The sequence below is a fragment of the Anaerotruncus sp. DFI.9.16 genome (genome assembly GCF_024461615.1).
Taxonomy (GTDB): Bacteria; Bacillota; Clostridia; order Oscillospirales; family Ruminococcaceae; genus Anaerotruncus; species Anaerotruncus massiliensis.
The window spans coordinates 1-49,843 of sequence record NZ_JANFZX010000018.1 but is presented as its reverse complement, the minus strand read 5'-3'; the positions used below and the strand labels follow the sequence as shown (position 1 = coordinate 49,843).

General features: G+C 61.1%; 53 protein-coding genes and 1 tRNA gene. 29 read left to right on the top strand and 25 right to left on the bottom strand.

Annotation, left to right across the window (positions count from 1 at the left end; genetic code table 11):
• The first annotated feature begins 441 nt into the window (after positions 1–441).
• The 4 genes from NE609_RS09150 to NE609_RS09135 all read left to right on the top strand — a co-directional run bounded on the left by NE609_RS09150 (position 442) and on the right by NE609_RS09135 (position 4,484).
• Positions 442–1,386, top strand: coding sequence for an L-lactate dehydrogenase (locus NE609_RS09150; RefSeq protein WP_256152344.1), 945 nt, complete (start codon positions 442–444; stop codon positions 1,384–1,386).
• A 216-nt stretch (positions 1,387–1,602) separates the two neighbouring features.
• Positions 1,603–2,028, top strand: a complete 426-nt coding sequence (locus NE609_RS09145) for an Hsp20/alpha crystallin family protein (RefSeq protein WP_256152343.1) — start codon at positions 1,603–1,605, stop codon at positions 2,026–2,028.
• A 194-nt stretch (positions 2,029–2,222) separates the two neighbouring features.
• Positions 2,223–3,065, top strand: coding sequence for an NYN domain-containing protein (locus NE609_RS09140; protein WP_256152342.1), 843 nt, complete (start codon positions 2,223–2,225; stop codon positions 3,063–3,065).
• Positions 3,066–3,317: 252 nt separating this feature from the next.
• The gene (locus NE609_RS09135; RefSeq protein WP_256152341.1) at positions 3,318–4,484 is read left to right on the top strand and encodes a CCA tRNA nucleotidyltransferase; all 1,167 of its coding nucleotides are present in this window, start codon (positions 3,318–3,320) and stop codon (positions 4,482–4,484) included.
• Here the strand turns inward: NE609_RS09135 and NE609_RS09130 are convergent.
• The gene (locus tag NE609_RS09130) at positions 4,478–4,660 is read right to left on the bottom strand and encodes a hypothetical protein (protein WP_101553034.1); all 183 of its coding nucleotides are present in this window, start codon (positions 4,658–4,660) and stop codon (positions 4,478–4,480) included. The two genes, NE609_RS09135 and NE609_RS09130, sit on opposite strands and share 7 nt — an antisense overlap.
• 28 nt (positions 4,661–4,688) lie before the next feature.
• The gene (locus NE609_RS09125) at positions 4,689–5,993 is read right to left on the bottom strand and encodes a cytochrome c biogenesis protein/redoxin (RefSeq protein WP_256152340.1); all 1,305 of its coding nucleotides are present in this window, start codon (positions 5,991–5,993) and stop codon (positions 4,689–4,691) included.
• A gap of 301 nt (positions 5,994–6,294) precedes the next feature.
• Here NE609_RS09125 and NE609_RS09120 point away from each other — a divergent pair, with 301 nt between their 5' ends.
• Both NE609_RS09120 and tadA read left to right on the top strand, forming a co-directional pair.
• Positions 6,295–7,287, top strand: coding sequence for a CPBP family intramembrane glutamic endopeptidase (locus NE609_RS09120; RefSeq protein WP_256152339.1), 993 nt, complete (start codon positions 6,295–6,297; stop codon positions 7,285–7,287).
• Positions 7,288–7,292: 5 nt separating this feature from the next.
• The gene (gene tadA / locus NE609_RS09115) at positions 7,293–7,748 is read left to right on the top strand and encodes a tRNA adenosine(34) deaminase TadA (RefSeq protein WP_256152338.1); all 456 of its coding nucleotides are present in this window, start codon (positions 7,293–7,295) and stop codon (positions 7,746–7,748) included.
• Between the two features lie 244 nt (positions 7,749–7,992).
• Here the strand turns inward: tadA and NE609_RS09110 are convergent, their stop codons facing one another.
• The 4 genes from NE609_RS09110 to NE609_RS09095 form a co-directional block, all read right to left on the bottom strand.
• Positions 7,993–9,036, bottom strand: a complete 1,044-nt coding sequence (locus tag NE609_RS09110) for a nitrilase-related carbon-nitrogen hydrolase (RefSeq protein WP_256152337.1) — start codon at positions 9,034–9,036, stop codon at positions 7,993–7,995.
• Between the two features lie 4 nt (positions 9,037–9,040).
• Positions 9,041–9,745, bottom strand: a complete 705-nt coding sequence (locus NE609_RS09105; protein WP_101553041.1) for a hypothetical protein — start codon at positions 9,743–9,745, stop codon at positions 9,041–9,043.
• A gap of 170 nt (positions 9,746–9,915) precedes the next feature.
• A complete protein-coding gene (locus NE609_RS09100) occupies positions 9,916–10,590 on the bottom strand; it encodes a YesL family protein (protein ID WP_256152336.1) in 675 nt (224 codons plus the stop codon).
• 76 nt (positions 10,591–10,666) lie between these two features.
• Complete coding sequence (locus NE609_RS09095) at positions 10,667–11,779, bottom strand: ABC transporter ATP-binding protein (RefSeq protein ID WP_121586338.1); 1,113 nt, start codon at positions 11,777–11,779, stop codon at positions 10,667–10,669.
• 136 nt (positions 11,780–11,915) lie between these two features.
• Here NE609_RS09095 and NE609_RS09090 point away from each other — a divergent pair, with 136 nt between their 5' ends.
• From NE609_RS09090 to NE609_RS09040, 11 genes are all read left to right on the top strand, one after another.
• Positions 11,916–12,785, top strand: a complete 870-nt coding sequence (locus NE609_RS09090) for an AraC family transcriptional regulator (protein ID WP_256152335.1) — start codon at positions 11,916–11,918, stop codon at positions 12,783–12,785.
• 268 nt (positions 12,786–13,053) lie between these two features.
• Positions 13,054–14,070 (top strand): LacI family DNA-binding transcriptional regulator, encoded by a 1,017-nt coding sequence (locus NE609_RS09085; RefSeq protein WP_256152334.1) that lies wholly within the window; start codon positions 13,054–13,056, stop codon positions 14,068–14,070.
• A gap of 47 nt (positions 14,071–14,117) precedes the next feature.
• Positions 14,118–15,119 carry a ribokinase gene (gene rbsK, locus NE609_RS09080; RefSeq protein WP_256152333.1) on the top strand — a complete coding sequence of 334 codons (1,002 nt, stop codon included), beginning with the start codon at positions 14,118–14,120 and terminating at the stop codon, positions 15,117–15,119.
• Positions 15,120–15,181: 62 nt separating this feature from the next.
• Entirely contained in the window at positions 15,182–15,769 is a 588-nt protein-coding gene (locus NE609_RS09075; RefSeq protein WP_121586363.1) for an SIS domain-containing protein, read from the top strand.
• A gap of 19 nt (positions 15,770–15,788) precedes the next feature.
• Entirely contained in the window at positions 15,789–16,196 is a 408-nt protein-coding gene (locus tag NE609_RS09070) for an RbsD/FucU domain-containing protein (protein WP_121586334.1), read from the top strand.
• A 136-nt stretch (positions 16,197–16,332) separates the two neighbouring features.
• Positions 16,333–17,094, top strand: coding sequence for an AzlC family ABC transporter permease (locus NE609_RS09065; protein WP_101553048.1), 762 nt, complete (start codon positions 16,333–16,335; stop codon positions 17,092–17,094).
• Positions 17,085–17,420: a branched-chain amino acid transporter permease gene (locus tag NE609_RS09060; RefSeq protein ID WP_256152332.1), complete on the top strand. Its 336-nt coding sequence runs from the start codon at positions 17,085–17,087 to the stop codon at positions 17,418–17,420. Before NE609_RS09065 ends, NE609_RS09060 begins: the two co-directional genes overlap by 10 nt.
• A 506-nt stretch (positions 17,421–17,926) precedes the next feature.
• Complete coding sequence (gene thrC, locus NE609_RS09055; RefSeq protein ID WP_256152331.1) at positions 17,927–19,420, top strand: threonine synthase; 1,494 nt, start codon at positions 17,927–17,929, stop codon at positions 19,418–19,420.
• A gap of 30 nt (positions 19,421–19,450) precedes the next feature.
• The gene (locus NE609_RS09050; protein ID WP_256152330.1) at positions 19,451–20,671 is read left to right on the top strand and encodes a cofactor-independent phosphoglycerate mutase; all 1,221 of its coding nucleotides are present in this window, start codon (positions 19,451–19,453) and stop codon (positions 20,669–20,671) included.
• A gap of 80 nt (positions 20,672–20,751) precedes the next feature.
• Positions 20,752–20,838, top strand: a tRNA-Leu gene (locus NE609_RS09045).
• Between the two features lie 17 nt (positions 20,839–20,855).
• The gene (locus tag NE609_RS09040; protein ID WP_256152329.1) at positions 20,856–21,386 is read left to right on the top strand and encodes a hypothetical protein; all 531 of its coding nucleotides are present in this window, start codon (positions 20,856–20,858) and stop codon (positions 21,384–21,386) included.
• A 26-nt stretch (positions 21,387–21,412) separates the two neighbouring features.
• Here the strand turns inward: NE609_RS09040 and NE609_RS09035 are convergent, their stop codons facing one another.
• From NE609_RS09035 to NE609_RS09015, 5 genes are all read right to left on the bottom strand, one after another.
• Positions 21,413–22,924 carry a recombinase family protein gene (locus tag NE609_RS09035; RefSeq protein ID WP_256152328.1) on the bottom strand — a complete coding sequence of 504 codons (1,512 nt, stop codon included), beginning with the start codon at positions 22,922–22,924 and terminating at the stop codon, positions 21,413–21,415.
• 94 nt (positions 22,925–23,018) lie between these two features.
• Positions 23,019–23,210: a hypothetical protein gene (locus NE609_RS09030; protein WP_002566025.1), complete on the bottom strand. Its 192-nt coding sequence runs from the start codon at positions 23,208–23,210 to the stop codon at positions 23,019–23,021.
• A 70-nt stretch (positions 23,211–23,280) separates the two neighbouring features.
• Positions 23,281–24,222 carry a MobV family relaxase gene (mobV, locus tag NE609_RS09025; protein WP_256152327.1) on the bottom strand — a complete coding sequence of 314 codons (942 nt, stop codon included), beginning with the start codon at positions 24,220–24,222 and terminating at the stop codon, positions 23,281–23,283.
• Positions 24,223–24,407: 185 nt separating this feature from the next.
• On the bottom strand, positions 24,408–24,803 hold the full coding sequence (locus NE609_RS09020; RefSeq protein ID WP_256152326.1) for a replication initiator protein A: 396 nt from the start codon (positions 24,801–24,803) through the stop codon (positions 24,408–24,410).
• 111 nt (positions 24,804–24,914) lie between these two features.
• Entirely contained in the window at positions 24,915–25,328 is a 414-nt protein-coding gene (locus NE609_RS09015) for a cysteine-rich VLP domain-containing protein (protein WP_256152325.1), read from the bottom strand.
• A 350-nt stretch (positions 25,329–25,678) separates the two neighbouring features.
• Between NE609_RS09015 and NE609_RS09010 the strand changes: the two genes are divergently transcribed.
• The 4 genes from NE609_RS09010 to NE609_RS08995 all read left to right on the top strand — a co-directional run bounded on the left by NE609_RS09010 (position 25,679) and on the right by NE609_RS08995 (position 28,803).
• On the top strand, positions 25,679–26,119 hold the full coding sequence (locus NE609_RS09010) for a hypothetical protein (RefSeq protein WP_044945476.1): 441 nt from the start codon (positions 25,679–25,681) through the stop codon (positions 26,117–26,119).
• A 39-nt stretch (positions 26,120–26,158) separates the two neighbouring features.
• A complete protein-coding gene (locus tag NE609_RS09005; protein ID WP_256152324.1) occupies positions 26,159–26,959 on the top strand; it encodes a helix-turn-helix domain-containing protein in 801 nt (266 codons plus the stop codon).
• Positions 26,960–26,992: 33 nt separating this feature from the next.
• Positions 26,993–27,484: a YfbM family protein gene (locus NE609_RS09000; protein ID WP_256152323.1), complete on the top strand. Its 492-nt coding sequence runs from the start codon at positions 26,993–26,995 to the stop codon at positions 27,482–27,484.
• Between the two features lie 566 nt (positions 27,485–28,050).
• Positions 28,051–28,803: a hypothetical protein gene (locus tag NE609_RS08995; protein WP_256152322.1), complete on the top strand. Its 753-nt coding sequence runs from the start codon at positions 28,051–28,053 to the stop codon at positions 28,801–28,803.
• A 235-nt stretch (positions 28,804–29,038) separates the two neighbouring features.
• Here NE609_RS08995 and NE609_RS08990 read toward each other — a convergent pair whose 3' ends face one another.
• The gene (locus NE609_RS08990; RefSeq protein WP_256152321.1) at positions 29,039–31,783 is read right to left on the bottom strand and encodes an AAA domain-containing protein; all 2,745 of its coding nucleotides are present in this window, start codon (positions 31,781–31,783) and stop codon (positions 29,039–29,041) included.
• A 542-nt stretch (positions 31,784–32,325) separates the two neighbouring features.
• Here NE609_RS08990 and NE609_RS08985 point away from each other — a divergent pair.
• Together NE609_RS08985 and NE609_RS08980 are read left to right on the top strand one after the other, a co-directional pair.
• Entirely contained in the window at positions 32,326–33,861 is a 1,536-nt protein-coding gene (locus NE609_RS08985) for a serine hydrolase (protein WP_256152320.1), read from the top strand.
• A 129-nt stretch (positions 33,862–33,990) separates the two neighbouring features.
• On the top strand, positions 33,991–35,496 hold the full coding sequence (locus NE609_RS08980; RefSeq protein WP_101553061.1) for a catalase: 1,506 nt from the start codon (positions 33,991–33,993) through the stop codon (positions 35,494–35,496).
• Positions 35,497–35,647: 151 nt separating this feature from the next.
• Here NE609_RS08980 and NE609_RS08975 read toward each other — a convergent pair whose 3' ends face one another.
• The 12 genes from NE609_RS08975 to NE609_RS08920 form a co-directional block, all read right to left on the bottom strand.
• Positions 35,648–36,082, bottom strand: a complete 435-nt coding sequence (locus NE609_RS08975; RefSeq protein WP_101553062.1) for a hypothetical protein — start codon at positions 36,080–36,082, stop codon at positions 35,648–35,650.
• Positions 36,075–36,455, bottom strand: coding sequence for a DUF2089 domain-containing protein (locus NE609_RS08970; RefSeq protein ID WP_199724016.1), 381 nt, complete (start codon positions 36,453–36,455; stop codon positions 36,075–36,077). The genes NE609_RS08975 and NE609_RS08970 overlap by 8 nt, the downstream gene beginning before the upstream one ends.
• Positions 36,456–36,604: 149 nt before the next feature.
• Positions 36,605–37,735, bottom strand: coding sequence for an AI-2E family transporter (locus NE609_RS08965; RefSeq protein ID WP_121586323.1), 1,131 nt, complete (start codon positions 37,733–37,735; stop codon positions 36,605–36,607).
• Positions 37,736–37,747: 12 nt separating this feature from the next.
• Positions 37,748–38,656 (bottom strand): DMT family transporter, encoded by a 909-nt coding sequence (locus tag NE609_RS08960; protein WP_256152319.1) that lies wholly within the window; start codon positions 38,654–38,656, stop codon positions 37,748–37,750.
• A 26-nt stretch (positions 38,657–38,682) separates the two neighbouring features.
• Positions 38,683–38,907: a hypothetical protein gene (locus NE609_RS08955; protein WP_101553065.1), complete on the bottom strand. Its 225-nt coding sequence runs from the start codon at positions 38,905–38,907 to the stop codon at positions 38,683–38,685.
• Positions 38,894–39,118: a hypothetical protein gene (locus tag NE609_RS08950; protein WP_256152318.1), complete on the bottom strand. Its 225-nt coding sequence runs from the start codon at positions 39,116–39,118 to the stop codon at positions 38,894–38,896. The genes NE609_RS08955 and NE609_RS08950 overlap by 14 nt, the downstream gene beginning before the upstream one ends.
• A 473-nt stretch (positions 39,119–39,591) precedes the next feature.
• Positions 39,592–40,035 carry a NusG domain II-containing protein gene (locus NE609_RS08945; RefSeq protein ID WP_256152317.1) on the bottom strand — a complete coding sequence of 148 codons (444 nt, stop codon included), beginning with the start codon at positions 40,033–40,035 and terminating at the stop codon, positions 39,592–39,594.
• Positions 40,032–40,742 (bottom strand): PHP domain-containing protein, encoded by a 711-nt coding sequence (locus tag NE609_RS08940; protein ID WP_121586318.1) that lies wholly within the window; start codon positions 40,740–40,742, stop codon positions 40,032–40,034. The genes NE609_RS08945 and NE609_RS08940 overlap by 4 nt, the downstream gene beginning before the upstream one ends.
• 33 nt (positions 40,743–40,775) lie before the next feature.
• The gene (locus NE609_RS08935) at positions 40,776–41,114 is read right to left on the bottom strand and encodes a hypothetical protein (protein ID WP_256152316.1); all 339 of its coding nucleotides are present in this window, start codon (positions 41,112–41,114) and stop codon (positions 40,776–40,778) included.
• A 14-nt stretch (positions 41,115–41,128) separates the two neighbouring features.
• On the bottom strand, positions 41,129–42,451 hold the full coding sequence (locus NE609_RS08930; RefSeq protein ID WP_101553070.1) for a [Fe-Fe] hydrogenase large subunit C-terminal domain-containing protein: 1,323 nt from the start codon (positions 42,449–42,451) through the stop codon (positions 41,129–41,131).
• 48 nt (positions 42,452–42,499) lie between these two features.
• Positions 42,500–42,925 (bottom strand): ATP-binding protein, encoded by a 426-nt coding sequence (locus tag NE609_RS08925; protein ID WP_121586317.1) that lies wholly within the window; start codon positions 42,923–42,925, stop codon positions 42,500–42,502.
• Positions 42,918–43,274, bottom strand: a complete 357-nt coding sequence (locus NE609_RS08920) for a DRTGG domain-containing protein (RefSeq protein ID WP_101553072.1) — start codon at positions 43,272–43,274, stop codon at positions 42,918–42,920. The genes NE609_RS08925 and NE609_RS08920 overlap by 8 nt, the downstream gene beginning before the upstream one ends.
• 307 nt (positions 43,275–43,581) lie before the next feature.
• Here NE609_RS08920 and NE609_RS08915 point away from each other — a divergent pair, with 307 nt between their 5' ends.
• The 5 genes from NE609_RS08915 to NE609_RS08895 are packed head-to-tail and all read left to right on the top strand — an operon-like array spanning position 43,582 to position 48,639.
• Positions 43,582–44,076: an NAD(P)H-dependent oxidoreductase subunit E gene (locus NE609_RS08915; RefSeq protein ID WP_101553073.1), complete on the top strand. Its 495-nt coding sequence runs from the start codon at positions 43,582–43,584 to the stop codon at positions 44,074–44,076.
• Positions 44,077–44,080: 4 nt separating this feature from the next.
• On the top strand, positions 44,081–44,635 hold the full coding sequence (locus tag NE609_RS08910; protein WP_121586316.1) for an ATP-binding protein: 555 nt from the start codon (positions 44,081–44,083) through the stop codon (positions 44,633–44,635).
• Between the two features lie 43 nt (positions 44,636–44,678).
• Positions 44,679–45,059, top strand: coding sequence for a ferredoxin (locus NE609_RS08905; RefSeq protein WP_101553075.1), 381 nt, complete (start codon positions 44,679–44,681; stop codon positions 45,057–45,059).
• 18 nt (positions 45,060–45,077) lie between these two features.
• Positions 45,078–46,865 (top strand): NADH-quinone oxidoreductase subunit NuoF, encoded by a 1,788-nt coding sequence (locus NE609_RS08900; RefSeq protein WP_121586315.1) that lies wholly within the window; start codon positions 45,078–45,080, stop codon positions 46,863–46,865.
• 19 nt (positions 46,866–46,884) lie between these two features.
• Positions 46,885–48,639: an NADH-dependent [FeFe] hydrogenase, group A6 gene (locus NE609_RS08895; protein ID WP_256152315.1), complete on the top strand. Its 1,755-nt coding sequence runs from the start codon at positions 46,885–46,887 to the stop codon at positions 48,637–48,639.
• A gap of 467 nt (positions 48,640–49,106) precedes the next feature.
• Here NE609_RS08895 and NE609_RS08890 read toward each other — a convergent pair whose 3' ends face one another.
• Positions 49,107–49,334 carry a helix-turn-helix domain-containing protein gene (locus NE609_RS08890; protein WP_121586314.1) on the bottom strand — a complete coding sequence of 76 codons (228 nt, stop codon included), beginning with the start codon at positions 49,332–49,334 and terminating at the stop codon, positions 49,107–49,109.
• Positions 49,335–49,436: 102 nt separating this feature from the next.
• On the opposite strand from NE609_RS08890, the gene NE609_RS08885 reads away from it, so the two are divergent.
• The gene (locus NE609_RS08885) at positions 49,437–49,673 is read left to right on the top strand and encodes a helix-turn-helix domain-containing protein (protein ID WP_256152314.1); all 237 of its coding nucleotides are present in this window, start codon (positions 49,437–49,439) and stop codon (positions 49,671–49,673) included.
• The last annotated feature ends 170 nt before the right edge of the window (positions 49,674–49,843 follow it).

Genomic DNA, 49,843 nt, shown 5'->3' with positions numbered 1-49,843 from the left:
CCCCCCCCCCCCCCCCACGACCAGCCCGACCACCCGATGCATGTCGGGCGCCTCACGGTGGAAAAGAAGCCGGGCGGCGGCTTCCTCTACCGCTCCTATGAGCTCGTGCACAGCTGGCCGCCCGAACCCATCGCGTTTTTTGCGGAGTGAACCGCCCCGCGCGGCGAAAAAGAACCCGCCGTCCCGGCCCTCCGGCCGGGACGGCGGGTTTGCGCGTCGGAGACGCGCACAGGGGTCCAAACGACGTTCGTCGTTTGGACCCCTGCTTTTTCGCCGCGGGGGCCGGGGCACGCGGCCGCTTTTTGACGCGCGGGGCCGGGGCGCGGTATATTCGGGCGGGCGGCGTTTACAATAGCAATTGGCGGCGCTTGCCAGATGCGCGGGCAAGTGCTATAATATACAAAAATAGTATACATTAACCATCCCAAAGGAGGAACCCTCATGAATCTACAGAAATGCGCGGTCATCGGCTGCGGCGCGGTGGGCGCGACCACCGCCTACACCCTGCTGGGCAGCGGACTGTTTTCCGAGCTGGTGCTGCTCGACATCGACCAGAAGAAGGCGGAGGGAGAGGCGATGGACATCGCCCACGGCGTGCCCTTCGTGCGTCCCGTCAACGTCTACGCAGGGGACTACCCCGATCTGGCCGACGCGGGGCTGGTGATCATCACGGCGGGCGCGGCGCAGGCCCCCGGCGAGACGCGCATCGACCTGGTGCGCAAAAACGTGAAGATTTTCCGGTCGATCGTCCCCCAGATCGTCCGCTGCAACCGGGACGCCATCCTGCTGGTGGTGGCCAACCCGGTTGACATCCTCACCTATGTGACGCTCAAGCTGTCCGGCTTCCCCGCCTCCCGGGTGATCGGCTCGGGCACCGTGCTGGACACCGCGCGGTTCAAATACCTGCTCGGGGAGCACCTCGAGGTCGACCCGCGCAACATCCACGCCTTCATCATCGGCGAGCACGGGGACACCGAGCTGCCGGTGTGGAGCTCGGCCAACGTGTCGGGCATCGACCTCGCGGATTTCTGCAAGGTGTGCGGCAAGTGCGCCGACATGGCGGGGCTGCACGGCATCTACGAGGAGGTCAAGAACAGCGCCTACCGGATCATCGAGCGCAAGGGCGCGACCAACTACGCGATCGCCAAGGCGGTGCGGCGGATCGCGGAGGCGATCGTGCGGGACGAGAACTCGGTGCTGCCCGTTTCGGGGCTGGCGGACGGGCATTACGGGCTGCATGACCTCTGCCTCGGCCTGCCGGCGATCGTCGGCAGGGAGGGGATCAAGCAGATCCTCGACTTCCCGCTCGACGAGGCGGAGCACCGGGCGCTGGAGGCGTCCGCGGCGGCGCTTTCCGACGTGCTGGCGGAGATTGAGCCGAATTAGCACTCTTATATTGTGAGTGCTAAAAATTCACGGTTTATTCATAAATGATGCATTGCTTTGTAACAATCCCGGGTTATACTAAAGCCAATGAAACAAGAACGAGCGCCGGGCACGGGCGCCGGGAAAGAAGATGATCGCCATGTGCCGCAACATCCGCAGAACTCGTGAGTTGGGTTAAACAACGCGAAAACACAACATCTAAAGGGGGATTTTATCATGTTTGACCTGATGCCTTTTGAACGCAGAACCAGAAACCTCTCCAACTTCTTTGACGCCTTCGACAAGACGTTTTTCAGCGATTTCCCGGCGAGCTTCTCCGAGATCCGCACCGATATCATCGACCAGGGTGACAAGTTCCTCCTCCAGGCGGAGCTGCCCGGCTTCGACAAGGAGGACATCAAGATCGACCTCAACGGCGACACCCTTTCGATCTCCGCCGAGCACAAGGCCGAGAGCGAGGAGAAGAAGGAGGACGGCTACGTCCGCCGCGAACGCCGCTACGGCTCCTTCGCGCGCAGCTTCGACGTCTCCGGCATCGACGTCGAAAAAATCAGCGCCGCGTATAAAAACGGCGTGCTCGAACTCGAGCTGCCCAAGAAGGTGCCCGCCCGGCCGCAGGCCCGCCAGATCGAGCTCAAATAAGCCCCCGGGCTTTTGGAATCCCCCGTCCGCGTCCGCGGGCGGGGGATTTCGCATCCCCGTGCAAATATTTTCCCGGATACGACTTTTTCGCCGCGAATTTATGCTATAATAAACGCAGGCCGTCGGCCAAAAGCCAATATCCGGCCGCGCAAGACGGCCCGCAAAGACCGAACTAGATCGATTGAGGTGAAGGAATGGCAAGCGACAGCAAATTCGCGGTGCTTATCGATGCCGATAACATATCGGGAAAATACATCAAGATCATCCTAGACGAGATCTCCAACGACGGCATCGCCACCTATAAGCGCATCTACGGCGACTGGACAAGCCCCGCGCTCGTCTCGTGGAAAAATGTTCTGCTCGACAACTCGATCCTGCCCATCCAGCAGTACAGCTACACCACCGGTAAGAACTCGACCGACTCGGCCATGATCATCGACGCGATGGACATCCTCTATTCGGGCCAGGTGGACGGCTTCTGCATCGTCTCATCGGACAGCGACTTCACCCGTCTGGCCGCCCGCCTGCGGGAGAGCGGCATGACCGTCGTGGGCATGGGGGAGCGCAAGACCCCCAAATCGTTCATCTCCGCCTGCAACCGGTTCAAATACCTCGACATCCTCGCGACCGCCGAGCAGAAGGAACCGGAAAAACCCGCCCAGCCGGAAAAGTCCAAGCAGCAGCCCAAGCAGGAGAAGGCCCGGCCCGCCCCCAAGCAGGAGCCGAAGCCCGAGCCCAAGCCGGAACCGGAGCCCGCGCCCGAGCCCTGCCCCGAGCCGGAGGAAAAGCAGATGACCGGCCTGCGCACCATCAAAAAGGCGATCCGCACGATCGTGGCGGAAAACTCGGACGAGGACGGCTGGCTCTTCATCGGCACGATCGGCAACCTGCTCGTCAAACGGTACCCCGATTTTGACGTGCGCAACTTCGGCTTCTCCAAGCTCACCCCCTTCATCGAGTCGCTCGACCTCTTCGACATCAAGAGCGTGCGCACCCGCGACAGCAGCGTCAAGCTCATCTATGTGAAGCTCAAATGAATCGGGAACAGGCCGCCGCATCGCGCGGCGGCCTGTTTTGATCTTCCTTTTTCTCTTGTAAAAGGGAAGCGAAAAATATGCCTGAAGGATTGGGCGTTCCGTGCTTTGCGAAGCGCGGCGCGGGGCTCTGCCCTGCGGCCCCGCCGCCTTGTCTCCGGCCCAAGAGCCGCCCTGCGGGCGGTTGGCCTCCGACACGCTTCGCTGCGGCTCAGTGTAAAAAGGCGGGCGAAATTTTTGATTGGGGGTAAAAGGATGGAATTGGCGTTGTCGCGCGGCGCGGCGTATGTGCTGTGCGCCCTGCGCGCGGCGGGCTATGAGGCGTACGTCGTGGGCGGCTGCGTGCGCGACAGCCTGCTCGGCCGCAGGCCGGGCGATTGGGATGTGACCACCTCCGCGCTGCCGGAGGAGACGAAAGCGGTGTTTTCCGGGGCGCCCGTCATCGGGACGGGCGTCCGCCACGGCACCGTGGCCGTGCTCGTCGGCGGAGAGCCCGTCGAGATCACCACCTACCGGGTGGACGGCCCCTATTCCGACGGCCGCCGCCCCGACTCGGTCGCCTTTACCCGCAGCCTCCGGGAGGACCTCGCCCGCCGCGATTTCACGGTGAACGCGATGGCGTGGTCGCCGGAAACCGGCCTCGTCGACCCGTTCGGCGGGGCGGACGATCTGCGCGGAAAATCGATCCGCTGCGTCGGGGACCCCGCGCGGCGGTTTCAGGAGGACGCGCTGCGCATCCTGCGCGCCCTGCGTTTCTCCTCGTCGCTCGGCTTTTCCATCGAGCCCGAAACCGCCGCCGCCCTGCGCGCGGACCGCGCGCGGCTTGGGAAGGTGTCGGCGGAGCGGATCGCGGCGGAGCTTGTCAAGCTCGTGTGCGGAGCCGGCGCCCCCCGCGTCCTGCGGGAGTTCCCCGAGGTGGTCGCGCGGGTCCTGCCCGGGTGGGACTGCGACCCGGACGCGCTCGGGCGTGCGCCGGCCGATCCCGCCGTGCGGCTGGCGATGCTCTTTTCCACGGAGGCGGACGCGGAAGCGGCCCTGCGCCGCCTCAAATTCGACCGCGGAACGATCCGCGCCGCAAAGGCCCTTCTCGCCTTCCGGACAGCGCCGCTCGCGGAAGACCGCCCGGCGGTGCGGCGGATGCTGCGGAAGCTCGGGCCGGCGGCCTTCCGCCGCCTGCTCGCGATGCGCGCGGCGTACGGGGAACCGCTCGCCGGCGTGGAGCGCGCGCTCGGCGAAGTGCTGGAGGAGGGCGACTGCTGGTCGCTCGACACGCTCGCGGTGAAGGGCGGGGACCTGCTCGCGGCGGGCGTGCCCGCCGGGCCGGAGCTCGGCCGGACGCTCGCGGCGCTGCTCGACGCGGTGATCGACGGGCGCTGCCCGAACGAGCGCGCCGCGCTCTTGAATTTTGTTTCCCCTCAATAAAAGTTTTCGTCCGCCTTTTTCAATAGGCGGCGGGTGAGAAAAAGCCCGGCATCCAGAGGATGCCGGGCTTTTTCGAGGGCGGAGCCCTTAACCCGGGCCCGCAGGCCCTGCTTCAGGCGCTTTTTCCGCTTCCCTTTTTCAAGAAAAAAGGGAAGATCATAAGGGGCGGTTCCCATCGGGAACCGCCCCTTATCTCTTTTTCGATTATTCCGTGCGCTTGCCGTCGAGGGTCTGCTGGATGACGCTCTGCATCATCTCCTTGGTCATCGCGCCGGGCGCGTAGCCGAAGACGGTGCCGTCCGCCGAGATCATGAAGGTCGTCGGGAAGGCGCTGATGCCGTACTGCGCGAAGACGTCGCCCGTCGTGTCCATCACGGTCGGGAAGGTGTAGCCCTTGTCGGAGAGGAAGGCCGCGATCTCCTCGGGCGATTTGTCCTGCCCGTAGGGGTTTTCGTCCGTTTTGGGGTTGGCGACGCCCAAAAAGATCACGTCCCCGGTATTTTCACCGTACTCCTTGTAGAGCTCCTCGATGTGGGGCATCTCCTTCTGGCAGGGCGGGCACCAGGTCGCCCAGAAGTTGAGGAAGACCACCTTGCCCTTGTAGTCGGAGAGGGTATGGGTGCTGCCGTCCTGGTCGACGAGGGTGAAGCCGGGCGCGACCGGCGCGGGCGGGGCGTCCTCCCGTGAGGACGCCTCGGAGGAAGGCGCCTCGCTCGGCGCGGGGGACTCGGAGGAGACGGGCGCCGCGGGCTCGCTCTGGGAGGTTCCGGAATCGGGGATGCGCGGGGCGCTCAGGTAACTGGTGATGCCGTTCATCCAGCCGGTGAAGGTCATGATTCCGATGATGATGAGCAGTACGCCGCCCGCCTTGATCGTGTATTTCATGAGCTTCTGGTTGCGGCGCAGGAAGCCGAGCGCCTGGGTGGTGAAGAGGCCGAGCGCGAGGAAGGGGAGTACGAAGCCGAGCGCGTAGACAAGCACGAGCAGGTTGCCCGCGAGGGCGCTTTTCGCGCCCGAGGCGAGGATGAGCACCGACGAGAGGGCGGGCCCGACGCAGGGGGTCCACGCAAAGGAGAAGGTAAAGCCCATGATGAAGGCGGCGACGGGGGTCATCTTTTTGCCGGCGACGTTGAGGTGGAACTTGTGCTCCCGCTGGAGGAATTTCAGCTCGAAGAAGCCGACCTGCACGAGGCCGAGCAGGAGGATGACGATGCCGCCGATGCGGGAGAAGAGGGTGCGGTGGCCGCTGAAGAAGGTACCGACAGCGGTGAAGCCGATGCCCAGCAGGAAGAAGGCAAAGGAGATTCCCAGCACGAAGAAGAGGGTGTGCAGCATCACCCGGCTCCGCCTGTAGATGGGATTTCCGTTTTCGTCCCGTTCGCCGCTGCCCGCGAGATAGCTGACGTAGATGGGGATGAGCGGGATGACGCAGGGGGAAAAGAAGGAGAGCAGCCCCTCCAGGAAGACGAGGAGAAAGCTGATGTGTTCGGTGGTGGCAAAGCCCTGCATGCGGATTCCTCACAATCTGTAATTTAAATTATTGCAGTTAGGATAGTGATATTATATCCGCTCGCGGGAAATTTGTCAACCGCCCGGGCAGGATAAAAGATGACGGAATTGTAAATTCTCGGGAGGGTTCGCATTTCGCGCGGTTTATGTTATAATAAGCGCGGGCGATCGGCTGAATGCCGGCAGCGTCCGCCCGTGGCAAACGGCGCGCGGCGCGCAGGCCCCACAGCCGTGCGATCATAACGCGGAGAGAAACCCGGGCCGCCCGCGCGGCCTTTTTGATAGACAAGGGGACAAGCCCATGTGCCAATACCCGCAGCAGGCGCCGGAATTCCGGCCCGGCCCGGCGGAGGCGGCCTCGCGCCTGCGGATGCAGAGCGCGCTGCTTTCGCTCACCATCATCGTCAACATCCTCTGCCTCTACCTCGTCCAGTCGGACACGGTCATCGGCTGGATCGTCGGCGCGCTCGACCGCGCCGGCGCGGGGCAGCGCGGCTTCGCCATCGCCAACGAGCTCTTCTCGCTGGCGGTCTACCTGACCGTCTTCCTGCTGCCCTACCTCGCCTACGCGAAGGTGCTCGGCTTCCGGCTGCGGCAGGTCCCGCACGATCCGCCCCATCCGCCCATCCTCGCCGCCTCGGCGGCGGTCGTACTGGGGCTTTCGGTCATCGGGGTGCTCCTTTCGCTGGCCGCGTCGATCTTTTTTTCCTTCTTCGGGCTGCTGCCCGCCGACCTGCCGATGGAGATCCCCGGCGACCCGGCTGCCGCCGCGCTCTACATCTTCAACGCCACCGCCCTGCCCGCCCTCATCGAGGAATTCACCTACCGCGGCGTGGTGCTCGGCTCCCTGCGCCCCTTTGGGGACCGGTTCGCGATCGTCGTGTCGGCGCTGCTCTTCGGGCTGCTCCACCGCAATATGGTCCAGTTCCCCAACGCCTTCCTGCTGGGCGCGGCGCTCGGCTACTTCATGGTCAAGACCAACTCGATCTGGACGAGCATGGCCATCCACTTCCTCAACAACCTCCTGGTCGTCCTGCTTTCGATCGTCACCGTCAACATGAGCGACCTTGGGACGCTGGCCCTGCAGGGGCTGGAATTCCTCGTCTACCTGGGCGCCGGCGGGCTCGGCTTCTGGTATCTCTTTCAGAAGCTCACGCTGGACGGTTCCCTGCGCCCCTGCGGCTGCCCGCTGCGGGAGCGGACCCGCTACCGCAGGTTTTTCGTGAACTTCCCGATGCTCCTGCTGCTGGCGCTCTACCTGCGGATCTTCTACCTGAGCTTTACAAGGATGTGACCGACATGCGGACCGATGAATCCTACATGTCCCTCGCGCTCGAGCTGGCGCGGGAGGCCGCGAAGCTGGGCGAGGTGCCGGTGGGCGCGGTTGCGGTGTGGGACGGCGAGGTCGTCGGCACCGGCTTCAACCGCCGCGAGACGGGTAAAAACGCGCTGGCGCACGCCGAGCTCGAGGCGATCGACGCAGCCTGCCGGAAGCTCGGCGGCTGGCGGCTGCACCGGTGCGACCTCTATGTCACCCTCGAGCCCTGCCCGATGTGCGCGGGCGCGATCGTCAACGCCCGCATCCGCCGGGTGGTGTTCGGCGCGCGCGACCCCAAGGCGGGCTGCTTCGGCTCGGTGAGCGACTTTGCCGCGCTCCCCTTCAACCACCGCCCCGAGGTGGTCGGGGGCGTGCTCGCGGAGGCGTGCGCGGCAGAGCTCTCCGCCTTCTTCCAAAGATTGCGTAGCTGTCGATAAAAATATCAAAACGGACACAATATCTTGTGTCCGTTCACAATTTGTTCACCAACTGGGAGGGCTGGCGTGCTATAATACTCCTTGGAAACTCAGCGTTTCTAAGTTAATCCCCCCTCCTTGATTTTATCTCCAGATCACTTCACCTGTCAGCGGGCCGCGAGGCTCGTCTTTTTTTTGCTCCGCGCCCTCCGGCGGCGCGGCGTGAAAACCGCCTCCCGCGGCGCGGGAGGCGGTTTTTTCTGTTTCAGCCGAGCAGCGGCAGCTTGCCGCAGTAGCGGTAGCTGTGCAGGTAGTCCTCCGCGAGGAAGGGGGCGTTCGGCTCCCCCTCGATGACCGCGAGGTGCAGCTTTTCCAGGTTGGTGCGCGCCGCAAGCGCGCACGCCTGCGGGCCGTCCGCGAGGGCGACCACGCCGTTTCTGCCCGGCGTGGCGTCTAACGGGGCGAAGATGCCGCACCGCGCCGCGCCGCCGGAGGCGTAGCAGGCGTAGAGCGCGTAGACGCCGTTTTCATTGGCGCGGCAGCGCAGCAGGTCGGGCAGGATGCCGCCGCCCACGCCGGGGACGGCGATGAGCCGCGCGCCCTGCTCCCGCAGGATTTTGAAGCACTCGAAGTAATAGGCGTCCGTCCCGAGCACGACGCCGATCGGGCCGACGGCGGTCTCGACCGGCTCGATGAGCCCGGAGGGCTCGACGCCGAGCGCCCGGTCGGGCCCGATCGCGCAGATCTTTTCCTGCGCGCCCGCGGGCTGCCCGTCGGGGCCGAAGACGACGCACCGGTTGATCAGCCGCCCCTCCTCCCAGAAGAGGGCGCTGCCCGCCACGAGGTAGACGTGCTGGAGGCGGGCGACCGTGCTGAAGGTATACATGTAGAGCTCGTAGAGGTAGCCGTGAAGCGCCGCTGCGACCTGCTCCAGCCGTCCGTCCACGGGCTGCGGGAAGGGGCCGTCGAGGGCGGGCAGGGTCCCGCCGAACAACCAGCGGAGCATCCGCTTCCAGCCGGGGACGGTCGTGAGGGGGGCGAGCCCCACGTACTCGGGATAGACGACGACCTGCGCGCCCGTGTCGACCGCGGATTTGGCCAGCCGGTAGATCTCCGACGCGTAGTCCTTCCAGTCCCGGTAGGCGCGGGGCGCAAGCTGCACGGCCGCCCCGCGCACCGCCTCCGGGGCGGCGAATTCGGCGTTGCGCCGGTCGGTCTCCCCCTTGCCCTCAAGGAAGGCGGCGATCTTTTTCGGCGTGGCCGCGAAGGACAGCCGGAAGGTCAGCAGCCCCAGAATCGCTTTCCACATACGGCTACCTCCCCAGTTCGGCGGCGTAGTTCTCCACAAGCGCCGGGTTGATCTGTTCCATCAGCTCGAACCGGGCGCGGATCTCGTCGAGCCGCTCCATGTTGAGCGCGAAACGCACGGGCAGCGCGTCGGTGCGCCGCACCAGGTAGCCGTCCCCCGCGCGGGTGACGGGCGCGGGGCAGCAGACCACCGCGCCGCCCGCCGCGAAGTTCGCGACATAGACGTTGTTGCTCTGCGCGGCGTTCCAGACGGTGCAGAGGACGCGCTCGGGGGTCTCCTCCGCCGGGTCGAGGCACTGCACCGAGAGGACGGCGTCCGCCCCCTTGAGCGCGGCGGTCCGGAGGACCTGCGGGTGGTAGATGTCCGCGTCGACGCAGAGGAAGAGGTTTCCCAGCTCGGTGTGCACGACCTCGGCCCGCTCCCCCGGGCGCAGCGCGCCCCGCAGCGGGAGGGAGAGGTGCAGGGCGGGCTGGCGGCAGAGCGCCTGCCCGTCGGGCCCGAGCAGGCAGAGGCAGAGGTTCCCCTCGTGCACGAAAAGGCCGCTCACGAGGTGGACGCGGTGCTCCCTGGCATAGCGCACGCACCGCGACAGGTGGCGGCGCAGGTCCGCGCCGTCAAAATGGATGCCGCCGTCCGCCAGCAGCACCAGCTTCGCATCCTCCGAGGGGGGCTGGAAGGGGGGGCGTATTTCAATCGGGAAAAGCTCCATGCGGATTCCTTTCTTTCGCCGCGGGGCGGCGCCGTTGGTTTCTTGCGTTTATCATACCATCCGCGCCCGCGGATTGCAAACGCGGGAGGGGCTGGAAAAGAAAGGGGCCGCCCATTCGGCGGCCCCTTTCTTCCGCCGCTTTGAGGCGGACGGCGGGCATATGGCGAAGGTTACCGGAGGACATGCTTCCGGATCCCCCCGTAGGCGCAGAAGCAGGCGATCAGGCAGGTGAGGGAGCAGCCGATGAGCAGCAGGTAGATGAGGGACATCGGCAGCGTGGCCGCCAGGAGGAAGCCAAGCGCGCCGATGACGGCCAGCGCGAGCAGGTTGCGCGGCAGGCAGAGCAGGGCGAGCAGCAGGGTGTTTTTCAGCGCCTGCCGGGGCGGCAGGTCGACGAGCGCGAGCATGGGGAAGAGGTAGAGCGCCGCGCAGAGCAGCAGCAGGAGCAGCACCCCGCCGGCGAACAGGGGGATACCATAGACGGGCGAGGTGAGGGCGGCCGCGCCGTAAAAGCGCAGCGCCCCGTCGCAGAGCAAAATCAGCGCGAGCAGCGGCAGGCCGAGCAGGGTGGACCATTTGAACTCCCGCCGGAAGGCGGAAAAAAAATCGTGCCAGAGGAAGTGGTTTTGGTCGCGGAGCATCGTGAGGGTGACCCGGCACATCGCGGTGGTCGCCGCCGGGATGGTGACGACGGGGACGCAGAAGAGCAGGTAGAGCAGGTTCAGCTTGACAAGCTCGAAAAACTCGCGGGACAGCACGTCGAAAAAGAGTGCCAGCCCCCTTTTGGGGGGCGCGTCCTTGGGGATGCCGGGACCGGGCTTGGCGTAGTTTCCGAAGAGTCCCACGGGAACACCTCGCTTTCTGAAGATGGAAAAAGGCTCCGGCGGCGGGTAAAACCGCCGCCGGGAGCCGCAGTGCATGTCAGTTGAAGATGACCTGCTGGGTCTCCTTGTCGAAGAGGTGGATCTTGGTGCAGTCGATCGCGATCTTGATGCGGTCGCCGTCCTTGGCGCCGCTGCGGGGCGGGACCTTGGCGACCAGCTTGGTTTCGCCGCTGGTGAGATAGAGGAAGATCTCCGAGCCCATCAGTTCGGCCAAATCGACGTCCGCGTCGATGACGCTCGCCGTATCGAGCCCGAAATAGGCCTCCTCGTCGTGCAGGTTCTCGGGGCGGATGCCGAGGGTCGCCGTCCTGCCCACATAGGCGTCGAGGGTGCCGGCGTCGGCCTTGCCCGCCGGGATCTTGATCTCATAATCGCCGAACATCGCGGCGTAGCCGCCGCCCTTTTTCTGGATCGTGACGTCGAGGAAGTTCATCTGCGGGGAGCCGATGAAGCCCGCGACAAAGATGTTGCACGGCTTGTCGTAGAGGTTCTGCGGGGTGTCCACCTGCTGGATGAAGCCGTCCTTCATGACGACGATCCGGTCGCCCATCGTCATCGCCTCGGTCTGGTCGTGGGTGACGTAGACGAAGGTGGTGCCCAGGCGCTTGTGCAGCTTGGTGATCTCCGAGCGCATCGCGGTGCGCAGCTTGGCGTCGAGGTTGGAGAGCGGCTCGTCGAGCAGGAAGACCGCCGGGTCGCGGACCATCGCGCGCCCGAGCGCGACGCGCTGCCGCTGTCCGCCCGAAAGCGCCTTGGGCTTGCGGTTGAGCAGGTGCTCGATGTCGAGCACCTTGGCCGCCTCATGCACCTTGCGGTCGATCTCCTCCTTGGGGGTCTTGCGCAGCTGAAGGCCGAACGCCATATTCTTATAGACGGTCATGTGCGGGTAGAGCGCGTAGTTCTGGAAGACCATCGCGATGTCGCGGTCCTTGGGGGCCACGTCGTTGACCAGCTTGTCGCCGATGTAGAGCTCGCCCTTGCTGATCTCCTCGAGCCCCGCGATCATGCGCAGGGTGGTGGATTTGCCGCAGCCGGACGGGCCGACGAGGATGATGAACTCCTTGTCGTCGATCTCGAGGTTGAAATCGCTCACAGCGGTCACGTTGCCGGGATAGACCTTGAAGATGTGGCGGAGGGAAATGCTTGCCATAATATAGCCCCCTATGGTAAAATGTTGATTTTGTATCATGGATATGTTATTCTTTGGATATCCCCTATAATCCTTATTATATCGGGGATTCTATCAAATACAATGGTAGTTTATTGATATTGATGGTGATTTATTGATGTCTGCGATCGATGAGATCAGGCCGGGACGCTGTCCCCTCGGGCTGCGCGCCCCCGCGGGCTTTCCCGGCGTGCTTCCGACGGAGTGCGGGCGGCTGGAGGCGGACGCGCCGCTCTCCTTCACGGGGCACGCGGTCCTGCTGCTCCACCTCTGCGGGGGGCGCGCGTCCGCCCTGCTCGGGGAGGAGTCCCTCCGCCTTGAGCCGGGGTGCTTCCTCGTCGCGCGGGACGCCTCCGCCCTGCGCCTGCTGCCCGAGGGGGAGGCCGATTGCGCCTACCTGCTCCTCAAAAACGCGCGGGAACTGGCCGCGCTGCTGGCGCGCGACGGCGCGCTCCTGCGCCCCCACGCCGGATGCCGCGCGGCGGGCCTGCTGTGGAACTTCTGCCGCCGCGCGCAGACGGGCGGCTTCCAGAACCCCTTCGCCGCGAGCGAGGCGGCCTACCGCATTCTCATGGAGCTCTGCGCGGCGGCGCCCCGCGCGGACGCCTGCAGCGAGCTGGTGCGGGGCGCCATCGACCTCATCCGGTCCGAGCTCGCCTTCCTCGCGGGCGTCGACGAGCTTGCCGAAAAACTCGGGGTGAGCAAGCCCCACCTCATCCGCACCTTTACGGCGGAGGTCGGGGAGTCCCCCGGCAAGTTCCTCCAGCGGGAACGGATCGACGCCGCCAAGCTCCTCCTGCTCAACCGCGAATACCCGGTGGAGACGGTGGCCAACATGACCGGCTACGCGGGTGCCAACTATTTCTGCAAGGTCTTCCGCCGCCTCACCGGCGAATCCCCCGGCGAATACCGCGCCCGCGCCTCCGCCCCCCTCCCCGGCCGGGACCTCCCCCGGCTCGACGCCTTTGAGGGTGTGCATTACGTTTAGCTCCCGGAGGAGCTTTTGAAAAGGTTCCCCCGGATCCCTTCACGTTGCACCGGCAGAAAAGGCCCGGCGTTCCATCCGGAACGCCGGGCCTTTCACCATGCGGAAGCCTCCCGATTCGGGCGTTTCCGCCAAGAGGCTCCCGGGATTCTTGTGCAGGCTGTCCGTTGACAGGGAACCGCGGAAGCGTGTAAGATAAATACGGATGCCAAACGTTTGCGCGAAAACGTTTGGCACGGAAAAAGCCTGCGCGGGAAGGGGGAGGAAAGGCGTGAGCATCCGCGAAATCGCCCGCATGACGGGGCTTTCGATCACCACCGTGTCCCACGCGATCAACGGGACCCGTCCCGTGTCGGAAAAGAGCCGCCGGCTCGTCGAGGAGGCCATCCGCCGGACCGGCTACAGGCCCAACCTCGCCGCCCGGGCGCTCAAGACCCAGAAATCCAACATCATCGCGCTGATCATCCCCTCCACCGAGCCGGGCAACTCGACCAACTGCTTCTTTTTCGACGTGCTCGGCGGCGTCAAGGACACCCTCCAGCGGCGCGGCTACGACCTGATCGTCTCCACCTATTCCGAGCGCAGGTCGGACATCCGGCTGGACAGCGTCTCGGTGCTCAAAAAGAGCTGGATCGACGGACTCCTGCTCGTCCCCAACAGCCGCCACAGCCGTTACGACGAGCTGCTCGCGGGCGTCGACCTGCCCACCGTCCTGCTCGACCGCCGGCTCGACGGCTGCGACCTGCCGCTCGTCTGCTGCGACAACGAATCCGCCGCCGAGCAGGCCGTCGGCCTGCTGGCCGATTCGGGCCGCGCGCGCATCGGCTACCTCGGCGGCGCGCTCGACCTCTCGACCGCCTACGACCGCTATGCCGGTTACCGGAGGGCGCTTGAAAAGCGCGGGCTCCCCCTCGACCCCGGGCTTGTCCGCCTGGGGCTCGACTATTCGATCGAGGCGGGGCGGGAAGCGGCCCGCGAGCTCGTCGGGCAGGGGGCGGACGCCGTCTTTGCCGCCAACAGCGTGCTGACGATGGGGCTGGTCAAATACCTGGGCGGGGCGGGGATCGCCATTCCCGGCCGGGTGGCGGTCGTCGGCTTCGACGACTACGACTGGACCGAGATCGCCAGCCCCCCGATCACGGCGGTGCGCCAAAGCGCCTTTGCGATGGGCGCGAAGGGGGCAGAGATGCTGATCGGGCTGATCGAGGGGCGCGAGCCGCCCGAACGGACGGTCCTCCTGCCCGCCGGGCTGACTCTGCGTGAATCCCACGGCCCCGCGCGGCCGTGACGAAAGGGATTGTCTGATCGGACCAACTTGATAAAGGAGATGCAGCTATGTACAAAAAACCGAAGATCCTCGTGGTCGGCAGCTTTATGATGGACCTCATCGTCTCCACCGGCAGGTTCCCGAACTCCGGGGAAACGGTGATCGGCAAGAGCTTCAACACCGCCTCCGGCGGCAAGGGCGCCAACCAGGCGGTCCAGGCCGCGCGGCTGGGCGCCGACGTGACGATGGTGGGCAAGGTGGGCGACGACGGCTTCGGCCGGGAGATGACCGCCTCGGTGGCCGCCTCCGGCATCCACACCCAGCACATCCTGGCCGACCCGGACCACGCCTCGGGCGTGGGCAGCATCACGCTCGAGGTCGAGGAGGGCCAGAAGAGCCGCAACCGCATCATTGTGGTGCCGGGCGCGAACATGGCGATCACGCCGGAGGAGGTCGCCTTCCTGAAGGAGAAGATCGCCGTCTACGACATGGTCATGCTTCAGCTCGAGATCCCGATGGAGATCAACGAGCTCGTGGCGAAATATGCCTATGAGCAGGGCGTCCCGGTCATGCTCAACTCGGCGCCCTCCGCGCCGCTCTCGGCGGAGCTGCTCTCCCACCTGAGCTACATCTCCCCCAACGAGCACGAGGCCGCCGACCTGACGGGCGTCGAGATCCGCAAGCAGGGCAAGGAGGTCAACCGCGCCGACGTGGACGCGGCGGTCCAGGCGCTGCTCGCCAAAGGGGTGCAGAACGTCATCATCACGCTGGGCAGCTCGGGCGCGATCGTCGCGAACGCGCGGGAGAGCCACTACTGCCCCTGCATCGACGTGGTGGAGGTCAAGGACCCGACCGCCGCGGGCGACTCCTTCGTGGGCGCGTATACGACGGCGGTCTGCGCGGGGCTCACCCCGGCGCAGGCGCTCGAATTCGCCAGCTACGCCGCCACGATCACCGTCTCCAAAATGGGCGCGCAGCCCTCGCTGCCGACCCTCGACGAGGTGATCGCGCTGATGAAGGAGCAGAAGTTCGACAGCTTCGACCTGTCGGTGCTCGACGTGCTCAAATAATCCGGAAACAGAATTCACGATAAAGGAGCGACAACAGCTTGAAACAGGAATCCATCCAGGCAATGCGGGAGTTTACCGCCAGGGCGCGCGAGGCGTTCGACCAATTTGTCGACGGCGTGGAGGACGCCGAGTATGTGAAGGCGGCGGAGCTCATCCTCGCCTCCCGGCAGAAGGGCGGCCGCCTGCACATCACCGGCATCGGCAAGCCCGGCCATGTGAGCGGCTACGGCGCGTCGCTGCTCTCCTCCACCGGCACCCCCACCTACTTTCTGCACGGCACCGAGGCGGTGCACGGCTCCTGCGGGCAGCTCGTGCCGGGCGACGTGGTCATCTGCATCTCCAACAGCGGCGAGACCGCCGAAATGAAGACGACCGTCACCGCGATCAAAAATAACGGCTGCGAGGTAATCGGCGTCTCGGGCAATCCCGATTCGTGGCTCGCCAAGCAGAGCGCCGCCCACCTCTTCGCGGGCGTCTGCTGCGAGGGCGGCCCCCTCAACCGCGCGCCGCGCGCCTCGATCCTCGCGGAGAACTTCGTGCTCCAGCGGCTGAGCGTGCTTTTGCAGGCGAACCGCGGGCTCGACCCGAAGCAGTATGTCATGTGGCATCCGGGCGGGACGCTCGGCCAGCTCCGCGACAACGAAAAATAACCGACAGGAGGCAAGCGCCATGCTGAAAGGCGGCTGTATCAACCCGGAAATCATGAAGGCGATCTCCCTCTGCGGCCACGGCGACCAGATTCTGATCGCGGATGGCAACTACCCGCTCGACGCCAAAACGGGCGGCGCGCAGAAGGTCTATCTGGGACTGACGGCGGGCGTTCCCGAGGTCACGCAGGTGCTCGAGACGCTGCTCCAGAACATCAATGTGGAAAAGGCGGAGGTCATGCTGCCCGAGGACGGCAGCACTCCGGAAATTTTCGCCGACTTCACTCGCCTGCTCGGCGGGATGGCGCTCGACGGGCTCGACCGCTGGGCCTTCTACGGCGCCTGCTGCGAGCCGAAGGTCCGTCTGGCGATCTCCACCGGCGAAAAACGCGTCTTTGCAAACATCCTGCTCACCGTGGGGGTCGCGTGAGCGCCCGGTGTAAAAAAGAAAAAAACCGCGCGGGCAGCCTTGTCCGCGCGGTTTTTTTACGCGCCTGCGGTTGAATTTTGCGCTGTATTGTGCTACCATTGGAAAGATCAAAATCTGATGTTTCGAGGTTGTTTCCATGGCAAAGGATACCAGTAAAACCCTGCGCGCCGCGCTCACCGCGACGGCGCCTGTCTTTTTCGGCTACATCTTTGTCGGCATGGCGTTCGGCCTGCTGCTTCAGAAGGCGGGGTACAACGCGCTTTGGGCGTTCGGGTGCAGCCTGACCGTCTATGCCGGATCGATGCAGTTCGTGCTCGTCGAACTGCTCACCAGCTGGGTGGGGCTGGCGCAGACGGCGGTCGTCACGCTCGCCGTTCAGGCGCGCCACGCCTTCTACGGGCTCTCCCTCATCGACAAGTTCAAGGGCCTCGGGAAAAAGAAGCCCTATCTCATCTTCGCGCTCACCGACGAGACCTACTCGCTGCTCTGCTCGGTCAAGACGCCCGAGGGCTGCGACCGGGGGAAGTTCTACCTGCTGATCTCCGCCCTCAACCAGAGCTACTGGATCGTGGGCGGGGTGCTCGGCGCGACGATCGGCGAGCTGGTGCCCTTCAACTCGACGGGCATCGACTTCGCGATGACCGCCCTCTTCATCGTCATTTTTGTCGAGCAGTGGCTCACCGCCAAAAGCCACATCCCCGCCCTCGTGGGGATCGCCTGCGCGGCGGTCTGCCTGCTGCTGTTCGGCACCGACGGCTTCCTGCCGCCCGCGCTGCTGCTCACCGTCGCGGTGCTCGTCGCCGGGCGCCGCACGATCGAACGGAAGATCGGTCCCCCGGCGGAGGAACCCGCCGGGGATGCTTCGGATGGAAAGGAGGCGCCGGGATCATGCCGCTGAGTCCGCTTCAGGCAGTCGCCGTCATTGCGACGGTCGTCGCCGTCACCGTCTGCTGCCGCGCGCTGCCCTTCCTCGTCTTCCGCGACGACCGCCCCGTCTCGGGGCTGGTCGTCTACCTCGGGCGCATCCTGCCCTTCGCGATCATCTCGATTCTAGTCATCTACTGCCTGCGGAATACCAGCTTTACCGCCGCGCCCTTCGGCGTGCCCGAGATCATTGCCGTGGCGCTCGCCGCCGCCATCCACGTCTGGAAGCGCAACAACCTGCTCTCCATCGGCATTTCGACCGTCGTCTATATGTTCCTGCTGCAGGTCGTGTTCGTGTGAGTTTCCGCGCAGCCTCCGCGCGAAGTTGTCGGGCAGGTGCGGGCGCCCCCCGGAAGGCGCGGCGCTCCCGCGGGCGGGGCGGAAAACCGTGCGGCCTGGCCGCACGCGCGCTTCGCGCGTGGCGCGCCTCCGGCGCGCCGTTTTCCGCCCGCCCGGCCCCGCTTTCTTTTCTCTTGCAAAAGAAAGCGGCAAAGAAAATGCGCCGGAAGGACAGGGCGTTCCGCCCGCTGCGGCGGGCGGCTCAGGGCTCCTCCCTGAGAACCCGCCGCCTTTTGGAAAAAGGCGGGCGAAAACGTTTCTTTATGGCGGGCGAAACGGTTTTCACGGGACGCGGGTAGGGCGGAGCGACGCGCCCCGCCTGAACCTAAAGTTTTGAGAGGGGTCCGGGGAGAACTTTTTCAAAAGTTCCCCCCGGAGGCTTTTCAAAGCCCGCTGAATATGATATGATAGTTGAATTGAATACAGTTGTGTGTCATCGGCGCACAATTTAAAGGAGTTTGGTTTCCATGGATTACATCAGCACCCGCGACAGTGGGCACCGCGTCAGCGCGGCGCAGGCGATCGTGTCGGGGCTCTCGCCCGACGGCGGCCTGTTTTTGCCCGAAAGCCTGCCGCAGTTCTCCCTTTCGGAGATCGAGGCGATGGCCAAGACCGGCTACGCCGGCCGCGCCGTGGCCGTGCTCTCCCGCTTCCTGACCGATTTTTCCGAGGACGAGCTGCGGGAATACGTCTCGCGCGCCTACGCGCCGGAGAAGTTCCCGCCCAAGGCGGTCGCGCCGGTCGTTCCGCTCGACGAAAACGCCCACATCCTCGAGCTTTTCCATGGACCGACCTGCGCGTTCAAGGATTTTGCGCTGCAATTGCTGCCCTTCCTGCTGACCGCCTCGCTGCGCAAGACCGGCTGCGACAAGACGGTCGTCATCCTCGTGGCCACCTCGGGCGACACGGGCAAGGCCGCGCTCGAGGGGTTCGCCGACGTGCCGGGCGCCAAGATCTGCGTCTTCTATCCCGACGGCGGCACCAGCAACATCCAGCGCCTCCAGATGACCACCCAGGCGGGAGAGAACGTCATGGTCTTCGCCGCCGAGGGCAATTTTGACGACGCCCAGAACGGCGTCAAGCGGATCTTCACCGACCGCGCCTACGCGGAGGAGCTGGCGGGCAAGGGCTATATCCTCTCGTCAGCCAACTCGATCAACTGGGGGCGGCTCGTCCCGCAGATCGCCTACTATTTCTCCGCCTATTGCGAGCTGCTGAACGCGGGCAGGATCAAGCCCGGCGACCCGGTCAACGTCGTGGTGCCCACCGGCAATTTCGGCAACATTCTGGCGGCCTATTTCGCCAAGCACTGCGGCCTGCCGGTCGGGAAGCTCGTCTGCGCCTCCAACCGGAACAACGTCCTCACCGACTTCATCACGACGGGGACCTACGACCGCAACCGCGGCTTCTATGTCACGACCTCCCCGTCGATGGATATCCTCATCTCCTCCAACCTCGAGCGGCTGCTCTACCTGCTCTGCGGCCGGGACGACAAGGTCCTGCGCGGCTATATGGAGGCGCTTGCGAAGGCGGGGAAATACACGGTGGGGGCGGACGTCCTTGCGAAGCTGCAAAGCGAGTTCGCGGCGGGTTGCGCCGACGACGCGGCGACCGCCGCGGCCATCCGCGGCGTCTACCGGGAGACGGGATACCTCTGCGACACCCACACCGCGGTGGCGGTGAACGTCTACCGGGATTACGCCGCCAAAACCGGCGACCGGACGCCGACGGTCATCGCGTCCACCGCAAGCCCCTTCAAATTCGCGAACAGCGTGCTGCCCGCGGCCTTCGGCAGGGCGGCGGACGGCGGGGACTTCGCCCTGCTCGCAAAGCTGGCGGAGCTTTCGGGGCAGCCCGCGCCGCGGGCGCTCGCGGGCCTTCAGGATAAGACGGAGCGGTTTACCGCGACGGTCGAGCCCGCGAAGATGAAGGAAGCCGTAAGCGGCTGGCTGGGCATTTGAGCGCCCCATTTTGACAGAACGGGTGATCGTATGAAATATGTGGTAATGCTTGGCGACGGCATGGCGGACCGCCCCGTCCCCGAGCTCGGCGGCAGGACCCCGCTCGAAGCGGCGGTCAAGCCGCATATGGATTTCCTTGCGCAGCACGGCACCGTGGGCATGGCGCGCACCGTCCCCGAGGGGATGCCTCCCGGCTCGGACACCGCCAACCTTTCGGTGATGGGCTACGACCCCAGGATCTACTACAGCGGCCGCTCGCCGCTCGAGGCGGTGAGCATGGACATCCCGCTCGCGGCGGACGACGTGACCTTCCGCTGCAACCTCGTGAACCTCTCGGAGGAGGGGGCGCTCGAGGATGCGACGATGGTCGATTACTCCTCCGATGAGATCACGACGGCCGAGTCAACCGAGCTGATAGCCTTCCTGAACCGGGAGTTCCACACCAAAACGCGCGACCTCTATCCGGGCATCAGCTACCGCCACTGCCTCGTGCTGCGCCACGCCGAGACGGGCACCGACTGCACGCCGCCGCACGACATCTCCTTAAAGCCCGTGCGGGACTACCTTCCGAAGGGCCGCTACGGCGAACAGCTGCTTGACATGATGAAGCGGTCCTATGCGCTGCTGCGCAACCATCCGGTCAACCTGGCGCGCGTTTCCCGCGGCCTGCGCCCGGCCAACTGCTGCTGGTTCTGGGGCGAGGGGACCCGCCCCGCGCTCTCCTCCTTTGAGGAACGGTTCGGCGTGAAAGGCGGCGTCATCTCCGCCGTCGACCTCATCAAGGGGATCGGTATCTGCGCGGGACTCAAGAGCGTCGACGTGCCCGGCGCGACCGGCAATGTGGACACCAACTTCCAGGGCAAGGCGGAGGCGGCGATCGGCCTCTTGCAAAACGGCTGCGACTTCGTCTACATCCATGTGGAGGCGCCCGACGAGTGCGGCCACCGCCACGAGGTGGAGAACAAGGTGAAATCGATCGAGCTGATCGACCGGGAGATCCTCGGACGGCTGCTGCCCGCGCTGCAGGCGAGCGGGGAGGACTATGCCGTCCTGCTGATGCCCGACCACCCGACGCCGCTTTCCATCCGCACCCACAGCGGCGATCCCGTGCCCTTCGTCCTCTACCGCAGCGACCGCGAATCGCCGCTGCACGCAGGCGCGTACACCGAGGCGTTCGCCGAAAAGACGGGGCTTTTCATCCCCGAGGGGCACCGCCTGATGGAGAAGCTCCTCCTCGACGAGCGCATCTGAAATTTTCCGGAAAAGCGGTTGACAAGCCGGGAGCCCAATGATATAATAATCAAGCACGATTGCTGAAATCGTGCTGATATGCGGGTATGGCGGAATTGGCAGACGCGTTAGATTCAGGTTCTAATGGTCGCAAGGCTGTGCAGGTTCAAGTCCTGTTACCCGCACCAAAAAAGGTTGTCGACTTTTGTCGACAACCTTTTTGTTTCGTTTGGGTATGGGAGCTTTAAGGCATAGAGCCAGTTATATACCTTGGATAAAAGGACAAGCAAAATACAGCGACAAAATATCATTGATGTGCTATAATAATTTAAAAAATGATGAACGACAGCTAGGAACGGATGTGTATAAAAGTATGGCGTACTATATTGATTTGTTCTCTCCTGAGACATACTTTGCGTACAGCGATTCAGATCGGAGTATTTCCGGTTTCCGGGAACGGCAAAAGGGTATCGCTTCGTTAATTAAGGCCGGAGACAAACTAATTTGTTATATGACCAAACTATCCCGATGGGTTGGTATTCTAGAAGTAACGTCTTCTTTTTTTGTCGACGATTCTCCTATATTTATTCGCCCTATTGACCCCTTTATAATTCGTTTTAAAGTAATTCCGCACGTTTGGCTACTGCCAGAGCAAGCTGTTCCAATAAATCAGGATATTTGTTGGAAATATCTATCTTTTACAAAAGTACAGTTTACAAGGGACTACACAGAGTAGGTATCTGACGGGAGGGGTTCCACCCGTCAGATTTTCCATATGATATTCAAGCTGTCGCTTGTGGCGGCTATGGTGGTAATCATCAAATCCACCACCCGCCGCTTGTCGTCAAAGGATACATTCTCCCAAGTGTCGAGGTAGCCGGAAATCTGGCTGACCTGTTCCGGGCTAATGGCTTCCACCGTCAGTTCCGCTATCCTCGCCAGAAGTTCCTGCTTGCGCCCGTCCAGTTCTGCTATCTTCACATTCACATAGGAGAGCAGGACATTGTTTGCCCCCGTCAGACTGTCCACCAGCTTTTCAATCTCGCTGTCCACATGGGCAAGCTCCACTTGCAGTGCTGCAATTTTCGGGTTTTCCTTTGCCGCTTTCTTTCTGCCTGTCAGCGTCTTGTAGCTTGCCAGTTTCTTTACCATCTGCTGATAAACAACCGCTTCCAGTTCCGAAGTAATGATTTTCCCGCACCCGGCACAGCTTTTATTGTCCAGCCGTTTTGTGCAGCGGAGATATTGCTTTCCCACAGGATTGTTAATGCTCATAAGCGCATACCCGCAATTCCCGCATTTGATTTTTCCCGCGAGCCATGTATGGGTAGCTTTTCGGGCAGACTGGATTTTCATGTTGTTCATCAGCTTCTTACGGCAGGTTAGCCAGATGTCGGAGGGAACAATGCCCTCATGGGGAGCCAGCACCAGCATTTGGTCTTTCAAGTCGTTCTTCTTGCTGGGCTTCACATCCCGCCCTTGATACAGATAGCAGCTGTTCATGCCAGTAAAATCGGCAGCGTCATTGACAATGACCGTCCCTTGACTTTTGAAAAATTCATACACATCAAGGTCTGCCTGCACATAGACAGGATTGCGTAACATCTGCGCCAGCGTGGGGCGTATCAGCTCTTTGCCGTTGAATAAAATCCCCTGTTCGGCAAAGTACCGGGTAATGTCCCCGTAAGAGGTAGTGGGCTGGGCGTACATCTCAAACATCAGCCGGATATTTGCCGCTTCGTCTGGATTTACCACCAGCTTTTTTGTGTTGATACCATCCATTTTGATTGGCTCGGTGTGGAAGCCATAAGGGGCTTTCCCACCCATCTTGAAGCCTCGCTGGCTGCGGGAATAGTAAGCGTCCGTTACCCGCTTCTGTATGGTTTCCCTCTCAAGCTGGGCGAACACGATACAGATATTCAGCATCGCCCGCCCCATCGGGGTAGAGGTATCAAACTTTTCCGTAGAGGACACAAACTCCACATTGTACTGTTGGAACAGCTCCATCATGTTGGCAAAGTCCAGAATAGAACGGCTGATACGGTCGAGTTTGTAAACCACGACCTTTGCAATCAAGCCCCGCTTGATGTCCCGTACCAGTTCTTGAAACTTCGGACGGTCTGTGTTCTTGCCGCTGTACCCTTTGTCTGTGTATTCCTTGCAGTTACCGCCTTTCAACTCATATTTGCAAAATTCAATCTGGCTTTCAATGGAAATGCTGTCCTTTTTGTCTACCGATTGTCTTGCATAGATTGCGTCTATTCGATTGTTCATATTGTCGCTCCTTTTCTTAAAAAAGAAACGGAGCTGCTGACAGTTTTATTATACCGCCAGCAGCCCCGCAAATCAACGATGGCTTCGGAAAACCTTATGCCCCGGCTTCCTCACTCTGCCGTTTGTCGGCATACTTGCGGAACACCTCATAAAGCTGCTGTTCCAGCTCCCGGCGTTTTGCCGCTTCCTGCTCCGGCGTGAACACCGGGGAGAGATTTTCCAGCGTGATTTCCTTTCCCTGAAAAGTCACGACTTCGGTTTCTTTCTTGTATCTGATATGCTCCATAGTACCTCCGTATTTAATTTTCAAAGTGCAGTGCCGCCATGCTGCGGCGTGAAATGTTTTCTGCCATCAATCACCGTTCCCTTGTGTGCCGCTGTTGCCGTTTCAGTTCTGCCAGCACCTCCAGCGGGATACGGTCTACCAGCCGCTGAATGTCTTTCAGCTCGCTTTCCAGCTTTGCCCGTTCCATCGTATCTTTCATCTTGCCCTTTTCGCTGGCTTTGGCTCTGGCTTCCAACTGTTCCTTTTCTGCCAAAAGGTCGTTTATTGTGACCTTATATTTTTTGAGCTGACCGGAGAAGTTCTCCATCTGCGGAAACCATTTTTTTAGCAGGGAGAGGGCTTCCTCTTTCTTCTTTCCAGCGTTGAACGGGGTAATACCGTCCAGCGTGGCTTCAATGGTTCTTGCCTGTTTTGAGAGATTGACCGCCTGCTTGAACAAACGGGTGGGGATATGCTTCCTGCCTGTCTTGCTGGCACTTTCCCCACGCTCCAAGTCGGGATATTTCTCCACCATATAAGCGTGAAAATCGTCCTGCCATTTTGTGAGATTGGCTCTATTCCCGATAATCTCCTTTGCACACAGGCGGTTGTCCTCTGTCAGCGGGACAAAGACCAAATGCAGGTGGGGCGTTTTCTCGTCCATGTGTACCACCGCCGACACGATATTTTCTTTCCCTACCCGCCCGATTAAGAAATCAGCCGCCCTCTGGAAAAATTCCTGTATCTCCTTTGGGGACTTCTTCTTGAAAAACTCCGGGCTGGCGGTAATCAGCGTATCCACAAACCGGGTGCTGTCCCTGCGGGTGCGGCAGCCAGCTTGTTCAATGCGGCTTTGAATGAAGTGGTAATAGCGTCCCTCCGGCTTGACGATGTGGAAATTGTACTTGCTCCGGCTGGTGTCAATGTCGGGATTGCTGGCGTACTGTTCTTTCTGTCTTTCGTGATGGGCTTCCAGCGGTCTTGCCGGATTTCCCTTGTGTTTTTCAAATCGCAAAATTGCGTGTTGTGCCATGAAACTCCTTTCTCCATTCCTTTCCTATCCGGGACTTTTCCACAGGAAAATCCCGCCGAAACTATCTCTGATCGGATTGGAATGGAATGGATATAAATAAAATATTTTTAATCTTTGTATTTCTATATACCGTCCGGTTTCCGTACTTCAAGAGGATTGATTATCGTACTTGCCGGGTACGGTTTTCAGCCCTCCGGCGTTCCAAAACAGGATTTCTTGAAGTCGGTATTTGAAACCGCTTCATAGGATTTTGGGTAAATACAGTTGGGTTTTCCACAGCCCTGTTTCTTAATCTCAATCAACTCCGCATATTGCAGTTCCCGCAGGGTGTTGACCGCTTTCTGCCGTCCGCAGTGGAGCAGCTCCACTACCTCGTTGATGGGATAGTAGAGGTAAATGCGCCCATATTCATCTGCCCAGCCGTTTTTCCGGGACAGGTCTGTTCGGCGCAGGATAAAGGCATACAGTACCTTTGCTTCGTTGGACAGGGGTGTGAATGTGGGGGCTTCAAAAAGGAAATTAGGAAGCCGGGTAAAGCTGACCGCCTTTTCCGGCTGATGAATATAAATCGTGCTTGTCATAGTGTGTTTTGTGGACGGTTAGAAGCCCGTTTTCCGAGGAAGATGATACTTCATACCACCCGCCCCGGTTATGAACTTGCGAAGCCCGATAAATCAAGGCTTTTTTTCTGTCTAACTGTCCACAGCAGACCTCCTTTTCCGTTCACTTTCTGTTTTCTGCCGCCTGTGAACTCTGGCGGCGCAGTCGGGGCAGTATTTAGCCCGGTTGGATTTGGGGACGAACACACCGCCGCAGACCGCACAGCGTTTCAAGTCCCTGCCCCGGTAAATCTCCGCTTCCAGCGTCCCGGCAAGCGGCAAGACCGCCCACCGAAACCACTTGCAGCAGACCGAGAAAGAAATGGTCTGGGGGCAGGTGTGGGTATCCCCATTGTCAAGGAGCATACAATTCCCGTCCTCATAACAGCAGCACTCCCGGCGGATCAGGGCGTTTGCCTGTTTCCTCTGTGTCGGTGTCATGCGGTAAAGGGAACCGTCCGGCTTGCGCTCTATGGGCGGCAGTCGTTTATATGGGTTCTCTTTCATGTGTTCCCTCCATTTCTCCTTAGCCGTTCTTCCCGAAAAGGCTTCCTGCCCCATTCCTGCGGCGTGTTCCGGCGTTGGCACGCTCCCCGGACTTCGGGACATTTTGTCCCGAAGTGGCTCGTTGCAGTGCTTCCCCTGCCGGGGTATTCCTTTTCGGACGGTCATTCATTTTTCAAGGTGCAGTTCATCGATGAACTACCCTAAGTCTACACCTAAAAGACCGCCCGCCCCGTATATCCATAAGGTCGGAAATCAGCACCAAAAACTCTCTATTTCCACGCTCTCGGAATTATGGTAGAATAGAAAAAACGGAACAAGAAATAGGAAATGATAGAGGTGAACTGAAAAATATGGCATGGTTAAATTTAAATAGTTATGAAAGACAAGAATATGTGGAATTGAGATTGAATGCACCAAAAGCCGAAAAAATATTATTAGAATTCAATCCGCTAAAAATCTCTGATACGCCTGATTGGAACCCTGCGTGGGAAGAATGGCATTGTTATAGAAATCCTTTAAGGATTTATCAGCAGGATTATGAGATTTTAGTTGATTATTTCAACAAAATATATCCTATTAAGGATGCATTTGATGGAACACTTGAGCAGGAATTTAGTGTCTGTTTTGATAATTGGATAGGGAAAAATGATTGGATAAAAATTATTTTCGAAATAGAAAAAGACTTAAACGGTGTTTTGGATGGAGAAAGAATTTTTTTGACAGGCTTTCTTGAATGGTTAAAAGAAGCACTCAAATATTCATCTATCATCGTAGTTGAGGGAAATTTATAAATACATACAGAGTTTCTTAAGCATGGGAGGAGGGAGCGCATGGAACTATCCATACAAGAACGATTGAAAGACCTGCGTGTGGAGCGTGGGCTGACGCTGGAACAGCTTGCGGAGCAGACGCACCTCTCCAAGTCTGCGTTGGGCAGTTATGAAGGAGATAATTTCAAGGACATCAGCCATTATGCCCTTATTGAGTTGGCAAAGTTTTATGAAGTGACTGTTGATTATCTGCTGGGGCGTTCTCAAACAAAAAATCACCCAAACGCCGATCTCGCAGACCTGCGTTTGAGTGATGATATGATTGAACTATTGAAAAGCGGGCTGTTAGATAATCCCCTCTTGTGCGAGCTGGCAACGCACCCGGATTTTCCCCGGCTCATGGCCGACCTTGAAATCTATGTGAACGGCGTAGCCACAAAGCAGGTACAGGGCGCAAACGCCATCGTGGACGCAGTGATCGCAAGGATTATGAAACAGCACAATCCCGGCTTGACCGACCCGCAGTTACGGCAGCTTATTGCCGCCCACATTGATGATGACAGCTTTTGCCGCTATGTGATACAGCAGGACATAAACAAGATAGCTCTTGACCTACGGGAAGCACATAAGGACGATTTTTTCAGCGTCCCGGAGGATAACCCGCTGAAAGATTTTTTACAGACCGCAGACGAAGTCGCCAGCGAGGACGGCGACCCGGAACAAGCGTCTTTGGCGTTTATCTGCAAGCGGCTCAAACTGAATTACAAGAAGCTGTCCGAGGAAGAAAAGAAGTGGCTGAAAAAGATTGCACAGAAGTCGGATTTACTGAAAAATCCAAATCCCCAGCGGGGGCGGAAGTAAAGAACAATACAGTAAAATATGGAGGAAAAATAAATGGGAATGATTGCAAATTATCAGTCAACTACTGACATTGAATTAGAAAAATTTATGTGTCTTGATGATGTGGAAGAAGCACAGGAAAATGAGAACTTAGAAATTTGTGATATAGATAAAATGTGGGACGCACTTCATTTTTTGTTGACAGGAAAATCTGCCAGCGAACCGATTGAAGATAATTTAATCAGCGAAGCGATTGTAGGACAGTTTAATATTTCTGGGGAAGAAATTGAAGAATTTATATCTGGAACGAAAACTGATAGAGTGAAAGAAATTGCAAAAGCGTTGCAAGAGCTTGATTTTGAAACATATATTGATAAATTTGATATGAGTATGTTTCGCCAAAACGATATTTACCCTGATATTTGGGAATACGAAGAAGAAGCTGATGAAATTAAAGATGAGTTAAGAACCTCATTTGAAAGTTTGAAAAAGTTTTATGAGAAAATGGCAGAGCAAGAAAGAGCCGTATTAGTGTCAATTTACTAACTATCTAAATTTACCTGTTGAAAAAATAGCAAAGCCAGTCGAGCCAGTCAACGGTCAAGATGAACGGCGCATAAATGCGCCGCCGTTGATAGTCCCGCCCGTCTTTGCTAATGGGCAATCAAGGCGGGAAAGCCCTAAAATGGCTTCCCGCCCATTTCAATTTTTACGGGAGTGTATCTATAAGTTCGGCGTAGGACGAGGGACGGGGTTTTCATATACGCCCTGTCTGCTGATGAAACCAACCCTGTGTTTGCGGCTCCACGCCACACAATTACAGCCTTGTTTTCCTGCTGCTTCAAATGCTCTTGCCCTCCCGGTTGGCAACCTCATTTTCGCAGCAACGCCGACAGAGCGTATAACACACTACACTTTGCAAGCAAAGTCGTGTGCCAAAGGGATACCCTTTGGAAACCCCGAACAACAAAACAGGCTGAATATCTCGCACTTTCCCGGTGCTTGATACTCAGCCTTTATTTGTTGTCAGCAGCCCCCGTTTCGTGGTCTGCGTGTAGTTCCTTGTAAACTGACCTAAGGCTCTGCCTAAAAAGAGCCAAGCTTGGACTGGAATGGTTCGGGGAAGCCTTAGAAAACTGGATGATGAGGATGGACAATATCTTGAAACTCTTTTGTTAAAACAATCTCTGGCGCCAAAAAATTACAAGCTGAGTGAGCTTGATAATAAAAAGCTAAAAATATCAATAGTCAATTCGACTGATGGACAAATTATTGTCTCTGTTCCTGATGATGAAAAAGATACTGAAGGAACAAAGAAACAGATACAGACGGAACAGTATGAATCAATAAAAGTGCAAGCTAAGTTGGCGGAAATTGGGGAAAGAATGAACTTAAAGATATGGCTTCCACGGAGCGATAGGCAAAGAGTTCTGGAAATTTGGAAACCAGAATCAGAGCAATCCCTGTTAGAAAGACTACCATTAAATTATGATGATGTAACCTTAAGGACAATTGAGAACATTGATGTCCTCTGGATTAGGAAACATTCCATTATCCGAGCTTTTGAGGTGGAGCATACGACGTCAATTTATTCTGGTATATTAAGGATGGCAGACCTGATGGCCTTACAACCTAATTTATCTATAAAGGCTCACATCGTTGCTCCAGTTCAGCGTCGTTCAAAAGTGTTGCAAGAGATCGCACGGCCGGTTTTTTCTCTTTTAGAGCGAGGTCCATTATCGGAATCATGTACATATATCTCTTATGACACTGTATCGGATCTCTTAAACGACAAAAATCTAGAATATATGAATGACACTGTTTTGGAGAAATATGCAGAGTATGCTGAGGACGCCGATATATAAAACTAGATTCGTAAATACCGCTTGCCTATTGCCCGCAAACCTTTGATATTACTGGCTTTTTTGAGTAGATCCTATATCACCACCCGCACCAAAAGTAAGAAATCCGAACCCAATGGGTTCGGATTTCTTTATATCTGCATCTGCCGCATCAAAAAAGGGACCTGCTTTTGACTGAGATCAAAAGCAGGTCCCTTTTTTCGCTCCCTTGAATAGCGGCCGGCCGGGAAAAAACGCCTCAGGAAAAAACGCTTTGATTCAGCAGGGTATCGATCTGCCGCTCAAACTCGCCCGCGGTCAATGCGGCCTTTGAGGATAAGCGCCAGAGCGGGATCCGCATATGCCGGATCGCCGCATCCTTTTTTTCATCCCTCGTTATCTGCTCGGGGGTATTGTGGAAGCGCCCGTCCAGCTCTATGGCCAGGACGGGATTATCGATCGCGTTGCAAAGGGTGAAATCCACGTGCGTGTTGTGGTGCAGGACAAAAGCACGCATGGCGGAGTCCTGATCCAAATATGCTTGATCGGTTATCAGGTTTGCCAGGGGGAGCTTCACCCGGCAGTACATCTGAGGATGTCTGCTGATATATGTATCGATATGCCGGTAGACGGTTTCCTCAAAAATGTTATCTAAATTGTCGTGCGGCGTGTAGGCGCGCATTTTTCGGTACAAACCGTCAAACAGGCAGACCGTCTTGTCCGGGATCCTTTGCCCGTAGCTGTTGATATAATCGATCAAATCGCGCATTTCCTCGCTTTTGCGGTGCAGGAAAGGCGCATCCGCCACCATGACGAACCGCTTTTTCGCCCGTGAAACGGCAACATTGAGCAGTTCTTTCTTGAACAGGCAGTGTTCTCCGGACAGGTGGTTGTTGGCAAAGGGCAGATCGTTGAGCACGGTGGAAAAGAATACGGTATCCTGTCCTCTTCCCTGGAAGGTGTGAATCGTACCGCACACGTCCTTCCCGCAGTGGAAGTGGCTTCTCAAATGTTCGCCCTGCGCCTTGAACGGCGTTATGACATACGTCTTTTCCAGCGCCGGGCCGGTCAATTCTTCAATTGCCCGGATCTCCCTTTCATTGCAGAAAGAGCTTCCCGATCTGTCCGGCTGCGCATACTTGCCCTGGTCCACCGTCACCATCTGCATGGCGTTCTGATGGGCCTCGGTATAGATGATCAGTTCCCCGTCGTAGTAAAATTTGTTGCAGTAGTTGATGATCATATAGTCGCACCGGTAGTGCTCCCGCAGGAGGGTCGGCTCCAGGGACCAAACCTTTTGCACGGAACTCAAAAGGTTCTCCCGGAAGTAGTCATACGGTTCTTTCACGTCCGGCAGGGCGCCGGAGGCCCCATCGGTGATCGCGCTCAACTGCTTCTGGTCCCCGACAATGATGCAGCGCTCCGCCAGATGGAGAACGGGAATCCCGGTGATCAAATCGCATTGCGACGCCTCGTCCATGATGACGCAGTCAATTTTACCCGCGCCCTTCAGCATATCGCTGAAGTTGTAAACAAGGGCGTCCGCCGTGGTCAATATCACCGGATAGAACGCCCGGACTGCCTGCCTGCAGCCTCTATACAGGTTTCCTTCCGGGCACTGCATCACCTCCGCCGCCGCCTTCCGCCGTTCGGGAGCTGTGTAAAACGCCCGCAAAAACTGCGCCAGCGCCTGTGTGGAGACGTTGATATAACGGCGGTCGTACAGCTCGGCCAGTTCGCGCTGCTTCTCCCGGAGCCCGGCATGCTCCAATTCCGCGGACAGCTGCTCGATCTCACGCTGCAAGTAAATCGATTCCAGCCGGAATTGCAGCAATAGCCCCTCGGATTTGAAGCTGTCGGCATCCAGACTCCAGATAAAGCTGTTTTTGATGCGGTCCCAAATGGAGTAGCGGCCGGTATAGTCCAGCCTTTGAAGGGCGTGGGCGATGCGATCGATCTCACGGCGTATGCTTTCAAGGCTGCGGTTCTGAAACCTGTCGATGTTTCGGAATACGGGCTCCTCCCGGAACGCCTCTCTGCGTTTTTCCATATGCCGCAGCGCATTCTCATCTTCCTGCAGCCTGTTTTTCATTTCAACCAGACGGTTGATGTCCGCCTCCATCGCCTTCAGCCGCTTATAAAGCGAATGCAGCGTTTCTTCGTCGGGCGCGCGCTCCGGGATTTCCAACGCGCCGTCAAGCGTTTCCCGCACGCTCGACCTGAGGGTGTGATCCAGCTCCCGCATGATCTGCTGATTCCCCAAGCGGAGATAGAAGGGGGGCAATCGCAGGCCGTCCAGCTCCTCCTTGATGTTTTCGATCGCGGAGTTGTTTTTTGAAACGACGACGACGCGCTTTCCGCTGATCACCAGATTCGCCAGGATGCTCAGAATCGTCGTCGTCTTGCCGGTTCCCGGAGGTCCTTCAATGACGGAGATCCGGTCGGACAGCGCCCTCTCGATCGCCTGCTTCTGCGAATAGTTGGAACGGCTGAGCAATAGGATCGGCTGCTCCTTTGCCGTTTCAGACGGGTCCGCGGGCGTTGCAAGGAGGTAGTGCGTCAGCAGGCTCTCCGGCTGGAGGTAGGCCTGATGAAAAATGGTCTCCATCCGGTCCGCCGCCTGTTTTTTCAGATCCGTTTTGGGTTCTCCAGACGCCTCCTCGTGCGGCTGTTCTTTCCGCTGCGAGACGATCTGTTGATAATACTCCTGATAGTGCGTGAAAAGACGCTCGACCTCTTCCATCCCGGCGCCATACGCGTCAAGGCAGGTCCGGTACTCCTCGAACCGCCGCTGTTCCTGCGGGGATGCAAAATGACAGGAGCGGATATTTTCAAACCGGTAGGACATCTCCCGGCCGGAACCGGCAAACCTTCCCCGCAGCTTTCCCGCCTGATAACCGTCCACATGGATTTTGGAGACCCGTTCGGAGGTCCCGGTTACCGCGAGCAGACCGCCATGCTCGCGGGCGAAATCCAAATAACGCAACAGCTCGGTTCTTTCCATTTGACCGCTCACCCCTTTTCACGGCGATGATACAGAATTTGTAAAATCATCATATCACACAGACGCCGGCGGGTAAAGCCCGCCCGTATCGCCGCATGAGGAATCCCCCCTGTTTTTACCGCCGAACCACTGTTACAGCGTCGGGGCGCCCTTGAAGCCGCGCCGAATGATCAAAGATTCGGAGGCCCGGCTCGTGTTCTTCGACCGCGCGCAGTCCCCCCTCTCCTTTTTGCCGATTCCCTGTCCATGGACTGCCTCTGAGCCTTCGCGGACTACTGCGCGGGGAAGCTGGCCCGCCGGGTCCCCGCCCGGGGACGCCGGAAATGCGCCCCGCCCGGCCAGGCGGCTTAGATGATGAAAAAACGCGGCCCGGAGGCAATCTCCGGGCCGCGTTTTCGTCCACCGCAGATTTTTTTCGCGGATTCCTTGACAAACGCCTTTCGGCCTGCTATCCTTAAAAAAGTAATTGTAACTAAAATAGTTACAGAAAGGACATTACGACCGCACGGCAATCCCGCGCAGAACAGAAAGGCAGGTACCAGATGAATACACGCGAACATGAGACCATGAAGATGCGCGGCAGCGCCGACACGTCTTACCTGGGCCGGACCGTGGACGAGATGGTCTGGCGCTTTATGGAGGAGCAGGGCATCCCGGGCCTGACGCTCGCCATCGTCCAGGCGCCCTACATCCCCCGGGTGGTGGGCTACGGGCTCTCCGACGAAAAGCAGCGCCGCCTTGCCTCCGCCAACACAATGTGGCCCGCCGGCCCCATCTCCCAGGCGTTTGCCGCCGTGGCGGTGATGCAGCTCTTCGAGGACGGCGCGCTCGACCTCGACGCGCCCGCCGGGAACTGCCTGCCCGACCTGCCGGAAACGTGGCGGAACGTCACCGCCAGGCAGCTCCTGCGCCACGCCGCCGGCCTGCCGGACATCCGGGGGGCCGAGGGCTTCTGCCCCTACCGCAGGTGGAGCTTTTCCGAGCTGGTCGCGCTGGTCGCCGGCCGGCCGCTCTCCTTCCGGCCCGGCACCCGGGTGGAGCAGAGCGCGACCAACTTCCTTCTCCTCACCGAGATGGTGGAGCGGATCAGCGGCATGAGCTACCACGACTTCGTCACGAAACGGCAGATCGATTTTTTGGGGCTGCGCCGCACCGGGTTCGCCGAGGACCTGGACGGGTTCCCGCATGAGGACGTGGGCCGGACGGACAACGTCCACCAGCTCTTCAAGGCCGACCGGCTCTACATCGATCCGACCGAGCCCGCCGCCAGCTACGACGGCGAAGGCGCCGCCGTCCGCCGTCAGGATTCCTCCGCGCTGCGGGGCTTTTCGGACATCTGGGCCTCCGCGCAGGACATCTCCTTCTGGGATATCGGCCTCGCGGGCTCCGTTTTGATTCATAAGCCGGAGAACCGGGCGCTGGTCTACGCCCCCTGGAAGCTGCCCGACGGCCGCGAGGTCCCGGCGGCGGGCTGGCAGTTCTACAAGCACCGCGGCCTGATGGACATCAAGGGCTCGGTGCCCGGGTTCTCCTCCTTCCTCAGCCGGTTCACCCACTCGGAGGAGCTGGTCTGCGTGACCCTGATGGCCAACCGGGAAGGGGTGGACTTCACCAACCTGGGCAGGCGGATCGCCGGCGCCTTCGGGGACCTGCTCTCCACCAATTACGACGACAACAAGCTCTTCCTGCTGGAGGGGCAGCTCCCCGCCGCGGACACCGTGTCCCGGCTGGAGGAGGCGCTTCGGGAAAAGGGCGTGCCCCTCTTCGCGAAGTACGACCACGCGCAGAACGCCCGCGAGGCGGGCTTGGAGCTGCGCCCCACCACCGTGCTGGTCTTCGGCTCCCCCAGCGTGGGCACCGCGCTGATGCAGGCCGACCAGAGCGTCTCCCTCGAGCTCCCGCTGCGCATCTCCGTGTGGGAGGACGAGGCCGGCAGCACCTGGCTCGCCTTCCCGCGGCTGGGGAGGCTGACGGCGGAGTACGGGCTGCAGGCGCACCCCGCGGTCCCCAGGATGGAGGCCCTGATGGAGGAGCTCGTCCGCAGGGCGGGTAACGTCTATGGGGCGCGCCCCTTCTGAGCGGCCCGGGCAGCAGCAATCGACTTTTTTCGCGTCAGGAGAATTTTTCCTTGTTTCCGGGGAGAAACTGTGATAAGATGAAATCATAGGAATAGTAACCGATATCAATTAATGAAAGGAGTGCATATTATGGAGAATAAAAAGCTGACCAACGAGGTGGGCGCTCCCGTTGCGGAGAACGAACACTCCCTGACGGCGGGACCCCGCGGGCCGGTAATGTTACAGGATGTGTGGCTGCTGGAAAAGCTGGCCCATTTCGACCGGGAGGTTATCCCCGAGCGGCGGATGCACGCCAAGGGCTGGGGCGCCTACGGCAATCTTACAGTCACCCACGACATCTCCCAGTGGACAAGGGCGAAGGTCCTCCAGCCGGGCGCCAAGACCGACCTCTTCATCCGGTTTTCCACCGTGGCCGGCGAGCGCGGCGCGGCGGACGCCGAACGGGATATCCGCGGCGTGGCGGTCAAGTTCTACACAGAAGAGGGCAACTGGGACCTGGTCGGAAACAACACCCCCACCTTCTTCCTCCGGGACGTTCACAACTTCCCCGACCTCAACCGCGCCGTCAAGCGCGACCCCCGCACCGGCCTGCGCTCCGCCCAGAACAACTGGGACTTCTGGACGCTGCTGCCCGAGACCTTCCACCAGACCACCGTCGTCATGTCGGACCGGGGCATCCCCGCGACCTTCCGGCATATGCACTTCTTCGGGGAGCACACCTTCTCCCTCTACAACGCGAAGAACGAGCGGGTGTGGTGCAAATTCCACTTCAAGACCCAGCAGGGCATCAAAAACCTGACCGACGCGGAGGCGGAGGCGCTGGTGGCCAAGGACCGCGAGAGCCACGGCCGCGACCTCTTTGAGTCGATCGAGAAGGGCGACTATCCGCGCTGGACGATGTACGTGCAGATCATGACCGAGGAGCAGGCCCTTAAGCACTACGAGAACCCCTTCGACATCACAAAGATCTGGCGCCATGCCGAATATCCCCTCCACGAGGTGGGCGTGCTCGAGCTCAACCGCAACCCGGAAAACTACTTCGCCGAGGTGGAGCAGGCCGCCTTCACCCCCGCGCACGTGGTGCCCGGCATCGGCTTTTCGCCGGACAAGTTCCTCCAGGGCAGGCTCTTCGTCTACGGAGACGCACAGCGCTACCGTCTCGGGGTGAACTACAACCAGATCCCGGTGAACCGGCCCAAGGTGGAGGTCCACGACTACCACCGGGACGGGTTCATGCGCACCGACGGCAACTACGGCGCCGCGCCCGCCTACTCCCCCAACAGCCAGGGCGAATGGGCGGCCCAGCCGGATGTGATGGAGCCGCCGCTCGACCTCTCGGGTGCGATGTACGCCTACGACCCGCAGGACGACCCCACCGACGACTGCTTCCGGGCGGGCGGCGACCTGTGGAGGGTGATGACGGAGGATAAGCGCGCGCTGCTCATCGAAAACACCGCGCGCAACATCGAGCCGGTCACCGAGAACGTCAAATACCGTCACGCCGTCCACTGCTACTGGGCGGACCCCGCTTACGGCGAGCGCATCACCGCCGCCATGGGGCTCGACCTGGAGAAGGTGAAGGAGCTGGCCAAGGGCGACCACAAAAGCCTGATCGCGGCCACGCTCCGCGCCTGAGCGCCCGCCTCGCGCGGATTTCCTGAAAAGCGCGCCATTGCGCGGCGTATCTATCCATCCCCGGGGCCCATGGGGGCCGCGGAAATGAAACCGGGCGCCGGCCCCCCGCGGGGGGCCGGCGCCCGGTTTATCCGTGCCCGTCCGTCTTCGCCTATTCGAGCACCACGCGCACCTGGTCGCCCGAATCCTCGTCGTCCACGTCGACGATCGCGTAGGGCAGGGTGATCTCGCCGTCGTCAATGCTGGCGAGCAGCTCGTCGACGTCGATGTTGTTGAGGATGTCAAGCGCCTGCTGCGCCTGCGGGTCGTCCTTGGCGCTTTTGAGGCTGATCGCGCCGATCGATTTGCCCATCTTGAGCCCGACCCGCACGAGCGAGAAGGGGACGCGCACGTTGACCTTCTGCTTGCCGTTCTCGGTCACGAGCACGACCACCCGCTTGGGGGACACGCCCGCGCGGGCGGGCGCGGCGGTCGTCAGCTGGCGGGACTCCTCGGCGGGCAGCGCCTCCATCAGGCGTTCCGCCTCCTCGACCGAAATTGCGCCCTCCTGGAGCATCTCTAAAATCATTCTGCGTTCTTCATTCATGGTTCGTTCCTCCCTGTAACAGGTTTAACGCCTCTTCGGCGGTGATCTCGCCCTCCTTGAGCCGGCTCAGGATCTCCAGCCTGCGGGCGGATTCGGTGTCTGCTTCCTCGGAAAGGCCCAGCGCCCGGATCAATTCGTCCAGGCGGTTGCGCGCGGTGGGATAGGAGACGCCCACCCGCGTCCCGACATCCTTGAGGCTCCCCCGGCAGCGGATGAACGTCTCGAGAAAGTGGAGCTGCTCCTCCGTCAGCCGCGCGAACCGCCCGAGCGGGAAATCCCCCGCGACCTCGGTATTGCAGGCCGGGCAGCGCAGCAGGCAGACGCGCATCTCCTGCCCGCAGGCCGGGCACTTTGTCGGTATGCTTCCTGCCATGGTATCCCTCCTTTTGATGTTATTATAACTCGTTTTTTGATAATGTCAATATAAATTTTAATATTATTAAGTTTTATTTCAATTATATTTATTTTTATTTCAAAAAGGGGCCGGGACGCGTCGCGTCCCGGCCCCTTTGGAAGCGTCGGTTATCCGTCGGCGTTTCGCCGCGCCTCCCGGGCGCGGGTGGCGCGCCCGAGCAGGATATAGATGATCGCAAAGACGGGCGTCCCGAGGATCATGCCCGCCACCCCGAAGAGCCCGCCGCCGATCGTCACGGCGAAGAGCACCCACAGCGGCGGCAGCCCGACCGAGCCGCCGATCACCTTGGGGGCGATGATGTTGCCGTCGACCTGCTGGACGACGACCACGAAGAGGATGTACCACAGGGCGCGCAGGGGGTCGATCATGAGCAGGAGGAAGACTCCCGGAACCGCGCCGATAAACGGCCCGAAGAAGGGGATGATGTTGGTGACGCCCATGACGACGCCGATCAGCATCGCGTAGGGGAAGCGGAAGATCGAAAGGCCGATCACGCTCACGATCCCGACGATCATCGCGTCCAGCAGCTGGCCGGAGACATAGTTGCCGAACGTCTCGACCGAGACCCGCGCCGCGCCGCCCAGCCATCCGGCGGCCCGCTCGGGCAGGAAGGCGCGCCCGAGGCGGCCGACCTGGGAGAGGAGCTTTTCCTTGCTCATCAGCAGGTGGATGGAAACGATGATCCCGATGACGAAGGTGACGATGCCGCCGCCAAACGAGACGACGTACCCGAGCATCCGCGGGACAAAGTCGACGAGGAAGTTGAGCAGCACGTCCGCCGCCTGGGAGAACCAGGCGGAAATCTGCTCGAGCGCCTCGGCGGGCAGGGTGAGCTCCCCCTGCAGCCGGTTTCCGAGCACCCGGAGGGATTCCAGGTAGGCGGGGATGTTGTTGCCGAGCGTGACGACGCTCGCCGCCAGCTGCGGCACGACGACCCACAGCAGCACGCCGAACGCGGCGAAGGTGACCAGGTAGGTGGACACGAGCGAAAGCGGCCGCACCATCCGGGCGGAGCGGGGGTTCCTCCCCTCCGCGAGCCGGTAAAAGACCTTCTTTTCAAAGAGGACCATCACATTGTTGAGGATGAAAGCGATGGCCACGCCGACAAAAAAGGGGGCCAGCAGGCCGCCCGCGACACGCAGCGCCCCCGTCAGGCGGTCCATATTGCTCAGCGCGAGGTAGAGGACCACGGTAAACGCCGAGACGATACAGTAGCCCCTGATCTTCTGTTTGTCCAAAGCGCGCCCTCCTTACGGCGTATTGGCGGGCTGGGGCTGGTTCCTGCGCGGGAAGGTCCCCTCTGCGATCATGACGCCCATCAGAATGAGCACCGCGCCGGCCAGCATCAGCAGGGTGATCCGCTCGTGGAGCACGACGATCGACGCGAGCATCGTGACGAGCGGGTTGAGATAGACAAAGTTGTTGGCGCGCACCGCGCCGAGCCGCCCGACCACATGGTACCAAAGCACGTAGCAGAGGGAGGAGGCCACCACCCCGAGGAAGAGCAGGTTCCCCCACACCTCGGGCAGGCGCAGCACCGCCGGGTCGAAGGGCGTGCTGTCAAAGAGCAGGCAGGGCAGCATGGTGACGATCGAATAGAAGAAGATGCGCCGGGTGATGTAGACCGGCTGGTAGCGGCTGTCGATCTTGCGCAGGATGACCGTGTAAAACGCCCACGAGAGGGCGGCCGCCAGGGCGAGCAGGTCGCCCGCCGGGGAGAGCTTCAGCACGAAGCGCCCGTTGAAGACGACGAGAAAAATGCCCGCCATCGCGAGGAAGAAGCCGTAGAACGCGTGGCGGGTGAGGTGCTCGTCCCGCGTGAAGAGGTGCGCCACGACCGACGTGAGGATGGGCGCGGCCGAAATGAGCAGACTCACGTTGGAGGCCTGCGTATAGGAGAGCGCGGTGTTTTCCGCCAGAAAATAGAGGGTGCTGCCGCAGAGCGCCGCGGCGATGCAGCACAGCTCCTGACGCAGCCCCTCCGGGCGGTGAAATTTCGGATGGATGACGAGCAGCGCCGCATAGGCTATCAGGTAGCGCAGCAGCATGATCTGCACGGGGGAGAGCCGCGTCAGCAAAATTTTGGTCGACACGAAGGTCGTCCCCCAGAAGAGGATCACAAGCAGCGCGAGCAGGGTATACAGTCTGTTTTTCTTCATCTGCGGTCCATTCTTTCCGTCGGAAATCAAAGCGCGGCGACTGCGGCGGAGTTGAAGTTCTGCCAGAAGCCCTTGTCCTCCACCGCCTCGCGGAACTGGATAAACAGAAAAACGCCAACGATCAGCACCGCCCCCGCAATCACCGCAGCGGTGATCCAGCCCGCGCGGCGGCGCGCCCGGTGGCGGTTCTGCTCCCGGCGTTTAATCTTATCGAAGTCTATGATTTTGCGGTCGGGGTCACTGTTGTTCATCGGCAAAGAACATCCTCCAGATCAGATAGGCATAGGAAGCAATCGCCACAAACCAGATCACCGGCGCGAGCTTTTTGAGGGGCTTTACAAAGTAGACCCCGAGCAGCGTGCCGATCGAGAGCAGGCAGGTCTTGAAGATCGCAACGTCCCGGACCGAAAAGCCCCGGAACCGCTCCATCCCCCAGTCGATCACCCTTTGTACCGCGTCCATGGCAATGCCTCCTTCTTTGACAGTCGTCCCGGCGGGCAGTCCCCGCCCCTATGGAAAGTCTATCACAGTTTGTCCCTTTTTTCAACCGGGGGGAACTTTTGAGAAGGTTCCCCCCGGACCCCTTCAAAGCGCTTGGGGGTGGGGTGGGGGGCCCCTTTTGAAAAAGGGGCCCCCCGGACCCCCTCCGAAAACTTTTGGCGCAGGCGGGGTGCTCGGAGAAACCGCAGGCGCGGGCCGTGCGGCGGGGAGGGGCGCTCGGGGGAACCGCTTACCTCTAGCTTTCCCGCCCGGCGGCCGGTTCAAACGTCAAATTTTGAGCGCGGCGAAAAAGGCCGGGCGGCGGAAAACGACGCCCCGGCGGGGCGTCCGCGAAGGCCCTGCCATCGCGCGCGCGGCGAAGCCGCGCGGTTTTCCGCCCGGCCCGCGTTCCCGCCGCGCCCTTCGGCAGCCGTCCCGTCCGGGAGGCGCGTCGTCTAGGGGTGGTCGGATTCGGTGATCCACCGGACCCCGTCGTCGGGCGGCAGCTCCCCGCGCTCGTAGCAGACGAGGGTGGTACGGTTGGGCATGCAGACCGCCCGTTCGCCCGGCGCGCCGCACCAGCCGGTGCGCTCGCAGATGTGGTCGGGGCAGGTGACCTCGACAAAGCGCACCCGCCCGTCCGCGACCTCAAAGGAGACGGGTCTGCCCGTCTCCTCCTCGATGCGGAAGGTGTAGGGCCGCGCGGTCCTGCTGAGGTCGATGCGGAAGGTGTAGGGCCGCGCGGTCCTGCTGAGGTCGATGCGGTAGAGCGCGGTTCCGTCCACCGAGATGACCGCCACCGTGTCGCCCGAGCGCGGCCAATAAAAGAAAAGCGCCAGTCCGGCGCACACGGCGACCACCGCCGCGAGGATGATCCATTCGATTTTTTTCATTTTCATGCGAGGCGCTTCGCCAGCCCTTCAAAATCCACCGTGTCGAGGTGAATGCAGTGTTCCCGCTCGGAGATGTTTTCGAGGTAGTGCGCGTCCGAGCTCGTAACGATAGCGTACCCCTCTTTGTACGCCTGATTCCTCCCGTCCGCGAAGAACGCCTCCGGGTCCGCGACCTCGAGGGTGCGGAAGGCGCATTCGGGCGGGATGAACCCGAGGTTGGAGAGCACGCTGTTGCTCGCGCGGTCGATGTGCGCGGGGTAGCAGAACCCGCCGTACCCCTTGACGAGCGCGGGCAGGTCGGAGATTTCGATCGTCGTCGCGTTGATGAGCAGCTTTTGCTCGATGCCGGCGGGTTCGTCCCGCCGGTCGAGGATCTGCTGCGCGCCGAAGATGTCGGGGACGTTATCGATGTCGGGCAGGCGGCCGTGCACATACCCGTCGAAATCCATCGCGTTCTCCAGCGCGGGAAAGAGGCAGACGACGTGCACCTCCTCGGCGGTCGTCAGCTCCATGCCCGGCAGCACCGCAAGGCCCGACCCCTCGGCGGCGCGCATGAGCGCCGGGCAGTTTTTGCAGGAGTTGTGGTCGGTCAGCGCGATGAGGTCGAGCTCCTTCAGGAGCGCCATGTTGAGGATGTTGTTGGGGGTCATGTCCATGTCCCCGCAGGGGGAGAGGCAGGAGTGGATATGCAGGTCGTAGAACACCGGACGCATCGGCTCGCCCCCTCTCCCAAAATCGCCTTCCCGCTAGGCCCCGGCCATGCGGGTGTGGATGTCCAGCGCGGCGTCGAAGACCGGCTTCTCCGACCAGAGCACCGCGATGTCGTTTTGCTCCGCCTTCTTTTTGGCGTCGTCGTCGAGCGCCGCGCCCTCCGCGAGCACCACGCAGGCCACGTCGGCCAGCAGCGCCACCGCCATCGCGTTGACGTTGCCCATGACCGTCACCCACGCGCTGTCCGCGGGGGCGCGCCCCATCACAAAGCTGAGCAGGTCGCAGCTGTAGACGCTTTCGATCTCCCGGCCGAGGGAACCCTCTCCCGCGAGAATTTTGAGCCCGGCCAGCGCGGCCAGCTGTTTTACCGTCATATTGGTCCCCCCGGTCATTCCTTTTCTTCGGTTTCCTCCGCCGCGACCTTGGGCATCACGCTCGACAGCCGCCGCAGCCCCTCGGCCATCCCGCGGATCTCCTCGCGCAGCTTGAAGATGCACGCCTCCTCGGTGGCGAAGCCGCGCACGATATCCTCGGCAAGCGCCTTGCAGGAGGGCGCGCCGCACGACCCGCAGTCCATGCCGTAGAGCCGCCCCTCGATCTCCCGCATCATCTTCATCTTTTCCATCGCGGTTCGGATGTCCGCGTCCAGTTCGAGCACCGGCTCGTATTCGACCGGCGCGTCCCAGGTGTAGGGGGCGAGGCTCTCCTCCTCGAGGTGGTTGCAGGAGACGGGGCGGTATTTGCGGATGCGCTTGAGCTTGGCCTTGGCGACGTAGGGGTTTTCCACCCCGAGCACCCCGCCGACGCAGCCGCCCGAGCAGGCGTTGAGCTCGACGAAGTCGAGGTCGTAGAACTTCTCGTCCTCGAGGTCCTCGAGCACGCGGATGACGTTTTCGATGCCGTCGGCCGCGAGGTACCGCTCCTTGAGCGCGGCGGCGGCCTCGCCGCCGCTGCTGCCCCAGCCGATGCCCATCCGGCCGGCCCCCGCCATGTCGACCGAGGCGGGCACCTTGCGCATGAGGCTGATCAGCTTGGGGTAGACCTCCCGGATGGCGAGCACCGCGTCGACGGCGCTCTTCTCGGTACCCAGCGGCATCTTGACCGCCGTCACCTTCGCCGGGCAGGGGGAGATGAAGATCGCGCCGATCTTTTCGGGCGGAAGACCCGTCTTTTCGGCGGCGCGCGCCTTGGCCACCCGCGCGGCCACCTCGATGGGCGGGTGCAGCGGGAGGATGTTGTCGATGAGCTCGGGGAAGCGCACCCGGATGAGCCGCAGCACCGCCGGGCAGGCGGAGGAGATGACCGGGCGCTTGATGTCCTCGCGCATCATGTACCGCCGGGTCGCGTCGCTCACGAGCTCCGCGGCGCGCGCGACCTCGTAGACGTCGTCGAACCCCATGAGGGTCAGCGCCCCGAGGATGAGGTCGATGTCGTCGAGGTTGTTGAACTGCCCATAGAGGCTCGGCGCGGGCAGCGCGATCTTATATTCGAAGCTGTCCATCACCGAGATGGGGTCGAAGATCGCCTGCTTGGCGTGGTGCGGGCAGACCCGGATGCATTCGCCGCAGTCGATGCACCGCTCCTTGATGATCTTCGCCTTGCCGTTGCGCACGCGGATGGCCTCGGTGGGGCAGCGCTTGACGCAGTTGATGCATCCGTGGCACTTGTCCCGGTCGAGGGTCACCGAGTGGAAAAAGTTCGTGGTATCCATCATGACGGCCTCCCTGCCAAAAGGTTCCCCTTTCCGGGGGGACGCGGATCAGGCGACGTACACCTTCATGTTGACGGTGGTGCCGACGCCGACCTCGCTGACGACCTCCATCTCGTCGGAGTATTTCTTCATGTTGGGCAGGCCCATGCCCGCGCCGAAGCCGAGGTTGCGCACCTCCTCGGGCGCGGTGGACCAGCCCTCCTGCATGGCGAGGGAGATGTCCCGGATGCCCGGGCCGTGGTCGACCAGCCGCATCGTGACCGCGTCGGGCGTCACCTCGACGGTGATCTGCCCGCCGCCGCCGTGGATCACCATATTGATCTCCCCCTCGTACATGGCGATGGCGACCTTGCGCACCACCTGCGGGGAGAGGCCCAGCTTCTTGAGGACCCCCTTGACGTCGCTCGACGCCTCGCCCGCGCGGGTGAAGTCGTCGCCCGGGACGTCGTAGGTGAGGTTGATCGTATCAGACATCGGTTTCACAGCCACCCTTCAAGCCGTTGTCGTAAAGCAGCCCGCAGGCGGTAAACATGCGGTAGGGGGTCGAAAGCACGGCAATCCCCCGCTGGCGCGCGAGGGAGAGGATCTGCTCGTCGGGGCGCTTGCCGCGCACAAAGACGATGCAGACCATATCCATCATTTCGGCGGTGCGCACCACCTGCGAGTTGACGAGCCCTGTGAGCAGCACGCTCTGGTCCTTGACATAGGCGAGCACGTCGCTCATCATGTCGCTGCCGCAGGCGGTATGTACCTCGGCTTCCATCGAGTCCCCCTCGCAGAGGACCTCGGCCTTGAGAATCCTGGCGATATCGCTGACTGTCATGGGCCATTGCTCCTTTCGGAAATCGGAAAAGCGGTCGGTCTATACCTGAATATTATATCATTTTGCAAGCGGGGCCGCAATGACCGGCCCGCCAAAATCCCCCGTCAAAAGCTGTGGAATCTGCGGAGGGGTCGGGAATTGGAAAAGTCCGGAAGGGTTTGTCGAATTGTCATGAAAAACGTCGCGTTTTTGCGAAAATTCAGGGGGATTCATCTGGACGGCATTATGATTTTCTGTTATAATCATAACAATTCTATAATGGTGCCGTACGCCCTGAGCGTATGGCAATGCCAAGGAGGTAAGACAGATGGCGAACACGAAAACCGTGGTCCCCTTCACCGGCACCGCTGAGCAGGAACAGCGGCTGCAGAAGGTGATCGAGGAGCACAAGGGCCAGAAGGGCGCTCTGATGCCGGTTTTGCAGGGCGCTCAGGAGATCTACGGGTACCTTCCGATCGAGGTGCAGAAGATGATCTCCCTCGGGCTCGACATCCCGCTGGAGGAAATCTACGGGGTCGCGACATTCTATTCCCAGTTCACCCTCAACCCCAAGGGACAGTACAAAATCTCCGTGTGCCTCGGCACCGCCTGCTACGTCAAGGGTTCGGGCGATATCTTCCAGAGGCTCCAGGAGAAGCTCGGCATCCAGTCCGGCATGTGCACGCCCGACGGGAAATTCAGCCTCGACGCCTGCCGCTGCGTGGGCGCCTGCGGCCTTGCGCCGGTCCTGATGGTCAACGACGAGGTCTACGGCCGCCTGACGGTCGACGACGTCGACACCATCCTCGCCAAATACCAGTAACGCCATGCAGGAGCTTTCGCTGAACGTGCTGGACATCGCGCAGAATTCGGTCCGCGCGGGCGCCTCGCTCATCGAGATCACGGTGGACGAACAGCCCGCCGCCGACACCCTCACGATCACCGTGAGGGACGACGGCTGCGGCATGACGCCCGAACAGGTGCGGCGGGTCACCGACCCGTTCTTCACCACCCGCACCACCCGCAGGGTGGGGCTGGGGGTGCCGTTCCTCAAGATGGGCGCCGAGATGACGGGGGGAAGCCTCTCGATCGAATCGGAGCCGGGGAGGGGCACCGCCGTGACGGCGGTCTTCGGCCTCACCCACATCGACCGCATGCCGCTCGGCGACATCGCGGCGACCGTCGCCTCGCTCGTGCAGTGCAACCCCGACATCGATTTCACCTACACCTTCCGCCACGGGGCGGGGGAGTTCACCGCCGACACGCGGGAATTCCGGCAGGTGCTCGACGGCGTGCCCCTCTCGGAGCCGTCGGTGGTCGGGTTCATCGGCTCGTTCATCCGCGAAAACACGCAGGAGGTTTTAGACACGCAGGCGTCCTGACGGCAGGACGCACAACCACATTGTGGACGGAGGAATCTTACATATGAAAAGCTTAGCGGAGCTTCAGGCTCTGAGGGACAAGGTCAAAACCAACATGGGCATCCGCGCGGACGACAGCGGCAACACCCGCGTCGTGGTCGGCATGGCCACCTGCGGCATCGCCGCGGGCGCGCGCCCCGTGCTCCAGGCGTTCACCGAGGAGGTCGCCAAAAAGAACCTCCAGAACGTCACCATCGCCCAGACGGGCTGCATCGGCATCTGCCAGTACGAGCCGGTCGTCGAGGTCTTCGAGCCCGGCAAGGAGAAGGTCACCTACGTCAAGATGACCCCTGAAAAGGCTTCCCAGATCGTCCAGAAGCACCTGATCAACGGGCAGGTCGTTCAGGAGTACACCATCGGCGCGGTCGCCGGCAGCAAGCTGTAAGAAAGGAGGAAGCGCACCATGTATCGTTCCCATGTGCTTTGCTGCGGAGGTACGGGCTGTACGTCCTCCGGCTCGGCAAAGATCATCGAAGAGTTTGAAAAGGAAATCGCCGCGACCGGGCTCACCGAGGAGGTCAAGGTCGTCAAGACCGGCTGCTTCGGCCTCTGCGCGCTCGGTCCCGTAGTCATCGTCTATCCCGAGGGCTCCTTCTACTCCCGCGTCAAGCCGGAGGACGTCAAGGAGATCGTCGACGAGCACCTGCTCAAGGGCCGCATCGTCAAGCGCCTGCTCTACACCGAGACGGTCGTCGAGGACAAGATCAAATCCCTCGACGAGACCGACTTCTACAAGAAGCAGAAGCGCGTCGCGCTGCGAAACTGCGGCGTGATCGACCCCGAGGACATCAACGAATACATCGCCTACGACGGCTATATGGCGCTGGGCAAGGTCCTCACCGAGATGACCCCCGAGGACGTCATCGAGACGCTCAAGGTTTCCGGGCTGCGCGGCCGCGGCGGCGCGGGCTTCCCGACCTGGCTCAAGTGGAACTTCGCCAAGGCCCAGCCCCCCGGACAGAAATACGTCTGCTGCAACGCCGACGAGGGCGACCCGGGCGCGTTCATGGACCGCTCGGTGCTCGAGGGCGACCCCCACTCGGTGCTCGAGGCGATGGCGATCGCCGGTTATACGATCGGCGCGAGCCAGGGCTACATCTATGTGCGCGCCGAGTACCCCATCGCGGTCAAGCGCCTCGAGATCGCGCTGAACCAGGCCCGCGAGATGGGCTTTTTGGGCAAGAACATCTTTGAGACCGGCTTCGACTTCGACATCGACATCCGCCTGGGCGCCGGCGCCTTCGTCTGCGGCGAGGAGACCGCGCTCATGACCTCGATCGAGGGCCACCGCGGCGAGCCGCGCCCCCGTCCGCCCTTCCCGGCGGTCAAGGGCCTCTTTGGCAAGCCCTCCATCCTGAATAACGTCGAGACCTGGGCCAACATCCCCCAGATCATCTTGAACGGCCCCGAGTGGTTCGCCTCGATGGGCACCGAGAAATCGAAGGGCACCAAGGTCTTCGCGCTCGGCGGCAAGATCCACAACACCGGCCTCGTCGAGGTCCCGATGGGCACCACCCTGCGGGAGATCGTCGAGGAGATCGGCGGCGGCTGCCCGAACGGCAAGAAGTTCAAGGCGGCCCAGACGGGCGGCCCCTCCGGCGGCTGCATCCCGGCCTCCCTCATCGACACTGAGATCGACTACGACAACCTGCTCGCCATCGGCTCGATGATGGGCTCGGGCGGACTCATCGTCATGGACGAGGACAACTGCATGGTGGATATCGCCAAGTTCTTCCTCGAGTTCACCGTCGACGAGAGCTGCGGAAAGTGCACCCCCTGCCGCATCGGCACCAAGCGCCTCTATGAGATGCTCGACCGCATCACCCGCGGCGAGGGCAAGATGGAGGACCTTGACAAGATGGAGGAGCTCTGCTACTACATCAAGGAGAACGCGCTGTGCGGACTCGGCCAGACCGCTCCCAACCCGGTGCTCTCGACGCTGAAGTATTTCCGCGACGAGTACGAGGCCCACGTGAAGGAAAAACGCTGCCCGGCGGGCGTCTGCAAACACCTGCTCCAGTACCAGATCGTGGCCGACAAGTGCAAGGGCTGCACCCTCTGCGCGCGCAACTGCCCGGTCGGGGCCATCGCCGGCACCGTCAAGAACCCGCACGTCATCGACCAGTCCAAGTGCATCAAATGCGGCGCCTGCATCGAGAAATGTAAGTTCGGCGCGATTGTGAGAAAGTAAGAAAGGAGCGTGCCTGGATATGGAAAAAGAAATGGTTAATATAAAGATCAACGGTATGCCCTTGTCCGTGCCGAAAGACAGCACCATTCTGGAAGCGGCCCGCTATGCCGGCATCCAAATCCCGACCCTGTGCTATCTCAAGGAGATCAACGCGATCGGCGCCTGCCGCATCTGCGTGGTTGAGGTCAAGGGCGCCAAATCCCTCGTGGCCGCCTGCGTCTACCCGGTCAACGAGGGGATGGAAATCCTCACCCACTCCAAAAAGGTCTATGCCTCCCGCAAGATTACCCTCGAACTCATCCTCTCCACCCACAAGAAGGAGTGCCTCTCCTGCGTGCGCAGCGGAAACTGCGAGCTGCAGAAGCTCTGCCACGACTTCAAGGTCGAGGATGAGCACCGCTACGAGGGCTCCAACCCCGAGTGGCCCAAGGACGACAGCGCGGTCCACATGGTCCGCGACGACAACAAGTGCATCCTCTGCCGCCGCTGCGTCGCCGCCTGCTCCAAATGGCAGGGCATCGGGGTCATCGGCCCCAACGAGCGCGGCTTCAATACCCACATTGCCTGCGCCTTCGAGCAGAACCTCAGCGAGGTGGCCTGCGTCTCCTGCGGGCAGTGCATCGTCGTCTGCCCGACCGGCGCCATCTATGAGAAGGACCAGACCAAGGAGGTCTGGCGCGCGCTGCATGACCCGACCAAGCATGTCGTCGTCCAGACCGCGCCCTCCATCCGCGCCACGCTCGGCGAGGCGTTCGGCATGCCGATCGGCACCAACGTCACCGGCAAGATGGTCGCCGCCCTGCGCCGCATGGGCTTTGAAAAGGTGTTCGACACCGACCTCGCCGCCGACATGACCATCGTCGAGGAGGCCCACGAGCTGGTGGAGCGCATCCAGAACGGCGGCGTGCTGCCGATGATCACCTCCTGCTCGCCCGGCTGGGTCAACTACTGCGAGCATTACTTCCCCGACATGATCCCCAACCTCTCCACCTGCAAGTCGCCGCAGCAGATGTTCGGCGCCACGGTGAAGACCTGGTATGCCCAGAAGATGGGCTGGGATCCCAAGGACATCTTTGTGGTCGGCATCATGCCCTGCACCGCCAAGAAGTTTGAGGTCCGCCGCGACAACGAGGACGCCGCCGGTTCCGGCATCCCCGACGTGGATATCTCGCTGACCACCCGCGAGCTCGCCCGCATGATCGACCGCGCGGGCATCGACTTCACCGCCCTGCCCGACGAGGACTTCGATTCCGCCATGGGCGAATCCACCGGCGCGGGCGTCATCTTCGGCGCCACCGGCGGCGTCATGGAAGCGGCGCTGCGCACCGCGGCCGAGTGGGTCGGCGGCAAGCCTCTCCAGGACGTCGAGTTCAAGGAGGTCCGCGGCACCGAGGGCATCAAGGAGGCCAGCTACCAGATCGGCGACCTGACGGTCAACGTGGCGGTCGCGTCCAGCCTCGCCTGCGCCCGCAAGCTGCTGGAACAGGTCCGGGCGGGGATGAAGAACTACCACTTCATCGAGATCATGGGATGCCCGGGCGGCTGCGTCAACGGCGGCGGCCAGCCGGTCCAGCCCGCGAGCGTCCGCAACTTCGTCGATCTCAAGGCGCTCCGCGCCAAGGCGCTCTACGACGCCGACGAGGCGAAGCCCCTGCGCAAGAGCCATGAGAACCCCGAGCTGCTCAAAATTTATGAGGAGTACTTCGGCGAGTTCGGCAGCCACCTCGCGCACCGCATCCTCCACACCACCTATGTGGAGCGGCCCCACTTCTGATTCTTACGTGAAAAGCCCCCGGGAGCGACTGCTCTCGGGGGCTTTTCTTTTTTTGCCGCTCAGGGAGCGGCACAGCTTCTTCTTAGATTTTCCGCTCACTGAGCGGCGGAGTTGCCGGGTCCCGCCCCGGCGGCACTACTTAGGTTTGCCGCTCATCGAGCGGCGGAGTTGCCGGTAGTCGACCGGCAGCGAGTTCCTTTCTTGCTTGCCCAAGAAAGGAACCAAAGAAGGGCACGAGGGGCTGCGCCCCTGCGACCCCCGCGCCGCCTCCGGTTGGCCTTCGGCCAAAGTCGGCGGCGCCCCGTCACGGATAAGCGAACAAGCCTACAGCATCCCGCCAGCCGCCGCGCCGCAGGCGCAATGCCTCTGCCCGAGAGTCCCCGGAACGCTCTTACAAGTGCGGCTGGGGGGACAATTGAGTCGTAGTGTTTCCTCCGGCGCGCAACGGCACCCGCCGGGGGTGAAACCTAACTCTCCGCCTTCTTCGGCGGATATGGGGTCGGCTCGTCCGTCAAATCAAGCAGATAGTCCACGCTTGTCCCGAAATAACGGGACAGAATTAGGAGCTTTTCTACCGATGGGGTACGCTCTCCGCTCTCATATCGGGAGAGCATCGCCTGATCAATCCCGGTTTTCATCTGGAGCTGGATCTGCGACAGACCGTTTTGTTCCCGGATATACCGCAAGTTTTTCATATCCTCCGCCCCCTTTATGCCATTATGTCATATTTTATTCTTGACATTTATACCTGTATGTCATAACATAAAATTATACCTATTTGGCATAAGGAGGGCGTTATGAAAGTTTATCATCATTTGGCGGAGATTCGGAAGGAGCGGGGGCTGACGCAAAAGAAAATCGCCGAGGTCATCGGGGTTTCCGAGGGCACCTATGGCCGGTATGAGCGGCGGGGCGGCATTCGGGTAAGCCATATTGACGCGCTGGCGGATTTTTACGGTACAAGCACCGATTACCTGATGGACCTGACGGACACCCAAAAGCCCCATCCGCGGGCCCCAAAGCGAAAAAGCTAATCCGCGCGCCAAACGGGGAAAGCCGTGTCTCCCCGGACGCACCGGTAAGAGCGTTCCGGGGACTCTCGGGCAGAGGCATTGCGCCTGCGGCGCGGGGGTCGCAGGGATTTGGCCGCAGGCCATCCTTATAGAGAATCCGGCCCGCAGGGCCGGGGGGGGCCCGGCGGCGG

What these genes read in the sequence shown, in the direction of transcription:
- NE609_RS09060 (WP_256152332.1), top strand. Translation starts at nt 17,085, where the DNA reads ATGCCGCTGAGTCCGCTTCAGGCAGTCGCCGTCATTGCGACGGTCGTC.
- NE609_RS08935 (WP_256152316.1), bottom strand. Translation starts at nt 41,114, where the DNA reads ATGACGGTAAAACAGCTGGCCGCGCTGGCCGGGCTCAAAATTCTCGCG.
- NE609_RS08970 (WP_199724016.1), bottom strand. Translation starts at nt 36,455, where the DNA reads ATGGCAGGAAGCATACCGACAAAGTGCCCGGCCTGCGGGCAGGAGATG.
- NE609_RS08985 (WP_256152320.1), top strand. Translation starts at nt 32,326, where the DNA reads ATGAATACACGCGAACATGAGACCATGAAGATGCGCGGCAGCGCCGAC.
- NE609_RS08900 (WP_121586315.1), top strand. Translation starts at nt 45,078, where the DNA reads ATGTATCGTTCCCATGTGCTTTGCTGCGGAGGTACGGGCTGTACGTCC.
- NE609_RS09105 (WP_101553041.1), bottom strand. Translation starts at nt 9,745, where the DNA reads ATGGAGCTTTTCCCGATTGAAATACGCCCCCCCTTCCAGCCCCCCTCG.
- NE609_RS09035 (WP_256152328.1), bottom strand. Translation starts at nt 22,924, where the DNA reads ATGAACAATCGAATAGACGCAATCTATGCAAGACAATCGGTAGACAAA.
- NE609_RS08940 (WP_121586318.1), bottom strand. Translation starts at nt 40,742, where the DNA reads ATGCGTCCGGTGTTCTACGACCTGCATATCCACTCCTGCCTCTCCCCC.
- tadA (WP_256152338.1), top strand. Translation starts at nt 7,293, where the DNA reads ATGCGGACCGATGAATCCTACATGTCCCTCGCGCTCGAGCTGGCGCGG.
- NE609_RS09150 (WP_256152344.1), top strand. Translation starts at nt 442, where the DNA reads ATGAATCTACAGAAATGCGCGGTCATCGGCTGCGGCGCGGTGGGCGCG.
- NE609_RS09130 (WP_101553034.1), bottom strand. Translation starts at nt 4,660, where the DNA reads ATGGGAACCGCCCCTTATGATCTTCCCTTTTTTCTTGAAAAAGGGAAG.
- NE609_RS08925 (WP_121586317.1), bottom strand. Translation starts at nt 42,925, where the DNA reads ATGTCTGATACGATCAACCTCACCTACGACGTCCCGGGCGACGACTTC.
- NE609_RS08950 (WP_256152318.1), bottom strand. Translation starts at nt 39,118, where the DNA reads ATGGACGCGGTACAAAGGGTGATCGACTGGGGGATGGAGCGGTTCCGG.
- mobV (WP_256152327.1), bottom strand. Translation starts at nt 24,222, where the DNA reads ATGGCACAACACGCAATTTTGCGATTTGAAAAACACAAGGGAAATCCG.
- NE609_RS09070 (WP_121586334.1), top strand. Translation starts at nt 15,789, where the DNA reads ATGCTGAAAGGCGGCTGTATCAACCCGGAAATCATGAAGGCGATCTCC.
- NE609_RS09020 (WP_256152326.1), bottom strand. Translation starts at nt 24,803, where the DNA reads ATGACAAGCACGATTTATATTCATCAGCCGGAAAAGGCGGTCAGCTTT.
- NE609_RS08980 (WP_101553061.1), top strand. Translation starts at nt 33,991, where the DNA reads ATGGAGAATAAAAAGCTGACCAACGAGGTGGGCGCTCCCGTTGCGGAG.
- rbsK (WP_256152333.1), top strand. Translation starts at nt 14,118, where the DNA reads ATGTACAAAAAACCGAAGATCCTCGTGGTCGGCAGCTTTATGATGGAC.
- NE609_RS08960 (WP_256152319.1), bottom strand. Translation starts at nt 38,656, where the DNA reads ATGAAGAAAAACAGACTGTATACCCTGCTCGCGCTGCTTGTGATCCTC.
- NE609_RS09140 (WP_256152342.1), top strand. Translation starts at nt 2,223, where the DNA reads ATGGCAAGCGACAGCAAATTCGCGGTGCTTATCGATGCCGATAACATA.
- NE609_RS09145 (WP_256152343.1), top strand. Translation starts at nt 1,603, where the DNA reads ATGTTTGACCTGATGCCTTTTGAACGCAGAACCAGAAACCTCTCCAAC.
- NE609_RS09050 (WP_256152330.1), top strand. Translation starts at nt 19,451, where the DNA reads ATGAAATATGTGGTAATGCTTGGCGACGGCATGGCGGACCGCCCCGTC.
- NE609_RS09000 (WP_256152323.1), top strand. Translation starts at nt 26,993, where the DNA reads ATGGGAATGATTGCAAATTATCAGTCAACTACTGACATTGAATTAGAA.
- NE609_RS08945 (WP_256152317.1), bottom strand. Translation starts at nt 40,035, where the DNA reads ATGAAAATGAAAAAAATCGAATGGATCATCCTCGCGGCGGTGGTCGCC.
- NE609_RS09015 (WP_256152325.1), bottom strand. Translation starts at nt 25,328, where the DNA reads ATGAAAGAGAACCCATATAAACGACTGCCGCCCATAGAGCGCAAGCCG.
- NE609_RS08905 (WP_101553075.1), top strand. Translation starts at nt 44,679, where the DNA reads ATGAAAAGCTTAGCGGAGCTTCAGGCTCTGAGGGACAAGGTCAAAACC.
- NE609_RS09075 (WP_121586363.1), top strand. Translation starts at nt 15,182, where the DNA reads ATGCGGGAGTTTACCGCCAGGGCGCGCGAGGCGTTCGACCAATTTGTC.
- NE609_RS08895 (WP_256152315.1), top strand. Translation starts at nt 46,885, where the DNA reads ATGGAAAAAGAAATGGTTAATATAAAGATCAACGGTATGCCCTTGTCC.
- NE609_RS09135 (WP_256152341.1), top strand. Translation starts at nt 3,318, where the DNA reads ATGGAATTGGCGTTGTCGCGCGGCGCGGCGTATGTGCTGTGCGCCCTG.
- NE609_RS08975 (WP_101553062.1), bottom strand. Translation starts at nt 36,082, where the DNA reads ATGAATGAAGAACGCAGAATGATTTTAGAGATGCTCCAGGAGGGCGCA.
- NE609_RS08885 (WP_256152314.1), top strand. Translation starts at nt 49,437, where the DNA reads ATGAAAGTTTATCATCATTTGGCGGAGATTCGGAAGGAGCGGGGGCTG.
- NE609_RS09005 (WP_256152324.1), top strand. Translation starts at nt 26,159, where the DNA reads ATGGAACTATCCATACAAGAACGATTGAAAGACCTGCGTGTGGAGCGT.
- NE609_RS09095 (WP_121586338.1), bottom strand. Translation starts at nt 11,779, where the DNA reads ATGGCAAGCATTTCCCTCCGCCACATCTTCAAGGTCTATCCCGGCAAC.
- NE609_RS08920 (WP_101553072.1), bottom strand. Translation starts at nt 43,274, where the DNA reads ATGACAGTCAGCGATATCGCCAGGATTCTCAAGGCCGAGGTCCTCTGC.
- NE609_RS09090 (WP_256152335.1), top strand. Translation starts at nt 11,916, where the DNA reads ATGTCTGCGATCGATGAGATCAGGCCGGGACGCTGTCCCCTCGGGCTG.
- NE609_RS08955 (WP_101553065.1), bottom strand. Translation starts at nt 38,907, where the DNA reads ATGAACAACAGTGACCCCGACCGCAAAATCATAGACTTCGATAAGATT.
- NE609_RS08995 (WP_256152322.1), top strand. Translation starts at nt 28,051, where the DNA reads ATGGTTCGGGGAAGCCTTAGAAAACTGGATGATGAGGATGGACAATAT.
- NE609_RS08910 (WP_121586316.1), top strand. Translation starts at nt 44,081, where the DNA reads ATGCAGGAGCTTTCGCTGAACGTGCTGGACATCGCGCAGAATTCGGTC.
- NE609_RS08890 (WP_121586314.1), bottom strand. Translation starts at nt 49,334, where the DNA reads ATGAAAAACTTGCGGTATATCCGGGAACAAAACGGTCTGTCGCAGATC.
- NE609_RS09120 (WP_256152339.1), top strand. Translation starts at nt 6,295, where the DNA reads ATGTGCCAATACCCGCAGCAGGCGCCGGAATTCCGGCCCGGCCCGGCG.
- NE609_RS09125 (WP_256152340.1), bottom strand. Translation starts at nt 5,993, where the DNA reads ATGCAGGGCTTTGCCACCACCGAACACATCAGCTTTCTCCTCGTCTTC.
- NE609_RS08990 (WP_256152321.1), bottom strand. Translation starts at nt 31,783, where the DNA reads ATGGAAAGAACCGAGCTGTTGCGTTATTTGGATTTCGCCCGCGAGCAT.
- NE609_RS09030 (WP_002566025.1), bottom strand. Translation starts at nt 23,210, where the DNA reads ATGGAGCATATCAGATACAAGAAAGAAACCGAAGTCGTGACTTTTCAG.
- NE609_RS09110 (WP_256152337.1), bottom strand. Translation starts at nt 9,036, where the DNA reads ATGTGGAAAGCGATTCTGGGGCTGCTGACCTTCCGGCTGTCCTTCGCG.
- thrC (WP_256152331.1), top strand. Translation starts at nt 17,927, where the DNA reads ATGGATTACATCAGCACCCGCGACAGTGGGCACCGCGTCAGCGCGGCG.
- NE609_RS09065 (WP_101553048.1), top strand. Translation starts at nt 16,333, where the DNA reads ATGGCAAAGGATACCAGTAAAACCCTGCGCGCCGCGCTCACCGCGACG.
- NE609_RS08915 (WP_101553073.1), top strand. Translation starts at nt 43,582, where the DNA reads ATGGCGAACACGAAAACCGTGGTCCCCTTCACCGGCACCGCTGAGCAG.
- NE609_RS09010 (WP_044945476.1), top strand. Translation starts at nt 25,679, where the DNA reads ATGGCATGGTTAAATTTAAATAGTTATGAAAGACAAGAATATGTGGAA.
- NE609_RS08930 (WP_101553070.1), bottom strand. Translation starts at nt 42,451, where the DNA reads ATGGATACCACGAACTTTTTCCACTCGGTGACCCTCGACCGGGACAAG.